A 56,890-nucleotide genomic window follows, 5' to 3' on the forward strand; every position below is an offset into this window, starting at 1 on the left:
TCCAAGGCCAAGCAGGCAACCTCGCGCGCCAAACGCATAGAGAAAATCAAGCTGGATGACATCAAGCCTTCGAGTCGCGTCAGCCCCTACATCCGCTTTAAGCAGGACAAAAAGCTGCATCGCCAGGCTGTCGTCCTCGAAGAGCTTGGACACGGCTTCGACGAGGGCCCGCTGTTTGAAAATGGAAGTCTGATTCTTGAAGCGGGCGCCAGACTGGCAATCATTGGCGAAAACGGGGCGGGTAAAACGACTTTGCTGCGCTGTCTTATGGGTCAAATAGAGGCTAACGCGGGAAGCATTAAGTGGGCGGAAAGCGCCACCTTGGGCTACTGCCCCCAGAATACAAATGACGAGTTCGATACAGACCTCAATCTCTTTGACTGGATGAGCCAGTGGCGAAAACCAAGTCACGATGATCAAATCGTGAGAGCAACACTTGGGCGATTGCTTTTTTCCTCTGACGACTTCATCAAGAAGGCGAAGGTGTGCTCTGGCGGGGAGAAGAACCGCCTGCTCTTTGGAAAACTCATGATGATGGACACCAATGTTCTGCTTTTGGACGAGCCCACCAACCACCTCGATATGGAGTCCATCGAATCGCTGAACCTCGCGCTGGAACACTACGACGGCACGCTGATCTTCGTGAGCCACGATCGTGAGTTCGTGTCATCGCTTGCTACACGGATCATCGATATCCGAGAAAAGGAGTTAGTCGACTTTCAGGGGACCTACGATGAATACCTGGCGCATCAGGAAGCGTTGGGGATGGTACTAGCCTCCTGACTTGGCGCGCCCTTGCCAGAAAGATTAAGTCCGTGAGTCTGAACTAGGGCCCATCCTCCCAACTGAAAGCCGGATACCGGGGAATCGCCAGGTCTTCGTGGGGCTTCTCCCGGGCTTTTTGCCGCAGCGAAAAAATGTCTTGCTGCAGTGTAGAGCGGTATCGCCAGACTTCCCGCCATTCCTTCAAGAACTCCTTGCCAGCGGTGCCTGACCGATCTTCAGCCTGCATACCCGGCACCAGGTGCTCATAGGCGCCTTGCAGTCGCTGCCCATTTTGCTGCTCAAAAGCCGAAATCACCGATGCTTGAGCATCTGGCAAAGGCACAAACTGTGGTGTGGGATTTGCTGCGTAAAGCTCGAAATACTCCACGTACTTTTCCAAATCTACAGAGTCCGCTGAGCCCCAGATATGCATATCCGCACTGTTAATCAGGCGCTCCGAATCAGCATTGATAATCATCACCGTGGGGGTCGCAAAATAGTGCGCCTGGGCAAAGCGCTGACTTAATGCGCGCAAGTCTTTGAAATAGCCCACGTCAACAAACACCGTTTCGTAGTTCGCCGCCAGTACAGCGGCGACTCGCGGATCTGCAAACTTTTCGACGAGCCCCCTGCTGTCATGACACCACTGGGCGCCCATAACCACCAACAGCAGCTTGCCACTCAGCTTTGCCCGCTCCAGACCCCGCTGCACATCCTCCATTGGGTCGTCGGAATCCACATACGCCGAGATCTCACCGTCGGTAGCTTCACTTGCCAGCGCGCTAAATCCCATCAACGCTGTTAGCAAGCACAGTGACCGAAGTGAATTTACAAACTTTGATTGCATAGAAAACCTTATCTAAGAAGTACCTAACAGCGATGCAAAGCGTAACAGGGCTGCAGCATAAGGAATCATGCGCTTCGCAGGATTTTTATTGCGGCATAACAGAGTAAATACACGATCAGGAATGCGCCCACAAAAGCCATCCCAAAACCCACAGCGCCGAGGAGATTACTCGCGCCCAGAGGGTTGTCACCGAAGCTCAGCGCTCGACTGCCCGATGCATTGCCCGCCCAGTAAAACACCGTGTTAGCCCAAGCTATGTAAATGAAACCCCAGGCGGTGATTTTGCGCATTTTTTCACTCAGCGGAATCATTGGCAGCGCCCAGGCGACAGCGAGAACCAATAGGCCGTTCGTCAAACCTCCACTATGCGCTCGCGCCCAGCCCTCGGCAGTTCCGTAGTAAGGCATGGCCACGATTTTTCCCGGGTAGAGTTCCAGTCCACCAATGAGACCAAAGCCCAGCATAAATCCAGCGAACATACTCATCACAATAACCAAAAAGCCATTGCCGATCATAAGTTGTTGATAGCGATCCATTGTTTTTATCTTCCTGCTCCATGACACTGACCAACCATACGCATCTTTCGCGGATGTTTCCCAAAATAATGACATAAGGAAATCGCGATGAGCACGCAAAAAGCGGATTACTTGATCGTCGGCGCTGGCGCCATGGGTATGGCCTTTGCGGATGTCCTTGTGAGTGAATCCAGTGCGAGCATTACCATCGTTGATCGCTATCATCAGCCCGGAGGCCACTGGAACATGGCCTATCCTTTTGTGCGCCTGCATCAGCCCTCGAGCTTTTACGGCGTTAATTCACGCGCCTTGGGCGCAGATCGCATCGATACCACGGGCAACAACAAAGGCCTTTACGAGTTGGCCAGCAAGGCCGAAATCTGTGCTTACTACGACGATCTAATGCGTGAATTCATCAGCTCAGGCAGAGTTCAATACTTCCCCATGTGTGAGTATCAGGGTGAGGGCAAGATCCAGTCCCTAACATCTGACACTTGTCACAGCGTGGAGGCAACTACCGTGGTGGACGCAAGCTTCATGAATGTGAAGGTTCCATCCATGGCCGCACCCTCCTATCCCGTGGATGATTCGGTCACCTGTGTTGCACCCAATGCACTGGCGAACCTCCGCGGAGAGTTCAGCAACTACACAGTAATTGGCGCGGGAAAAACCAGCTTCGATGCCTGCTTGTTTCTTATGGACAATGGCGTTCCTCCCGATTCAATCTGTTGGATTAAGCCGCGAGAATCCTGGCTATGGGATCGCGCCTATGCGCAGGCGGGCGATTTGTTTGAAAGCTCCATTCAGCAGTTGTCGATGATGCAGGTGCAGGTCGTGGCCGAATCAGAATCTGTGGATGACCTCTTTGCCAAGGCCGAAGCCGCGGGACTTGTTATGCGCATCGATGAGTCCGTAGCGCCGACCATGTTCCGTTGCGCAACGGTCACCAGAACCGAATTGGAGAAACTGCGCCTGATTGAGAATGTGATTCGTCTGGGCAGAGTAGAAAGCATCGACAAAGATAGCGTCACTCTCGAACAAGGTTCGATAGACTGCCAGGGCAACACACTGTTTGTCGACTGCACAGCCGACGGGCTCGAGAGACGCCCTCAGGAGCCGGTGTTCACAGAGTCGAAGATTACCTTACAGTCTGTTCGAACCTGCCAGCAGGTGTTTAGCGCGGCCTTTATTGCTCACGTCGAACTCTCCTCGCAAGACCCATCGCATAAAAATACGCTATGCACACCAGTTCCACACCCCGACTCCGATACGGATTATCTTCGCAACATGCTCGCAGACCTGGTTAATGGCTTAGCCTGGCAAGAGGATCCGTCGCTCATGGCTTGGATGAAAGCGGCGCGACTAGACGGATTCAGCTCTCCGGCGACAAGCCCCGAAGCGGACGCGGCTTTTATGCACGGTCTACAGGAACAAGGGATGATCGCAGCCGAGAAGCTCATGCGCTATTTGGCGTGAACACCCTAGTTCGAAAGCGAGTCTCTTTGTAATAACGCCACGGATACGTCTACCGTCAATTCCAGAGAGTCCAAACTCGCTGCGCGCTTCTTACCTTCTGCAGAGGCGCGAAAGAGGTGGGGCGTCATAAGCAAAAGATCAGCAATCCCTGCCTGATCTAGTTCGGGTACATGAAAACTGAGAGTTGTTTGCTGCACAAGAGAAAACCCGGCCGGCGCGCTGGTCGATTGCTCGCGCGCCCTAAGCTCTGGGTAGATGACTTGTCTAAGCTCCAGCAGGTGACGACTCCCTGCCTCTACCTGCAGCAGTAAACCCGACGGCCTAATTACGCGGGCAAAAGATGGAAAATCGCTAAAACCGAACATATCGATCAAGACATCCACAGACCCGTCATCCAGAGGAATGTTGCGATTACTGGCAACTAGCCAGGTCGCAGGAAAACGCCGCGCAGCCAGTTGCATCGCTGGTTTCGAAATATCAAAACCCACAAATGAGTACTCCGAAACGCCCGTCGACTGAATTTTCTCCCTCAGACGCTCCAGGTAATAGCCCTCGCCGCAGCCGGCATCAACGATCAGCGACTTCGCCGAGATATGGGGAAGCAATGTCTGAGCAATACAATCCGCTATGGGGGAGTAATGGCCGGACTCCAGGAATCGATGGCGCGCCGCCACCATTGCCTGACTGTCTCCCGGTTCTTTTGAACGCTTGTCCTTTGCCGACAGCAGGTTTACGTAGCCCTGACGGGCCATATCGAAGCTATGCTGATTTGGGCAACGCAGACTCTTGTGTTGCCACTCCAGAGGTAAGCCATCCAGAGGGCAGCGCAGTGCAGCATGGGCAATAAATGGCATGCGGTCTAGGCTCGACGCTGTCGCTCAGCCCGCAAGGGATATTGCCTACTGGCTCTGCACGACAGTTCAGCTCTCAACAAAGCCCTTCCAGTTCGCCATGTATTTGATGAAATTCTCTCCGAGGCCTTCCCTGCGCAGGTGTTCGACGCTCACCGGGTTTGCCACAGGCTGAAAATTGGGGTCTGATATCGCTCTCCTCGGAAAATCATGGTGCAGAATCGCCGAGCGACCCACCACCACAAAATCAGCGCCAGCGGCAATACAGCGCCGCGCGTCTTCAGCGTTGCGAATTTTGCCAGCCGCACCCAGGAGCACATCACCCCGATCCAGCTCGGTAAAGCAATCCAGTAAGGTCTTACCCTCGAAACCATCTTCCTCAGGTTCTTTAAAAGAGTCCCACAGCGACATATCCAGAAAATCGATTTTTCCCTCATGCATCAGCTGCTGGGCCAGCACCTGCATCTCTGACAATCGAATATCAAAACGTTCCGCAGAAAGGCGAACCCCCAAAAGGAATTCAGTCCCACATTGCTCACGCACGCCATCAATGATCTCCAAAAGCAGTCTGCTGCGGTTTTCCAGTGAGCCACCGTATTCATCAACGCGTTGATTTATGGTCGGACTCAAAAACTGCGCCAGCATGTAACCATGGGCACCGTGGAGCTCAACGCCATTAAATCCGGCTTTCGCAGCGCGGAGGGCAGCAGCGATAAAATCCTCTTTCAGGCGATGAACTTCGTCGATAGAGAGACCGCGGGCCCCGGTCTTTTCGTTATCACTGGGACACTGTGGTTGATCACCAATGAGTTCCTTGGGAGAACGCATTCCAGCGTGATGCAATTGCAGAACAGAAACGCTTCCCTCGGCATTTATCCCCGCCGCTAGCCGTGTCAGGCCCTCAAGATGCTCATCAGAGAAGCAGCCCAACTGCCCTGGAAATCCGCAACCCGCTGCCTGCACATGGGACGCACAGCTCATGGTGACAGCAAAACCGCCCTCAGCGCGCTTGGTGAGCCAGTGATACTCGTCCTCACTCAAGGTGCCATCAGCGTGGCTCTGCTGGTTGGTCAGTGGTGCGAGCATAAAACGGTTGGGCATAACGGCCCCGCTCTTAAACACCAAAGCATCCGATACATGGGTCACAGTCGTTATTCCACACTAAAAAAGACGGACGGTATTCTGGCGAGACTTACCCTCCTTGTACAGCACTGCCGCCTCGCGTACCCACAGGGAAGCGCGGATAGGGTATCGCCGTGCCAGTGATCTCGAAGTCACTATCAACAGCACTGATAGAAGCGGACTTTTGACCTGAAAATTTGCTACTATATGTCCCCGCAAAAAAGGTCGACAGTAGAGTTATGAGTAAGAAGCCCCTGAGAACCGCTGGCAAAAAGAAGCCGCCAGCCGCCGTAGAAACCTCCTCATCCCTGGAAGATAAAGTCAAAGCATTCCTCGAAGCAGGTGGCGAAATCGAGCAGATTAAGTCCGGCGTTAGTGGTCAGGCAAACATGGCCGCCCCCAAGGCAAAATCATCCGCAAGCAAGAGCGCCAACTAGTCACCCCATTACTAGAGCAGCGCTGGACTCGAATAAATCGCTAGCACATGTACCGCTAGCCAGAAATAGCGGAACGGCCACTGCAACAAACGCATACGCAGCTTGATCACTCAGCGGAAGCGCTAGAAACGCTTCAGCACGTGTTCGGCTATCCCGCGTTTCGTGCTCCGCAGCAGGAAATCATAAGCGCCCTGCTAAACGCCGAGGACGCCCTGGTGATAATGCCCACCGGGGGTGGTAAGTCTCTTTGCTACCAGATACCTGCGCTTCTGCGAACAGGCTGTGCCATCGTGGTCTCGCCTTTGATTGCACTCATGCAGGATCAGGTTGAGGCGCTGCAGCAACTGGGCGTGCGAGCCGCATTCCTGAACTCCAGCCTCAACCCCGACGACGCCCGATCCATTGAACAAGACTGGCTGGACGACCGGCTGGACTTACTCTACGTGGCTCCTGAGCGGCTCCTCCAGGCAAGGATGCTGGCACTCCTTGACCAGGTAAGCCCTGCGCTATTCGCCATTGATGAGGCCCACTGCGTGTCGCAGTGGGGACACGACTTCCGAGAGGATTACCTGCAACTCAGCGTGCTGCATGAGCGGTTTCCAGGAGTGCCACGCATCGCACTCACGGCCACAGCCGATGCGCGCACGCGACAGGAGATCGCCGAGAGGCTGAAATTAACTGATGCGCATCACTTTCTGGTCAGTTTCGATCGTCCGAACATCTGCTATCGCATTGCCCTGAAAGACAACCCTCGGGGGCAGTTATTGCGTTTTTTACGCGATGAACACGACAAGGATGCTGGGATTGTTTACTGTCTTTCACGCAAACGCGTTGACGAGACCGCCCGCTGGCTGGTCGAGCAGGGCTTCAATGCCCTGCCCTACCACGCGGGACTTCCCACGGAGACTCGTGCCGAGCACCAACGCCGTTTCCTGCGCGAAGATGCCGTCATCATTGTCGCAACCATCGCTTTCGGTATGGGCATCGATAAGCCTGATGTTCGCTTTGTTGCGCACCTCGACCTACCCAAAACAGTTGAAGCCTATTATCAGGAGACGGGGCGCGCTGGCCGTGATGGCCAAGCTGCGGATGCCTGGCTGGTGTATGGCCTGCAGGACGTCATCATGCTGCGCCAGATGCTTGATCAATCCCAGGGTAGTGATGCTTACAAGCGAGAAGAGCAACACCGCTTGAATGCCATGCTGGGACTCTGCGAAGTGACAACCTGTCGCAGACAGGCCCTCCTTGCGTACTTTGACGAAAAGCGTGAGGAACCCTGTGGAAATTGCGACAGCTGTCTCAACCCCGTAGCGACCTGGGATGGAACGGAGGCTGCGCAAATGGCGCTGTCTGCGGTTTACCGCACGGGGCAGCGCTTTGGCGTTAACCACCTTATAGATGTCCTTCGCGGATCCGAAAACGACAAGATTTTTCAAAACGAGCATCATTACCTGCCCACCTTCGGTGTCGGCAAGGCGCTGGACACGCGGCAGTGGAAATCCGTATACCGACAGTTGGTCGCACGGGGCTATCTCAGTGTGGATATGGCCCGCTTCGGCGCCCTGTGTCTGCAGGAGTCCGCCAGGGGGGTTCTCCGAGGGGAGGTTGAGGTCCTGCTGCGCCAGGATCCCAAGGCAAGCACCGCGCGACGCACTACCAAAACCGCATTACCCGAGCATATTGACGTCGGTCTCTGGGAGGCGCTCAGAGAGTGTCGGCGGCAGCTGGCGGAAGATCAGGGTATACCGCCCTACATCATTTTCCACGATCGAACCCTGCAACTCATCTGCGAGCAGCGCCCCAAAAATGTAACGGAGTTTGCGGCCATTTCCGGAGTCGGAGATCGCAAGCGGGATAAGTATGCGGAGGCCTTCCTGAGGGTGGTCAACAATAGCGAAGGGACCGGTTAAAGCTCATACGGAGCTCAGCGATATCGCGCACAGGCCTCCAACAGGCGGTCGACGTCATCATGCGATACATCCTGATGAAACACCCACCGCGTACCGGAGGTTTTGATACCCGACTCCAATAAATGCTGTTCCAGCGGTTCAACCGCAGTGTCGCTTGCCAGCATCACCATGTTTGTTTGTGGCGCTGCCTCTAAGTTGAATCCCGGCAAACTTGCCAATGTTTCACCGACTCGTCGCGCTTTATCATGGTCTTCCTGCAAGCGATGGACATTGTTTTTCAGGGCGTAGAGACCTGCCGCTGCAAGAATACCGGCCTGACGCATACCGCCGCCAAGCATCTTCCGCCAACGGCGCGCGCTGCGAATACTGCTTTCGTCACCTACCAGTAAGGAGCCCACAGGACATGCCAGTCCTTTGGACAAGCACAGAGAGACCGTATCGAAGTGCTGACAAATTTCTGCGACGGGCACAGACTGCGCTACAGCAGCATTAAACACCCGTGCACCATCGAGATGACGGCGCAGTCCTAATCGCTGGGTCAACTCACTGTAACGCTGCAGATACTCCAAAGGCAGTACTTTTCCGCCCTGGGTGTTCTCCAGACACACCAGACGGCTAATGGCAAAGTGAGCGTCATCCGGCTTTACCGCTCGCTCCACCGCATCGAGAGGCAGGGAGCCGTCTTCAGCAAATGCCAACGGACAGGGCTGTATACCCCCCAGTACCGCCGCACCACCGCCTTCATACATATAGGTGTGCGCTCCGTGCCCCACAATGTACTCATGCCCGCGCTGACAATGACTTAGCAGGCCGATGAGGTTTGACTGGGTGCCGGTGGGCGCAAACACAGCGGCTTCCTTGCCCGTCAACTTGGCAGCATAGCGCTCCAACTCATTCACCGAGGGATCTTCGCCGTACACATCGTCCCCCGTGTCCGCCTGACGCATCACTTCAAGCATCTCGGCTGTGGGTTTCGTCACCGTGTCACTGCGCAGGTCGATCATTGCTTTTGGGTACTCATCATCCGTGGTGCGCAAAATAGTAAACGAAAAATCTATCGACGGCGGCCCTGGAACAGGTTTTACTTCCACGGTCAGCTTTCGATAGCCATGAACACTAGGGTGAACAAACTATGGATTGGAAAACCAAGCGACGCACATTCCTTCAGGGAGCCACGGCGATGCTGGCTAGCAGCGCTTTGCCCGGGGCTGCCGCCACTAGCGTGGCCGACAAATACGATGACATGCTGGTTATCGATGCCCTGTGCTTTGGCAAAGACTGGGGGGAGGACGTTTTCTCGGCGCTACGCGCGGCAAACTACTCCGGCATTATTGAAAGCCTCCCGCGCAAGGACCTGCAGACTGCCATCGATGCTCTGGTGGAATGGCGCGCCCGCATTAAGGACAACGAAGACAAGCTCATGCCTGCCCTGAAAGCCGCTGACTTTCAGCGCGCTAAAGACTCAAATCGAACGGCAGTCATGATGAACTTCCAGAACTCAACCATGCTGAATGGTGATGTCGATAATATCGATGCGCTACACGCATTGGGTATGCGCTCGTTCCAACTCACTTACAACGCCAGAAACCTGGTGGGGGATGGCTGTCTGGAGCGCACCAACGCCGGTCTGTCAGACTTTGGGCTGGAAGTTGTAGAGCGCATGAACGACACCGGCGTTCTTATCGACCTCTCTCATTGTGGTGATCAGACGACGCTGGATGGTATCGCGTTCTCTAAACAACCCGTGGCTATCACCCACACTATGTGCGACGCGCTGCGCTCCCATCCCCGGGCGAAAACCGATGAGCAAATTCGTAACTGCGCTGAAAAAGGAGGTGTGATTGGCATGATCGCGCTGGGCTACTTTGTCGGACCTGATCCCGGCGGCGATACAACCATAGAGCACTATGCCGATCATATTGAGCACGCGGTAAACGTCGCGGGTAAAGAGCATATCGGCATTTCTACCGATTACCCGCCGCAGGGCATTTCACCCTGGGCAACCTACGATGAGTGGTACGTGCCTCGCACCGGTTTCTTCAAGCCCAGCTATGAACTGCGCTGGCCCCCTTGGATTCCCGCGCTGGACACCCCTGACCGCTACCGCAACCTCATGGTCGTACTGGATCGACGTGGATGGTCTGCAGGAGATATGGAGCGTCTATTGGGTCTTAACTGGTTACGACTCCTTAGCGAGACCATCGGCTAATTGCCACCAAAAATAAATAAGCGGAGCAAAACCATGCCCCATGACCGCAGACGGCGGCGTTTACATAGTCGATGGCGACATGACCGCCTCAGTCAGAACACTGCAGAGAGGGACTAACTTATGCCTGAAGCCAGCTGCCATTGTGGCGCCGTAAAGATCACCATCGAGACAGCACCCGAGACCCTCACGCAATGCACCTGCTCAGTGTGTCGACGCTACGGCGTACTCTGGGCGTTCTATGACACACAGACAGCGTCAGTGACCGCGGCGAGCGACACCCTTGTGCCGTACATATGGGGCGATAAGCAAATTGCTTTTCAACACTGTGCACACTGTGGCTGCATGACTCACTACGATGCCGTGGATCCGGCAGAGTCAACGCGCGTCGCGGTCAACGCCCGTATGCTGCCGCCCCAAATCACCCAAGACCTGAAGGTCCGCACCTTCGACGGTGCCGACACCTGGCAGTTCCTCGACTAGCGCTGGCCAATACGATCAGGCGAGCAGAAGTCACTCTGAAGCCAGGATTAGTTACTCAAATAATGAAGAGCTACCAATAGGCGCGCAGGCCCGTGGTTACACCCCAACCACGATAAGCACCACCATCGTTTGCTGCATCCTGCATCTGTGCATACTGAAGGCCTGTCTGCCACTTCAGTTTGTGTCCATAGAAAAACACATTCAGGCCAGCGTAGAACTCCTGATACTCGTCTCCGCGCTCTTCCACGATCTCTCGCTCGTAGCGTCCCAGACGCACGCCGTTATCTTCAGAACTCTCTAACCAGGTATAGCGGAGCACAGCCTGAAGCCGAGGGCTAACCCAAGAAAAAGGCATCAATGTCAAACCGCGCATATCGCTAAGCTCGCCATAGCCATTTCCCAGGGCAAAGTCACTCCAAAGCCCCCAGCTACCAGACTCCAACTTAGTTGAAAGAGAAGCCACCTGTGACAGGTCTGGTGTCTGCGCTCCCTCTCTTTCTTTGTTTCGCACATAGTCCACTCGAATATCAGCTCGATCGGAAGAGAGTGCGTCTGAAAAATCACGACCCAAGGAAAGCAAAGTAAAGGCGCCCGCTTCAAAGAGACCAAAATCCTCATTGCTCTCAGCGGAGTACAGGCCGGCTTTCCATCCCCAGTGTGATTCGGTCTCCCCCGCTACAGAGACACCGGTGAAATACTCTGAGGTGAACCATAGGTTGTTAGTGAGATTGTTGCGCTGCAAGGTCAACAGCTTTGTAGAGGAGGTCGCACCATCAAGAGTGAAACCTACAGACTGCTTAAACACTTTAATCTGCAGGTTTTCGCGAGGTGTCCAGGCGACATAGGCATCGGTAAACCGGTTAAACGATTCGTCAGTATCATCGTCGCTCCTACTCGTATTAGCGTTGAGATCCCAATCTCCCTCGATATGCAGCAACCAGTTCTCCCCCAGTTCCGCCTTGAAACCAAAGCGAAAACGTCGCCACAGCAGGTCTTCGAAGCGCCCCTGATCCGCATCAAAAAGTGCGGCATCCGCCTGAAGACGCCCACTCAAAGTTACGCTGTGTAGGAAGGAATCAGGATTGTCTGATTCGTAGAGACTCGCGGCGCTCCAGACACTGTCAAAAGACGGCTTAGGCGCCGATTGAGCATGAGACATAGCGCCGTGCACAAACAGGCCAAGCAAAAGCAAGCGGAACGCTAACAAGCTGGAGGTTCCAAACCTTGTTATCGAAGGGGTTTCTCGTGAAAAACAGTCTTCACCCAAGGCTCTGGTTCCACGCACTATCATTGACGCGATCACAGCAAACACCCGGAGCAGCCGGTTTCCACGGCGAGCGCCGGCCATTTGCGCCCCAGCGTGACTAGGTTGTAGAGTCGCGGTCGACACAACAAGTATCGCGACCATCCACCATGAGCGTGCAAGGTCCTTCAGGACTTCCTCTTTTGTACAGTTTTCGACGCTGCCCCTACGCCATTCGTGCGCGCATGACACTCGCGTATGCCGGTGTAAAAGTCGAACTGCGTGAGGTCTTGCTCAAGGATAAACCCGCAGCCATGCTGGCGGCCTCAGAAAAAGGTACTGTGCCGGTATTGGTACTCCCTGGTGGCAGAGTGATCGATGAAAGTATTGATGTCATGCGTTGGGCGCTGGAACAGGCCGATCCTCAGGACTGGTTGACCACTGATTTACTAGAAGACCGCGATGATCTCCTCAGCGAAAATGACGGCGCCTTTAAGTCCCTGTTGGACAGATACAAGTACGCCGACCGATACCCGGAGCACTCAGCGCAATGGTATCGGGATCAGGCTAACGGCTTTTTAGTGAAGCTCGACCTGCGCTTAGAAAAAACGGCGTGGCTCGCAGGAGCAGAAAAAGGTTTTGTAGACGTGGCAATCTTCCCGTTTATTCGCCAGTTTGCCGGCGTCGACAGAGGGTGGTTTGATCAGTCGCCCTACCCACATCTGCGATGCTGGCTGGATACCCATTTGGACTCCCCCTTGTTTAAGGCGGTCATGCAAAAATACCCTAGATGGACTCCCGAACAAGCAGGCGTGATACTTCCTGAGTTACCCTAGTCACTCGCAAGTCCGTTTAGCTCTTGCGCCACTCCAGACGAATGCCGACAGTCCTTCCCGGCTGAAGCGGTGCGACATCATCCGCGGTAGAACGGTACTCCTCATCCAGGATGTTGCTCAAAAAGAGCTCGGCGCTCCAATGACGGGCCATCTCCTGAGTAAACCGGGCATTCCATATCAAGGCTGAGTCTAAGGGCACTTCATCTGCGCCAAACTCATCCCTGGACTGACGAAAGCTCAAGTCACTGTAAAACCCGCGGCGCTGATGCTCCCAACTCAAAAAGTAGCGCATGCCCGGGGGATTGAGATCCGCCAGTGTGTTGCCATCGTCGTCTTCACCTTTCTGCCACTGATAGCTCAAGCGGTGATTCACAGCGCCGGTCTGAAAACTCAAATCGAGCTCAAGACCCTGAATACTTGCGCCGTCCAAATTCCGGTAAGAGACTAATTCCGGGCCCACCGTATAACGTTCTATGTAATCCTCAAGATCACTGTAGTACACAGAAAACCCGGCACCCAGCGCCGAAGATGGCGGTGCAAAGCTCAAACCCAGTTCCGCACTGCGCCGCGTTTCGGCTTTCAAATCCGGGTTACCCAATACCTCTCCCCGGGGCGTCGTACCATTGAAATATCGCTCGCTCAGTCCGGGAAAGCGAAACCCCGTAGCCAACTCACCCCGGAGCGACCAATTGTCGTCAAAGCCATAATCCATGGCGGCACTGGCAGACCACTGCCCGTCGGAATCTTCGCCAGTGTCGGAGGACTGAGAAATACCGTCATAGCGAAGCCCCGCGCTGACACCCAGCTCACCCCAAAACCATTGCTGATCGGCAAATGCCGCCAGCGTATCTTCATCGCCCGAAACCAGTTGCTGTGCAATGAGAAGCTCTCCGTCGGGACTGTACTCACGATCGTCAATGGATACGCCGCGACGAGCTACCCACTCCAGACCAAGGCTACCACTGCCCGAAAGCAACGCAGTAGAAGCCTGGAATAGCCCCCCCACCGTATGGGCGCGGTAATCAGTCAGATTTCGTCGTTCGCCAACCCGCTCGACGTCTGCCTGCCAATCCTGAAAATGATGATAGCCGCGGAGGAACCAATCGCTACCGGAGCGTAACTCCACCTGGGCCACTGAGTGTTGGTCCTCGGGATAACTACTCACCCGTCGCTCCGGAAATAGTGCATTGCTCTTACCAATGTCCCGGCCAAGGCTTCCCAGCCAGCTGTAGTTCAGGCTCAAGCTGCCGAGGTCGGTATCTCCCGCCAGCACACCTGCGAGCTGTTCAAAACCCGTATTGAGAAGGTCTTCGTTGGGGTCATCGGCATCGTCGGCCCTGCGCACGCTGATGCCCGCCGAAACTCCGCTGGCACTGCCTGTTAGCGCGGTTAACGCAAACTGATCACCGTTATTCGCGCCCTCGGCTTTCACAGACCAGCCATACGCTGGACGCGTGTCTACGCTCACTACGCCACCCATGGCACCAGATCCGTAGAGGGTCGAGGAGGCAGATCTATCCACCGCGACCTGCGCAATAAGATCGGGAGGGACAAAGGATGTCGAGTTGCCCGCGCGCCGGTCAGTAATAATCGGGACTCCATTGAGCTCCGTGCGAACGCGCCAACGGCTAAAGCCACGAATACTGTAAGCCTGAAACAAGCCGCCCTGGCCATTTAGACTCACTCCGGGTAGCTGCTCAATCCAGTCACCCACGGTGCGATTCATTGAGACTTGCTCATCGAAGGCGATAACTTGAGTAGTATTTGCCCCCAGGGCAGGTGCAAAAACATCCCGACGGCCCACCACCTGCACTTCCTCCAGGTCGGCTGCCTGCACCAGCGATGCACCCAGCATGCAAGCGAGACCAAAACACACTGTCGAGAGAGAAACCGGGAGAGATGCCCAGGAAGGCGGAAAAACTCTAGCGACTGAGCTCGACCTGCGCCGCAATAACCTCAAAGACCGCGCCTTCTTCCCACTCTGAGTGCGCGCCACTGATCGCGTTACAGCGACATTACTCGTGGTCAAAAGAACGAATACGACGCCCAGGCACCTGAGTGCGGAGGCCGTATAGTGTGTTGCAGACATGGTGATTGAATCGCGTCTTGATTTGAGGGTGCGACTGTACGCATTCAGGCCGCGAACTTAAACCCTTGGCAAGTCCTTAAGCACGCGTATCTCGCCACGCGAGCAGGGATTGTTTGAAGGAGGCAAGTGGGCAACACTTACCAGGTAATGAACGCCGAGAGCAAAGACACCAAGGCCCCCGAAGCGCAGGCAAGGCGACTTTTGAAACTCGCAAGCTTTGCCTCGGTAGCCGCTGCCTGCCTGTTGATTTCTATTAAATTTGTTGCCTATGCCAACACCGGCGCCGTCAGCCTCCTCGCTTCCCTGCTGGACTCCTGTATGGACGCAGGCGCATCGCTGATCAATCTGGTGGCGGTGCGCTACGCCCTGACTCCTGCGGACAAAAATCACCGTTTTGGGCACGGCAAAGCTGAATCTCTCGCTGCTCTGTTTCAAGCGGCGTTTATCCTGGCGACCTGCGCCTTCCTCATCCATGAGGCTATTCATCGATTGATCACGCCGGAGCCGATTCTTGCCGTTAGGTCGGGGGTCATCGTGATGCTGTTAGCCGTACTCATCACCACAGCGTTGGTCCTGTTCCAGACCCATGTCGTGCGCCGCACGGGGTCCACTGCCATCCATGCGGATTCCGTGCATTACCGCGCAGATTTACTGAGTAATGCAGCAACCCTCCTCGCGCTGGTGTTCGCGGCGCAAGGCGTCACCCGGGCCGATCCCATATTCGCCATTTTTATCGCCACTTACCTGTTAGTGTCGACGCGGGGCATTCTTCGCCTTGCCTTAAATGAGCTCCTGGACAGAGAGTTACCCCTAGCACAGCAACAAGCGATCACGGAGATTGCGCTTAATCACCCGTCGGTGCGGGGGATGCATGATCTGCGCACGCGTCAATCAGGCCGTACGCCTATCATTCAGCTACACCTGGAAATGGATGCGGAGATTTCGCTTCTTGAGGCGCATCGCATTGCCGAAGAAGTCGAATCAGCTATCTTTGAACAGTTCCCCGGCGCAGATATAGTGGTGCACCAAGATCCCGAGGGTGTCACAGAGCTCCAGCGCTGGTAAACAGACGACTAAACCTATACCCGCTCCAAACACCACTTCCACAACAATAGGGAACCAAAACGCATGCACTATAAAAAACTGGGAAGCACCGACATCGACATCAGCCTCATATGTCTGGGGACTATGACCTTCGGTGAGCAGAACAGTTACGACGAAGCGGCGCAACAGATGGACTATGCCGTTGACCAAGGGGTTAACTTCTTTGATGCCGCAGAGATGTATCCCGTACCGCCACGCGCCGAGACCCAGGGAGACACCGAACGTATTATTGGCCGCTGGCTGCAAGCCCGAGGCAAACGTGATGATCTGGTGATAGCCACAAAGGTCTCTGGAAGGAGCCTGCCAGGAGGTGATTTTGATCACCTTCGCCAAGGACCGCGACTTTCCCGGGAGCAAATTCACACTGCAATAGATGGCTCACTCCAACGACTCCAAACCGACTATGTGGACTTGTACCAGGTACATTGGCCAGAGCGCATAACCAACTTCTTTGGACAGCTCGGATATCGTCACCGGGACGACGATGGCATAGCCATCGAGGAAACACTCTCGGCACTCGGGGAACTCGTCAAGGCAGGCAAGGTACGCGCGATCGGCATCTCCAACGAGACGCCCTGGGGTCTCATGGAGTATTTGCGGATATCTCGCGAGAAAGACCTGCCCCGCGTGCAGTCGATTCAAAACCCTTACAGCCTTCTCAATCGCAGCTTCGAACTCGGTCTGGCAGAAATGGCCATTCGCGAGAAGGCCGGACTGCTAGCCTACTCCCCACTGGCCTTTGGCATGCTAAGCGGCAAATATGCCGGCGGCGCTCGCCCCGCCGGCGCTCGGCTTACGCTCTTTGAACGTTTCAGCCGTTACAGCAACCCCCAGTCCGAAGCCGCCACAGAAGCCTATGTGGCTCTTGCTCGGGATGCAGGCCTGGACCCCGCACAAATGGCGCTGGCATTTGTAAACAGCCGGCAGTTCACTAGCAGCAACATCATCGGCGCCACCACCATGGATCAGCTGCGCACAAACATCGCCAGCGTAGACATTACACTCGATAGAGAGCTGCTAAAAAATATCGAAGCGCTTCATCAACAGTACCCCATACCTGCGCCCTAATCAGCGCCGCCACGATTGCCTAAGGGAGCAGTTTGCTCTAGCTTAGGCTATGAGGCCGCAGTACAAGTCAGACGAAAAAAAACGGATAGTAAGGCATGGCACAGTCTTTTGGCTTAGACAGCTTTTTGATCAGATGGTTGTTTGCCGTCGCACTGGTGTTTGGTACCTACAATCCAACGGCCTTTTCTTATGTTGGCTGGCTATTATCGGAAAACTTCAGTTTTGGGCCGCTACCGGCTTTGGTGGGCGTGGCCCTTATCATCGCCTGGTTGGTCTATCTTCGCGCTACCTTCAACTCTCTGGGCTGGCTGGGGATCGTGCTCGGCGCCGCCTTGTTCGGCTGCATGATCTGGCTGTTCATTGATCTTGGTTTGCTGAGCACTGAGTCTACGGGGGCACTCACCTGGCTGGCACTGCTTTTGGTCTCGCTGCTATTGGCAGCAGGCATGTCCTGGTCGCACCTGAGACGCAAAATGAGCGGGCAACTCGACGTCGACGACGTCGAAGACTAAACAGGCAAAAAAAACCCGGAACCTGGGTTCCGGGACAGAGCGGTCGCTACTTTCAACTCCCAGCGCCCAGAGCCCAGCGCCCGAGGGGGTTAAAAAGGCCCCGATCGCAGGGGCACTCAATTTTTACTTGGCGAAACTTACCTTCTCTTCGGCGTCCGGAGACGTCAGAGCGACACCATCGCCTGTTGCCAGGCTACTGGCTCCATCAGTGCTTACAGAGCAAACGACAACCGTGTTCTCGCCGTCTTTAGGGTTAACCATAAGACGCAGGTGGGTTTCACCGGCACTGCGCTTAATGCTGCGCAGTCGAATGCGTGTGCTATCACCGTAATAAGACTCAATGTCTGCTTTGCACTGCGCGAGATTTTCACGATCTTGCTTTCCTGCGAAGGCAGAGACTGCGCCCGTGGCAAGAATAATACCGATAGTTGAAACGAGGACTTTTTTCATGGCCGATCTCCTGAGTGGTTGCTTGGAGATACTATAGGTGCTGCATAATCGAAGTGTTATAGCCGCTATTGACTAAGCGTGCTGCATTTTTGCAACACCCTCTTCATCTTCGCAACAGCTATCGAAGTATGGTCGAAGCTGAGACAGCTCTTCGGCGAGGATTTCCCGAAGAATTCGCATACGTGCCGACAGTCGCAAATCCTTGTGGGTTAATACCCAGAGATCCAGATAGTGATGCACGGTCTCTCCGGGTACTCGGACGAACTCAGGATCATCTCTGAACATGGCGCAGGGTGCGAACATCATGCCCATTCTGGAGCGCACCGCCTCTACTTGCAGCGTTATCGCAGAAACCGCGTGCCTCACGGGTAAGTGCCCGTTTTCACAGAGCTTTCTCCAGGAATCATCGTAGTTATTGCCGTGCAAGCCGATCCAGTTAAGGTGGCTGACGTCCTCGGGGTTATCCGGATTGAGGAGGTCACGGTGCACATAGGCCGAGGCCGTCATTGCCGAGATTTTGCGCCCGATAAGGTTATCTGGTGGTGAGGTACCTGTGCGAAATACGCGAATGGCTATGTCGGCTTCGCGGCGCCCTAAATCCAATGCATCCGGACTACTAATTATCTCAAGATCGATCCCGGGATAATCATCCGCAAACTGCGCCAGCCGCGGCATTAACACGCTAAATCCGCTTGCAGGTGGGAGCGTTAGACGGATTCTGCCCTCCAATTCCTGGTCCGTTCCCGTGACTTGACGCTCCGCAGCCAGCATGAGTTCCTCGACATGCTCAGCGGTAGGCAGCAGGTTCTCCGCGGCCTGGGTCATGCGATAACCCTCGGGAGTGCGATCAAACAAACGCGAGCCCAGGTCTCGTTCAAAGTCATCCAGTCGACGCGTCACTGTGGAGTTACTCACGCCCAATAACTGCGCTGCGCCTCTCGCCGAGCGCTTCCGCGACAGGGCCAAAAGAATCTTTAAGTCATCCCAATCCATGTCGCTTAGGAGTAAATCGCCGAAAACGCGTCAATGAATGAGCCCAGCTGATCACCCGGCAAATCGTTAATTCCCGCCGCGGCGGCACGACCACCGCCGGTATCAAACTGACGACATAGCGTGTCTGCATCGCGCTTGTCACTCAGCGGCGCCCGAACACTCACGAGAAACCCACCATTTGCCTTTTGTGTCAGTACCGCGTGAGCCCGCGCTGGGGTCGCGTTGGCAAGCGCATTCCCGTAGACACCGCTAACCCTCCGCGACCAGGGTGCATCGGGCAACAAAAAAAGCGCAGCCGAATCGCTCTCCCACTCGGGGTTAAGGGTTGACGCACTACTCATATCCCCCTCGTAACCTTGTTCGAGTTTTTCAAAGCTCGAGACTGCGTCCTGAACGAACAGGCGGGGCTCGGTGTAACCACGCATCAACTGATAGAGCTCCGCCGGATGAAAGTGCAAGTCGCTAAGAGCCGCACCATAACCGTTGTAGTTTACGTAGGTACCCAATCGCTTATACAGATCAACGGTTTCCGCATCTAACTCAAGGGTTCGGGCTACGGCCCTGGCGCTGTCATCAAGATTATCGCCAAAGGCTCCCACAACGGCCCAGTGAGCATAAGCCCCGCGTAAATGACCATTGACCAATAGGCTTGTGCACACGTCCGGCGCTGTATTGATCAGCGCCTCCAGGTTAGGGTGTTCGGGGATATCCCCTGCAAAGTGGTGATCACAGTAGAAGACATGTGCACCCGCATGCAGTAATCCCTCAAGGGGCTCGCGATTTTTATCCAGAGAAATGTCCAGAACTGTCACCCGGGAAGCTACCGCAGGATCAAGAACATCCAGTAGCTGAATATCGCGCTTTACACCCGTGACCAGTTCCGCATCCAGCGGCATGGACTGGCGCAACTGCAGCAGCGCACAGATGCCGTCGGCATCGCCGTTAAACACATCGAAGTTTTTCATGCAGCCCAGTATGACGTGAGTTGTGGAGCCGGTCGAGACAGACGCCGCTAACATCAGCGTAAGCCAAGCTAGAGGGGCTAGCCCAAATACCTACGAGTCAAGCGTCAACCGCCGAGTTGGGGAACAGCTTTTTCACATTCGCGGCCTCGGTTTCCGCTGGCAGAGCGCGGCGCTTACCGGCTCGTCCCTGCTTCACCCAGATGTGGTCGTGACGAATTTCGTGATTAGCGAAACCGCTCACGGCTTCTCGAAGTACTTCGGTAATGCCCTGACAGTCCATCGCATCACAGCGCTGAATCAACTCCCCGAGCGCCACATTCACCTGGCCGTGAGAGAGGCATTCCTCTTCAGCTCGCATGATCATGGGGTGCCCCGTACCGCTGACCGATGAGCCCAGCAAGAGCTCCTCATGAAGTTTCTCTCCGGGTCGCAGACCGATAAAGTCGATATCTACCGCATCGAACTTATCCCGCCCAGTACCTACCTCATGTCCGCTCAAACGAATCATACGTTTTGCGAGATCTACAATGCGAACCGGCTCACCCATGTCCAATACGAAGACGTCGCCGCCCGTACCCATAGCGCTGGCCTGCAGCACCAGATGAGCAGCTTCCTGAATACTCATGAAGTATCGCGATACCTCAGGATGCGTAACCGTAACAGGCCCACCGGACTCGATCTGCTCACGAAACAAAGGGACCACCGAGCCCGAGGAACCGAGCACGTTTCCAAAGCGAACCATACAAAAACGTGTCGCGCTCTCTTCGCCAGCCAGGCCCTGCAAAATCAATTCTGCAAAGCGCTTGGAAGCACCCATGATATTGGTGGGACGAACGGCTTTGTCCGTAGAGATCAGCACAAAGGTCTCTACGTTCGCCAGGCGTGCCGCTTCTGCCGCATGCCAGGTACCAAAGACATTGTTTGCCACGCCCTCAGCCACATTGTGTTCAACCATAGGCACGTGCTTGTAGGCGGCTGCGTGATACACAGTCTGTACCGAGAATGTGCGGAAGATAGTCTCCATCCGCAGCTGATCTCTTACTGAACCTAATAAGCAGACCGTATCCACATGGATCTGCATCTTGGTCAAAATGTCCTTCAGCTCACGCTCAATGCGGTAAAGGGCATACTCAGAATTGTCCAGAAGCACAATCTGCTTCGGCCCCGCCTCGAGAATCTGACGGCAAAGCTCAGCGCCGATAGACCCTCCGGCACCGGTAACCATAACCACCTTATCGGTGATACAGCGGTCAATAAGCTCGGGATGGGGAGGCACTGGATCGCGCCCCAGAAGATCATCCAGATCAATATCCTGAATCTGGCTGACCATCGCGGCGCCACCCACCAGTTCATTGATCTTGGGGACGGTACGTACATGCACGGGCAAGCCGACCAGGGAGTTAATGATCTCCCGTCGCCGCTCTGCAGAAGCCGACGGTATCGCTAGCAACACCTGCGTGATCGCATGCTGCTCAATGAGACGTTCGAGATCGCGGGGCCAAATCACCTGCAGGCCATTAATCACCGAGTGTTGCGCTCTGGGATCATCGTCCACAAAGGCGACGACGCGGTACTGATCACCATGATGCAGCGCAGTCAGCAGTTGACGACCTGATTCACCGGCGCCATAGATCAGAACATTCTTGCCACTGGAGCGCAGTCGTGCCTGATAACCCGCGCGAACGATCAGGCGCGCACCGCCAATGGTAAACATTGCCATCGCCCAATACACAAAAGGCATGGAACGCGGCACATCAGCCTGCGTGAAAAATATCGCAGCACCAAGGGCCAGCGTTGAGTAGCTCACAGCCTGGATGATGGTCCAGATCGCCTGCTGACCCATAAAGCGAATAATCGCTCGATAGAGGCCCATACGCAGGAAGACGACGGCGCTGGCCAGCATGGTGAGCGCCGCACAGAAGAGCTCTACACTGCCGGGAGCCTGTGAAAATGAAGCGAAGGGATAACCGAAGGCAACAATGAGCGACAGCGCCACAAAGCCCATATCCACGCCCAGGACCATTGCCTGCTTGACGTTGCGAGGAACTTCTACAATGCGGAGCACTAGCTGGACGATAATGTCCACTGTTGCGCGCACTTTATCCACCAGATTTTGGGCCGGTTTATTCAATCGTATAATCACTCCGCGCTGGTTATGCGCTTGTCGGCTTTTAATTGGACACGCTATATTTCATGCCGACTCAAGATACGAAGCTTACTTCAAACGACGCAATTTCGCTATGAGAAAGAGTTGCGGGAATAATCCCAGGGTCAGTAACGTACATTCAGAAATTAGGTTCAAAACTGCGATCAGTGCCAGCGGTATTAGCCAGCCAACGTGCAGCAGCAATAACGCCGAATCGACCTTCCTGTGAGATTGCCAGTGTCGGGCGAGACGCTGATAACAGTGTTCACTGTGCGCCTGCGCCAGCGGCTCAGATCTCATCGCCCTGTGCACCAATGTGCTAGCCGTATCCAACAGAAAAGGGCTCATCAACAATAGCCACACAACCGGGGATAGATGAGCGTCTCTCCACGCCCAGAGCCCCAACCACCCCAATAGCAAACCAGCACTGAGACTTCCGGCATCGCCCATGAAGAGTTTTGCGGGGGGCCAGTTGAACACAAGAAACCCGGCATAGGCAGCCGCCACAATCGCACAGAGCATGAGATAGTCATTCTCTGCGCCGACAACAAAACCCAGCGCTAGCATTTCTGCCGCCACCAGCACCGTTTGCAAAGCAGCGAGGCCGTCTATGCCATCCATGAAATTGTAAAGATTGAGCAGCCAGGCGAAGGCGACCACCAGTAGCGGCCAGATCCAAAAGCTCAGGCGCGCGGAGTCCAGATAAGCCAGCACAGCAAATGCAGACAGCAGCAGAAAAGCGACGAGACGCACGCCCACCGCCAGTGGCCTCAGGTCATCCCAGGCTCCCAGCGCGCAAAGCACAACAAGCGTCAGTAGCATTGTCCGTGCAGGCGCATCACTAAGGAGTCCGCTACCCAACAACAGTGTCACCATCAAGCTAATTACAATAGTTGCAACAATTGCCAGACCGCCGGAACTCGGTGTCAGGACGACATGCGCGCTTCGATGATTCGGCGAATCGAGCAAACGCATATGCCTCGCCAGTGGCAGATAGACCGCAACTGCCACCAGCGCGAGCACAAGGGTAAACAGCCCGATGCCAAGCAGTTTTAGCTCAGGGCTGAGAGCCCCAAGCCCGGCATCGAGCCCCTTCAACCCCGCATCAAGTGCCATTGGCGACTCTCAGGCTGGACTCGAAATTCAGCGACGGTGAAAAACCCAGAGATTCGAGTCCCTCCGGGCGATAATAATCATCCGCGGTCATTCGGTCCCAGGTGCACCCAGCAGTTTCTCCTCGAACGGTATCGAGTGTTCGACACAGTGTTCTCCATACAAGAGCTGGCGGGGTGGGCAGCCAGGGTTGTCGTCCCATTGCCTCACACAGCGCGGCGTGCAGCCTTTGCGTGCTGTAACGCTCACCATCCGTCGCGGTAAACAGTGCAGGCGTCTCCAGAGTCGACACGGCGAGACCTGACAGGAGACGTACGAGATCAGCCAATGCGATCATGCTGCGCTCGCCTCCGGGTGGTGGTGCCGGTAAATGGAGGGCCGTCCAACGACGCAGCCAACGAAGATGACCCAGTACATTTTCACCGTAAACTAATGCCGGGCGAACAATCACGAGTTCCAATGCAGCGTTGTCACACAAGCGACGCAATCCCTCCTCGGCAAGTGCCTTGGATTGCGCATAGGGGCTGCTCGCTTTTGAGATGGGCAGCAAATCCCCGCTCTCATCGTACTCAGCGGCTGCGGCTTTGACAGTGCTCACAAAGACTAAGCGCTTAACGTCAGCCGCAATGGCTTTTCTCGCCAAGGCTAAAGACGCATCAAGATTCACGGCCTGATACCCATCCACACTGCCCTGCTGATGAGCAATGCCCGCGAGATGAAAGAGCACATCCACACCCTCAAGCGGAAGTTCCCAGTGGGCGGCACCAAAATCACTTTCAAGGAAGCGGACATCAGGATCGTGACAGACTGGAACTGTCGCAGGGCGGCCCTGCGCGCTCAACCGATATCCTTGCTGAGCGAGAGCTGGCAACAACGCTCGCCCGATGTAGCCGTTTCCTCCTGTAACCAGGCAATGCACGCCCCACTCTCCCCATTCAACTGTCGCGGCAGAATGGTGCGCGTATGGGACGAAGAAATAAAGGGGGCAATGCCCCCTTGCGGCTTGAGTTACCTTGTGGCAATTACCTTGGTGGTGATTCTGCCAACTAGCGTATGCGTATCAAGGTACGGTTGCGTTCAACGGTGGATGCGCCAATACCCGTCACTTCCGACAATTCATCGACAGACTCAAAGGGACCAAACTGCTCACGGTAACGAACAATCGCCTCGGCTTTGCTCCCCCCTATGCCATTTAGCTGGCTTGCAAGTTCACTGGCAGAGGCAGTGTTGATATCCACGCCAGAAGCCATGTCTTGCGCCTTATCCTGCCCCACGACTCCCGCAGCCAAAGACGCAGAATCCTTTGAAGCAAGCTCTTGCGCCAGGGTCGGTGACGCCTGAACCATCAACTGGGCAACAAGCGCAGCAGCGGCCGCGAGCGTCACCTTCCGAGCAGTCGATGGGCAGCGCCGAAAAGGCGGCTTAGTTTGCCCGCCCATATCCGTCTTCACAGACGGTAAATTGGCCCCTTGCGCCCGGTAACGGCGAGTAATCTGCCGAGGTATATAGGAAATTGTCGAACGATAAGTCTTTATGTCAGTCACGGTAAGACCTCCTTGTCATCGCGTGATTAGCGTAAGCAGCGGTGACAAGAAAAAACCCTAAAAAAGCAGCAATCTTGACACCGCAAAGCTGCCCGAAGCTGTTGTTACTCCGGGCACAAAAAGAGACTAGCAGCGAATCGCGGCGGCGTGAGCCCGGTGATCACATCGGGCCGAAAGGAATCGGACGAACAGTAAAATCAGGCAGACAGCGACGCGTTAATCGCCCTGAGCGCGGCAGCAGGGTCTTTGGCCTGCGTAATAGGCCGACCAACAACCAGGTAGCTGGAACCCGCATCCATAGCCTCCGCCGGTGTCAGTACTCGTCGTTGATCATCCCGCGTGGCACCCGCGGGACGAATACCCGGCGTGACCAGCGCAAAAGACGAGCCCATCTTTTGACGTAAGGTACTTGCTTCCTGCGCGGAGCACACCACGCCCTGCAGGCCGCAATCCTTCGCAAGCCCCGCTAAGCGAAGGACCTGCTCGCCCAGCGAATCCTCATAGGCCAGCTCAACAAAATCCTGGGCATCCATGCTCGTCAGAACGGTTACCGCAATAAGCAGCGGCGGCGATGACAGACCCGCAAGCGCTTCTGCCGAAGCTTCGAGCATCCGACGCCCTCCACTGGCGTGGACGTTGACCATCCAGACACCCATGGCTGCAGCGCTGCGCAATGCACCGGCAACAGTGTTGGGGATATCATGAAATTTGAGGTCGAGAAATACCTCAAAGTTCAGGGCTTGCAGGCGCTCGACCAGCTGCGGACCGGCAGCGGTAAACAACTCCTTACCCACCTTTAATCGGCACGCTGTGGGGTCCAAAGAGCCAGCAAGCTCCAGGGCCGGAGCCATCTCAGGGTAGTCCAAAGCCACGATGACCGGCGATGAAGTACGACTCATAAGATCACTCCGTTTCTGCTGTGCGGATGGTTCGGAACGTGCCCCAGTACTTACAGCCTGGACAAAACCAAAGCAGGTGGCGGGCCGAAAACCCGCAGTGATCACAGCGATAAGCGGGGCGCACTTCAATGAGACGATCCAAAAGTACACTCAGCATCGACAAAGAATCGCCGGGGACTCCTGGTGACTCTTCCTGCTGGATTCGAATCAATCGAAGCAAGCCGCGAAGCGAAGGAGTATGCGTGAGTCGTTCCGTCAAAAAGCTGTGCGCCGCGACGTTCCCCTGATCACGGCGAATATCATCGGCCACCGCAATCATGAGCGGCGTCGAAGGATGCTCATCCAGACAACGACGGAGATAATCTGATAATGCCTCCTCTTCGCCTAGAGCGGCATAGCAATCTCGCAGCGCAGGTATAGCCTCGGGGAGAAACTCCGCATGCTGCTCCACTACTCGAGTGAGGGCTTCGATAGCCTTTCGATGATTCCCCGCCGCACCCTCAATACGCCCGAGCTCTAACGACGCGCGGGCACAGGAAGGGTCATAATGAAGAGCGTCTTGGAGTGATTTTCTGGCGTCATCAACTCGCCCGTCACCTCCCGCCTCCACAGCAAGCTCGCAATAAAAGTGCGCCAACTGCACGGGGATTGACTGTCCCGAGAGCTTAAGATCCTGCGCGTCACCACCTAAGAGGCTGCGCTTGGGCAGCAGCGCTTTGGCCTCGTCAATCGCCCTCTGCCACTCGCTCTCGGATCGATAAATCTCCAGCAGATACAAACGGCTGACATCTCTTTGTTCATCTGACTCTTTCACCAGGTCAAGCAGCAGAGTCTCGGCACGATCCAGAAGACCGGCAGAAATATAGTCTCGGGCAAGCTCCAGATGCGCGATATACATCTGGGATCGCGGCAGATTCGGCCGCGCCAAGAGGTTTTGATGTATGCGGATCGCGCGGTCTACTTCCCCGCGCCGGCGCAGCACATTCCCAAGGGCAATATGCGTTTCCAGAGTTTCGCTGTTGACTTCCAGAGCGCTGATAAACTGATCAACAGCGCCATCAGGCCGCCCGTCTAGAAGATAGTTGAGGCCTTGGTAGTACTGACTGGGTGGACCCGCAACAGCGTTGTTAGCACCGCTCTGACCTCGACGCCCTAACCACCAGCCGCAAGCAACGGCAGAGAACAGTAGAAGGAATACCAGTGCGTCATTCACGCGTGGCCAGGCCCTTGACACGCAAACGATCTATTTCAGCCTGAGCGCTGGCGATTTGTCGTCGCGCTGCCATCAATCGCGCACGCACACGGAGCACGGCAAAGGACGACAGCAGTAAACCAAGAATGCCTCCGAGGGCCAGTGCACCCAAAACCCACAGTGCCAAACTGTGCGGCGGCAGGATCATGAACAGGACATCCAGAGGGACGGGCTCTGCATTTTGCAGGGCAAACAATACCCCCAGGCCCGCCATGGCGACCGCAAGGATTAACGCGAGGAGTTTACGCAGAAAGCCCATCACAGGCGTACTCAGAGACCTGCCTGAAGGCCGAGGTTCACCCTGTCTCTGAGTTCTTTACCCGGTTTGAAATGGGGCACGTACTTACCGGTGAGCTCCACCGCATCACCAGTTTTGGGATTCCGTCCTCGACGGGGCTCTCTGTAGTGGAGGGAAAAACTGCCAAACCCTCTGATCTCGATGCGTCCGCCACTGCTCAAAGAATTCGACATTTGCTCGATAACCGTCTTCACCGCCAGCTCTACGTCTTTGGTGGAAAGCTGGCTTTGCTTCAAAGCGATAGCTTCTATGAGTTCACTTTTGGTCATGCTCATCGGCCTCAATATACTGTCAGTCCGCCGTTGGGCGGCTGGGGAGCGCTGCGAAGACTGATTTACCCCCGCAAGCCTTCCACTGCTTCTACTCGTATTGTGTACGCTTCATCAAAATCACGCAAGTTCTTATTTTTTATGGAAAATTTACACTCTCAGGACGATGATATTATGCGACGTGGACAGCCTAAGGGCTGACGAAAGGCTGACTAAGAGTTGTAAAGTGCCGAGCAGCCACAAAAAAGGGCCCCGGAGGGCCCTTTTGTCTTTACCAGCCTCTTCAGGCTGGCAGGTACGGTGTGATCACTGACCGCCCATTTGAGCCTTGATCAAGTCACCGATAGTACCGGGTGAAGATGCCTCAGCTTCATCTTTCAGAGACTTAACAGCCTCCTTCTCATCGTCAAAGTCCTTCGCCTTGATCGACAGCGCTACTCCGCGGTTCTTGCGGTCAGCAGAAATGATCTTAGCTTCTACCGAATCGCCAACCTTGAACTCGCTGCGCGCGTCTTCGATGCGCTCACGGCTGATGTCTGCGACCTTGAGGATGCCTTCAACTTCTTCCGCCAACTTCACGGTCACAAACTTGGGATCAACTTCGATCACTTCGCCAGTGACAATGCTGCCGCGATCATTAACGGCGATGTAGTTGCTGAATGGATCATCTTCGAGCTGCTTAACGCCCAAGGAGATGCGCTCGCGCTCAGGATCAACAGAAAGGATGACGGTTTCGATCTCATCGCCCTTCTTGTAGTTACGAACCGCTTCTTCGCCAGTCTCGTTCCAGCTGATATCAGACAAGTGCACCAGTCCGTCGATATTGCCCTCAAGGCCAATAAAGATACCGAAATCGGTGATGGACTTGATCACGCCAGAGATACGATCGCCCTTGCTTGCGCCAGACGCGAAAGCGTCCCAGGGATTCTGCTGACACTGCTTGATACCCAGAGAAATTCGACGACGCTCTTCGTCGATATCCAGAACCATAACTTCGACTTCGTCGCCCAGCTGGACAATCTTCGAAGGATGAACGTTCTTGTTGGTCCAATCCATCTCGGACACGTGTACCAGACCTTCGACACCCTCTTCGATTTCGGCAAAGCAGCCGTAATCGGTAAGATTGGTGACTTTCGCCATGACACGAGCGCCTTCTGGGTAGCGACCTGTGATCTCGACCCAGGGATCTTCGCCCAGCTGCTTAAGTCCCAGCGATACGCGATTACGCTCACGGTCAAACTTGAGAACCTTAACGTCCAGTTCCTGACCGACTTCGACAATCTCGGACGGATGCTTGATGCGCTTCCAGGCCATGTCAGTAATGTGCAGCAGACCATCCACACCACCCAGGTCAACAAAGGCGCCGTAGTCGGTGAGGTTTTTGACCACACCTTTAATGGACTGGCCTTCCTGGAGACCGGCCAGCAGAGCATCACGCTCAACGCTGTTAGCGGCTTCCATAACTGCGCGGCGAGAAACGACAACGTTGTTGCGCTTCTGATCGAGCTTGATGACTTTGAAGTCGAGCTCTTTGCCTTCGAGATGTGCGGTGTCGCGCACGGGGCGAACATCCACAAGTGATCCGGGCAAGAACGCGCGGATAGTATTTACATCAACGGTAAAGCCACCTTTGACCTTGCCATTGATAACACCCTTAACCACTTCTTCAGCGGCAAAGGCTGCTTCGAGATCTTTCCAGGACTCAGCGCGCTTGGCTTTCTCACGGGACAGTTTGGTTTCACCAAATCCGTCTTCAACCGTTTCCAGCGCAACCTGGACTTCGTCACCAATGTTCAGACTGCACTCGCCTGCGGCATCAATGAACTGGGCCCGGGGAATAACACCCTCAGACTTGAGTCCCGCGTGAACGGTAACCCACTCATTGTCGATATCGATTACCACGCCGGTGACGATGGCGCCGGGCTGCATATCGACGGTTTTTAAACTTTCTTCAAATAGATCAGCGAAGGATTCGCTCATTACATAATTACCTGTTTTTTGGCTTGGCGATAAACGCCTGCCGTCCCTCCAGCAGGAACGACTCCAGTTCAAATAAAGCTTCGCTAAAACGGTGCTGGATCAAGTTTCAGCAAAAGCTAATAATTCACGAGACAAAAAATTCACTACAAGGTCGGCCCAGATTCGAAAATCTGTCCGGAAATCGCGTCTTAAAACGTCAGCTTAAAAGCCGTCTCAGACGTGCTTCCCGGAGGACGGTGTCAAGCACCGAACTTGCCGAAATACCTGTACTATCAATGACTAAGGCATCAGTAGCGGGTACCAGCGGGGACTCCGCTCTATTACTATCGCGTGCGTCCCGCTCCTCGATGGTCTCGAGAAGGCGCGCGAGGGTAACACTTTCGCCTTTTGCCAGCAACTGACGATAACGCCGTTCCGCTCGGGCTTCGGCGCTCGCTGTGAGGAAGATTTTTAGGGGTGCTTCGGGGAATACCACCGTGCCCATATCTCTGCCATCGGCAACCAAGCCCGGCGCGATCGCCATCTGTCGTTGCCGATCAAGGAGAGCTGCGCGAACTGCGCCCATCGCGGCAACCTTTGAGGCTGCCGCACTGCAGGATTCACTCCGAATCGCCAGACTGATGTCCTCTCCACTCAGCATCACCTGAGTCAGCCCCTCAGCAGCGGCTACGAACTCCAACGCAAGGTGGCGCGCAAGGTCAGCTAATGCCTGCTCGTCCGTCAAAGGCACATCCTTCGCGAGTGCGGCGAAGGCAGTCACGCGGTAAAGCGCGCCGCTATCGAGCATATGCCAACCGAGCTCACTGGCCAGGCTGTAGGACAAGGTGCCCTTCCCCGCTCCGCCGGGGCCATCAACCGTAATAACCGGCACACTCACTCGCCAGTGTCTCTCGAAGCTATTTGCAGTCCCAGCCCTCGGGTTAGAGCATCAAAGTCGGGAAAGGATGTTGCCACATGATCACAATCAAGGATCCGGATCTCACTCTCGGCACGAAGCGCCGCCACGGCAAAAGACATGGCTATGCGGTGATCATGGAAAGTTCTTATGGTGCCGCCGGTCATGGCGCCGCCATCGATGATAATTCCATCATCAAGCACTTCGTTGCGCACCCCGAGCGTCGACAAGCCTTCGGCCATACTGGAGATCCTGTCGCTCTCTTTTACACGAAGCTCTTCTGCTCCGCGTAACACCGTCCGGCCCTCGGCACAGGCAGCCGCGACAAACAACACAGGAAACTCATCAATAGCCAGGGGCACAAGATCTCGGGGAATATCGATACCCTTAAGCGGTGCCGAACGCACGAGAATATCCGCCACTGGCTCCCCACCAATTTCACGCTCATTGCTCAATGTGATATCTGCCCCCATAAGCCTGAGGATACTAATCACGCCCGTGCGCGTAGGGTTTACGCCAACGTGGGTCAATAACAACTCTGAACCGGGCGCGATACTCGCCGCAACAAGCAGAAACGCCGCAGACGAGATATCCGAAGGCACGTCGATCTCACAGCCGTGCAACTCGCCCCCGCCACGGAGACTCGTCACCCCCTCTCGCGACTCCAGCTCGTAGCCAAAACCACGCAGCATGCGTTCCGTATGATCTCTGGTCGGGGCAGGCTCGGTTACCGAGGTCTCTCCCTCGGCAAACAAACCCGCCAAGAGGACACAGGACTTCACCTGAGCACTGGCCATGGGTAAATCATAGTGGATTCCCTGTAATCTCGCGCCGCCAGCCAGCTGCAGTGGCGGTCTGCCGCCATCGCCGGATGCGATGGTCGCACCCATGCGGGTCAGCGGTGTGATAACCCGCTGCATGGGTCGCCCCATCAAAGACTCGTCGCCCACCAGTTCGCTGTTAAAAGCTTGCCCTGCGAGAATCCCGCAGAGTAAACGCATACTCGTCCCTGAGTTCCCCATATCCAGTTGTGACGCTGCCTGTTGAAGCCCTGTCAAACCCACGCCTTGAATGCGCAAAGCGCCTTTATGGGGACCTTCTATATGCACACCCAAAGCCCTGAACGCAGCCACAGTTGCCAGAGCATCCTCCCCTTGAAGAAAACCGCTTACGCTTGTCTCTCCTGTCGCCAAAGCCCCCAGCATGACGGAACGATGAGAAATCGACTTATCTCCGGGAACACGAGCCTCGCCATGAATACTGCCACCGGGGGCTACTAAAAATTCCACTTTGTGCTTACTCCTTTATACCGAGGCGCTCTGCCATCGCTCGGCACTTTGCATGTGGGTTCAGGGGTGATCGCGCATCGCCAGGTCTTTGGCGAACTCGTCCCGGGCCGTCTTAGCCGTGCGAAAGGTGCGCTCCAACGATGCTCCATCACGCTCTGCAATAGATGTACGCAAGGCGCCCAAGTGCTCACAGAAGTCGTCAAGGGCCGCAAGCAAGGCATCCTTATTAGCCAGGGAAATATCTCGCCACATCACGGGATCGCTGGAGGCAATGCGTGTGAAGTCACGAAATCCCCCCGCTGCAAAACGAAAAATATCATCCCGTATAGGTGATTGATCCAGGGCATCTACCAAAGCATAGGCCAGCACATGGGGCAGATGGCTGGTAGCCGCCAACACACTGTCATGCTCGTTGACGTCCATACACTGCACGGTGGCTCCCGCCGCAGTCCACAGCTTTTGCACGAGACCCAGAGCCAGAGGATCTGTATCAACACCCGGGGTCAAAATAACCCGATGCTGCGCAAACAATGCGGCATCTGCGGCACGAACACCCGATCGCTCAGATCCTGCAATGGGATGTCCAGGCACATACAGAGCCGCTCCCGCAGGTGCCGCGTCGAGCACGCCGCGATACAAATCACCCTTCACGCTGGCAACATCCGTCACACACAGCGTAGCTCCGGGATTATTCAACATCTCAAGTATCAGGCTTTCGCAGGCCAGAGTCGGGGTAGCAAGAACCGCAATATCCACCGCCTCCATGAGCGATGTAATGTCCTTCGCGGCGGTATCAATAACGCCCAGCTCAAGGGCTGCCTCAAGCGCATGCGGATCGTGATCCCAGGCGGTGATCGATGAAGCAAAACCCGCATTTTTCAGGGCCAGAGCGAGAGAACCGCCAATAAGCCCTATCCCGACAAAGCCCAGGCGATAGTGCTGCGGTTCATTCACAAGACATACCCACGCAGGGAATCAAAGCACGCCCCGGGGATATGATCCCAGGGGTTTGAGCAAAATTGACTGCTCTTCGAGTTCGCGCATGATTTCGACGACCGCGGGATCCTGAACATGGCCCTCAAACTCTATAAAAAACACGTAGGCCCACTTTTCGGTGCGCGACGGCCGCGTATCAATGCGCGTGAGACTTACGCCGTTACGACGAAAGGGATCAAGAAGCGTAAACAAAGCTCCGGGTTTGTTACGACTGGAGACAACGATGGAGGTCTTGTCCGCGCCACTTGGCGGTACTTCGCTGCGCCCAATCACCAGGAAACGCGTCGTATTGTCCGCCGAGTCTTCAATATGCTGTGCCAGGGGCTCCAGGTGATAGACCTCTGCAGCCATATCACCCGCAATTGCGGCCGTAGCGCTATTCTCTGCCGCTATGCGGGCAGCCTCGCCGTTACTGCTCACCGCCTGTCGCTCGACTTTCGGCCAGTGCGCATCCAGCCAATTACGACACTGCGCCAGAGCCTGCTGATGCGCGCAGATGCGCGTAACGTCCTCCATCTTCGTGCCCGCTGAGGCTAAAAGATGATGGCTAATGCGCAATTCAACCTCGCCGGCGATCTTCAGCGGCGAATCAATAAAGCTGTCCAGCGTATGGCTCACCATGCCCTCCGTGGAATTTTCCACAGGGACGATGCCGTAGTTACAGTGTCCGGATTCAACCTCCGAAAACACCGTGTCGATGGTGACCTGGGGAACACACACCGCCGCATGGCCAAAGTGCTTTAGCGCTGCCGCCTGAGTAAAGGTGCCTTCGGGCCCGAGGTAGGCGACCTGCAGAGGCTTCTCAAGGGCAAGACAAGCGGACATGATTTCACGAAAAACATGAGCGACGGTCGGACCTTCGAGAGGCCCACTGTCGCGTTCCATAATCCGACGCAAGACCTGCGCTTCTCGCTCGGGGCGGTAATAGACAACTTCCTGATCGGGCTCGCCGCGGGCGCGTGCCGCCTGCACCTCGTCGAGCTTGATTGCGGCAACACGCTGCGCGCAGCGGGCGCGTTCGGCAATCAAGGCTTGAATTTTCGCATCTACGGCATCGATGTCCGCTCGAACCTGATCGAGATTTCGAGCGTCGGCTGAATCATCCGCTGAGGTAGTTTTGGGCGCGTCGTTGGTCATATCTCCCGAACTCCGGGGCATCGTTGGCTAAATCTGGACTGCATAACGATTCTCGACAAAACACCAACTGGAAATGGACAGGGCATGAAGCGCATGAATAGTGCAGTGGCCTAGCCGTGCTGGCGCTCGAAATCCTGCATGAACTCGATAAGCGTATCGACTGCAGCCTGAGGAATCGCGTTGTAAATGCTCGCGCGCATACCGCCCACGGATCGGTGTCCTTTAAGATTCAACAATCCGGCTGCGTCGGCGTTTTCAAGAAACAGTTTATCCAGCTCTGCGTCCGCCAGGGTAAATGGAACATTCATCCAGGACCGATCAGCCAGCGCCACGGGATTGCCGTAAAACTCACTCCCGTCAATAGCACTGTATAAACTTGTCGCTTTCTTTCGATTGCGTTCTGCCATGGCTGCCAGTCCGCCCTGGGACTCAATCCAATCAAACACCAGGCCTGCAAGATAGATAGAGTAGGTCGGCGGGGTATTGAGCATAGAGCCCGCTTTGTCGGTCACCTCCCAGTTCATCATAGAGGGACAACTACTCATTGCACGGCCATAGAGCTCGCGCCGTACGATGAGAATCACCAAACCCGCTGGACCAATGTTCTTTTGTGCGCCCGCGTAGATCACATCAAAGTCATCAACAGCGAGAGGTCTTGAGAGCAGTGTCGAGGACATGTCAGCCACGATCGGCGAGTCACTTTCGGGCATCCAGTGAAACTCAATGCCATCGATGGTTTCGTTGGGCGTGAAGTGTAAGTAGGCTGAATCACTGGCATCCAGCCACGCTTCCTGCAACGGGATAGCTCGGGGCAGCTCCTTTGATGCTGCGGCAACTTCAACAACATCGCCGTAGCGACCAGCCTCGGCCATGGCCTTCTTGGACCATTGTCCCGTGTTGGCGTAGGAAAAGGCCTTAGCAACCCCACCCAAATTCAGCGGCACCGCAGCGAACTGTGACGACGCGCCGCCTTGAGCGAACAAAACCGCAAACTCGTCACTGATACCCAGCAGGCGACGCAAAGAAGCCTCCGCAGCCTCGACTGTGGACACCACCTCTTTTGAGCGATGACTCATCTCCATGAAGGACATGCCCGTACCGTGCCAGTCGAGCATTTCCGCGGACGCACGCTCGAGAACCTCGTCGGGAAGTACCGCCGGGCCAGCGCAAAAATTGTAGGGACGAGCCATCAGTCTTCGCCGCCTTGCGTACTCGCGGCGCTATCAGCATCGGCGTTTTCTACTGCATCTTCTTCACCGCTGTCGACGATTCGCTCGACCTGAACCAGAGTTTCGCCTTCCTTGGTGCGAATAATGCGCACGCCTTGGGTGTTTCGACCCAGTTGCGATACCTGATCACACTGGGTGCGTACCAAAGTGCCCTGATTGGAGATCAGCATCAGTTCGTCGCCGCTAAATACTTGTAACGCACCTACCCGGCGGCCGATGCGTTCGGAGCTCGCCATAGCAATCACGCCTTTTCCGCCGCGACCCTTGGTGGGGAAATCATCAACCCTGGTGCGCTTGCCATAACCATTCTCGCTCACGGTGAGCACCGTGCCGCTGGCATCCGGTACCAGCAGAGAAATCATATGGTGACCATCGGCCAGATTAATTCCGCGAACACCGCGACTCGCACGTCCCATGGGCCGCACAGCGCTCTCGGAGAAACGAGTAGCCTTACCCTCACTGGAGAACAGCATCACGTCCTGACCACCATCGGTGATGGCGGTTCCCACGAGGACATCATCGTCGCCCAGCACAATGGCACGCAAACCTGCGGAACGGGGGGCAAAGCTCGTCAGATCAGTCTTCTTCACATAGCCATTCGCTGTCGCCATAAAGATAAAGCGATCATCGTTGTGCTCTTCCAGAGGCAGGATAGAGGTCACACGCTCCCCTTCATCCAACTGCAAAAGATTAACCATGGGGCGCCCGCGAGAGCTGCGCCCGGCCACAGGAATCTGATACACCTTGATCCAGTACACCTTGCCAAAGTTACTGAAACACAGCAGCGTATCGTGGGTATTGGCAATGAGCAGATGCTCGACAAAGTCTTCGTCCTTAACCGATAGCGCGGCCTTGCCCATCCCACCCCGGCGTTGCACCTGATACTCCGCCAAAGGCTGCGTCTTGGCATATCCACCGTGTGACAGGGTCACAACGCGATCTTCCGGTGTGATCAGGTCTTCTGCGGTGAGATCTTCCTGAGAATCGCGGATCTCGGTGCGACGTTCGTCACCAAACTCCGTAGCGATCTCTTCCAGCTCTTCACGAATAACCGCGAGCAAACGCTCGGAATCCTGCAAAATGTCGAGCAGATCCGCGATCTCAACCAGTTTGTCCTGATACTCTTTGAGCAGCTTTTCGTGCTCCAGGCCCGTAAGACGGTGGAGCCGCAGATCAAGAATTGCCTGTGCTTGCGTGGGCGACAGTCGATACTGGCCATCATGCAAGCCATAAAACGGCTCGAGCTCATCGGGGCGACAGGCCTCAGCACCAGCACGCTCAAGCATGCTGGTCACTTCACCGGGCATCCAACGCTCCGCCAGCAGGCTTTCCCGTGCCTCAGCAGGGCTTGGCGACGCCTTTACGAGCTCAATGACTTTGTCGATATTTGCCAGGGCGATGGCAAGACCTTCCAGTACGTGACCCCGCTCGCGCGCTTTGCGCAGAAGGTACAACGTTCGTCGCGTGACAACTTCGCGTCGGTGACGCAAAAAGGCTTCAAGAATCTCTTTGAGATTAAGGACTCTTGGCTGCCCGTCCACCAGGGCGACCATATTGATGCCGAATACGTTCTGCAAAGACGTCTGGGCGTAGAGGTTGTTGAGCACCACATCGCCAATCTCACCCTTACGAAGCTCGATAACAACGCGTAGCCCGTCTTTATCGGATTCGTCGCGAAGCTCGCTGATCCCCTCGAGCTTCTTCTCTTTCACCAGCTCGGCGATACGCTCAATAAGACGCGCCTTGTTCAGCTGATAGGGAATTTCGTGAACAATAATGGTATCGCGGCCGGTCTTTTCGTCGGTGATGACCTCGGCTTTTGCGCGAACGTAGATGCGTCCACGCCCTGTTCGGTAAGCCTGCACAATCCCCGCTCGGCCATTGATAATTGCGCCCGTAGGAAAATCCGGCCCCGGCAAATAGCGCATGAGATCATCAATAGTGATCTGAGAGTCGTTGATTAGCGCCAGACAGGCGTTGACCACTTCTCGCAGATTATGCGGCGGGATGTTGGTCGCCATGCCCACGGCAATACCCGCAGAGCCGTTCACCAGAAGGTTCGGTACTCGCGTTGGCAATACCGCCGGTATCTGCTCTGTACCGTCGTAATTGTCGACGTAATCTACGGTGTCTTTGTCGAGATCCGACAGCAGCATGTGAGCAATCTTGGACATGCGGATCTCGGTGTAGCGCATCGCTGCCGCAGAATCACCATCCACCGATCCAAAGTTACCCTGACCATCAACCAGGGTGTAGCGCATAGAAAAAGGCTGCGCCATACGTACTATCGTGTCGTAAACCGCCGAGTCACCGTGCGGGTGATACTTACCAATAACATCACCTACAACTCGCGCGGACTTTTTGTAGGGTTTGTTCCAGTCGTTATTCAACTCGTTCATCGCAAACAAGACGCGCCGGTGCACAGGCTTTAGCCCGTCCCGGACATCCGGAAGCGCACGCCCGACGATGACACTCATTGCATAATCGAGGTAGGACTGCTTGAGCTCGTCTTCGATCGTGACTGGAGAGATTTCTCTCGCTAATTCACCCATAAATTGCCTTGAAGTGGTATTCGGTCGATGGTGTTTTGTGAGGTTTCCGACGCCGTTTGGCCGCGCCCAAAAACAGCCCGAAAGTATACCTTTTTGAAGGCCTTAAAGGCTATGCCCGGAGTGTCGAATATAACGCGCTTACGACAGGCAAAAGCCATGCTCATCCAGGCGGCTTTGGCACGCTATAATCTCAGCCGTGATCCCTTCCCAATGCCCAACACCCTTGTGAGAAAAACCCCATGAACCCGCCCAATTTTACGGCCGACTTCATCATCCAGCCCGGATGGATTATTCCCATGGAGCCGGCTGAAACGGTACTTACTGAGCACGCTATCGCGGTAGAGAATGGTCAAATCAAGAGTGTCCTCGCGAACTCCGAACTTCCTGGAGATCTGAACATACAGCGCGTAGAGCTTCCCGGACACGCAGTGCTACCCGGACTCGTCAATGCCCACGGTCATGCGGCCATGAGCCTGCTGAGAGGTTTCGCGGACGATCTGCCGCTGATGCCTTGGCTTGAGGACCACATCTGGCCCGCAGAGGCCGCGCATGTGAGCGAGGAATTCGTGCGCGATGGGACATCCCTTGCAATGGCTGAAATGCTGCTTTCGGGCACTACCACCTTTAGCGATATGTATTTCTTCCCGGAGACAGTGGCATCACTCTGCGTGAAAACGGGTATGCGGGCGCAGCTTGCAACACCCGTTCTTGAATTCCCCACCGCCTGGGGAGATGGTTCTGATGACTACATCAGCAAATCTCTGGCACTGCGGGACGACTGCAAAAACCTGAGCCGTTTAAACATTGCCTTTGGCCCCCACGCCCCCTACACCGTATCGGAGTCGACACTGGAAAAGCTGGCTTTGTACGCGGCTGAACTGGACATGGGGGTACACATGCATCTGCATGAAACGGCGGGCGAGGTACTGAGCGCCGTGGAGGCGACGGGAGAACGCCCCCTGGATACACTGCGACGCATTGGACTTCTCGGATCGCGCACGCAGTGCGTGCACATGACCTCCATCGGTAAACAGGACATCGCCAACCTGGCCGAGACGGGCGCACAGGTCATCCACTGCCCTCAGTCAAACATGAAGCTGGCCTCGGGCACATGCCCTCTAGGAGAACTTGAGTCCGCTGGTGTTAATGTCGGACTCGGAAGCGATGGCGCCGCCAGCAACAATGACCTCAATATGTTTAACGAGATGCATAGCGCGGCGCTACTCGCCAAACTCAGTAGCGGTGACCCCACCGTAATGCCGGCGCACCGCGCATTGCACATGGCCACCTTGGGCGGCGCCAGGGCCCTCGGGTTGGAGCAAGACATCGGCAGTATCACGCCCGGCAAGCAAGCCGACCTCATTGCCGTAGATCTGTCTGCACCGGCCACCCAGCCGCTTTATAATCCGCTTTCACAAATCGTGTACGCCTGCACCGGCGGCGAAGTCACGCATAGCTGGGTTGCGGGAGAAGCACTGTTACAGGATCGCAAGCTTCTTACCATTGATCTTGATGAAACGCTGTCTCGAGCGAAACACTGGGGCCAGAAGATCAGCTCACACTGAACCGAACATTGGATACGCAGAAAACATGACAATGAAACAAAGCCTGAACGTCGATGACGCAGAGATCGCCAAGTTTGAGGCCCTTGCGGCTCGCTGGTGGGACATGGATGGAGAGTTTCGCCCCCTTCACGAAATCAATCCCCTGCGGGCCAACTGGATTGACAGTCATTCTCCCGTTGCAGACACCCGCCTCCTCGACGTTGGCTGCGGAGGCGGAATTCTCGCGGAGTCCATGGCCTGCCGAGGCGCCAAGGTTACGGGCATTGATATGGGAGAAGGTCCTCTGTCCGTGGCCCGCCTGCATCAACTGGAGTCCGGCGTGGACGTAAACTACCAGCGCAGCACCGCCGAAGAATTTGCCGAGGAAAATCCCGAGCATTTCGACATCGTCTGTTGTCTGGAAATGCTTGAGCACGTGCCCGACCCGGGGGCCGTCATTCAGGCCTGCGCAGATATGACCCGACCTGGCGGTAATCTCTACTTTTCGACCATCAATCGCAATCCCAAAGCGTTTCTGTTTGCTATCGTGGGCGCGGAGCATATTTTGCGCTTGCTGCCCGCGGGCACCCATGAATACGAAAAATTCATTCGCCCCTCGGAGCTCGCGCAGTGGCTTCGTGATGCGGATCTCACGCTAGAGAGAATGACCGGGCTGGTTTACAACCCCTTAAGCAAGCGTTATCGCCTGAACTCCAATGACGTATCGGTGAACTTCATGGTTCATGCCAGTAAAGCCGCATGATGCATCCAGGCGCCCGTTTGCGGGCGGTTATCTTTGATCTCGATGGCACGCTGGTAGAAACCGCTGACGACTTTATTCCCGTAGTTCAGCAGTTACGTCAGGAACACGAGCTTCCTCCGATGGAAGCACAGCGCATACGATCCAGCGTCTCTAACGGCTCCCGGGCACTGGTAAAACTCGCTCTGAACATCGACGAAGGGGACCCTCGCTTTGAGTTGCAGCGACAGCGCCTGCTGGCCTTGTACGCCGATATTTTGGGGCATCATGCGACGCTGTACCCGGGGGTCGAAAAGCTCCTCGAGCTGCTCGTGAGCAAAGGAATAGTCTGGGGTATCGCGACAAACAAACCGCGGCAGTACACAGTGCCACTGTTAAAAAAACTGTCCCTCAGTCCGGGAAGCATTGTCTGTCCTGACGACGTTACGCACCCCAAGCCTCACCCAGAGAGTCTGGAGAAGGGCTGCAGGGAGCTTGATTGCGCGATTCACGAAGCTGTCTATCTCGGGGACCATCTGAGAGATATCGAGGCGGGGCGACGTGCGGGTATGTATACCATCGCCGCCGCCTACGGCTATATCGAGCCTGGCGACAGGGCAGATGATTGGAACGCCGATGCCATAGCGCTGCGCAGCCAGGATCTTCAATCACTGCTCTTCCCCGAACAGGAGAGGGTGTATGCCTGAGCAAACACGCACGGGAATTTTGATTCCTCAGAACTACCAGCCAAGCGCTAAGGCACTTGCCGGCAAGACCATTCTTGTGACCGGAGCAAGCGATGGTATCGGTCGCAGCGCCGCACTGAGCTATGCAGCTCACGGCGCGACCGTCGTCATGCTGGCAAGGAACGTCGAGAAACTCGAAGCGGTGTACGATCAGATAGAAGCGCTCGGCGGCCCCCAACCCGCGGCGGTTCCTTTTGACCTGTCCCAGGACAATGAGGAAGCGTTTATCTCACTGGCCGGGGTCATTGAGGAGCAACTGGGTAATCTCGACGGCTTACTCTTGAATGCCAGCATTCTGGGGCAGCGCCGGGCAATCGAGCAATCAGCGTGGAACGATTGGCGGGACGTGATGCAGCTTAACGTGCACAGCCAGTTCCTCACGGCAAAGAGTCTCATGCCTCTCCTGCGCGAGGCGCCACGGGCGTCCATCGTGTTTACTTCTTCCGGTGTCGGTCGCGCCGGTAAAGCTTACTGGGGAGCTTACGCAGTATCCAAGTTTGCTACCGAGGGCATGATGCAGGTCCTCGCCGACGAAACCGAAAATACCAGTAATATCCGCGTGAACTGCATTAACCCTGGCGCAACCAATACGGCAATGCGCCGTGCGGCATACCCCGCAGAGGAGCCCAGCAGTAATCTTTCACCGGATGCCATCATGCGAAGCTATCTGTATCTCATGGATGATGCCAGCACGGGGCGCACAGGCTGCAGCTTCAACGCACAGTAGTTCTCTGGATGGACGCTACGGATTCAGTACCGAGAGATCAAGCAAAGAGCCGGTGCTTTAAATTGCCCTGACTACGCGCGACTGCGGCGCGATTTTTTTGCGGACGCCGCATTCTTTGGGGCTCCAGTGCTTTGATTTGAGCGTGGATTGCGGCCCTTAGCCGGTTTATCCTTGCGCGCGTCACGACTGCCAAAGTCGTCTTTTGCGTGCTTGTTACCCCGCACGCGACCGCGCTTGCCTTCCATACGCTTATGCTTGCTTCGGTCTTCGCGGGAGGGGGGCGCAACATCCTTGGCCTGCATACCCGCCATACGGTACAAGCCATTGATCTCATTTGTTGCAAGCTCTTGCCATTGGCCTTTCTTGACCTTGGATGGAACAAACAGATCCCCATAGCGCACGCGCTTGAGACGTGAAACCGTTAAACCCTGAGACTCCCAGAGGCGACGGACTTCGCGATTACGACCCTCCATGAGCACCACGTAGTACCAGCTGTTTATGCCGTCACCACCGCCGGATTGAATATCGGTAAACCTGGCGACGCCATCTTCAAGCATCACACCCTCAAGCATGGCCGTAATGCTTTCCTCGGTCACATCTCCCATAACCCGGACCATATACTCACGCTCGATATTCGCACTGGGGTGCATAAGCGCATTGGCGAGTTCGCCATCGGTCGTGAAAAGGAGTAAACCCGAGGTGTTGTAATCCAAGCGTCCGATGGATATCCATCGGCCCGACTTCACCTTGGGGAGTCGCTCAAAGACTGTTCGCCGACCCTCGGGGTCCTTGCGGGAACAAACCTCGCCCGTGGGCTTGTGGTAGAGCAAGCAACGGGTCTTTTCGCCATCGCTCGCTGCCAGAGGCCGACCATCAACCTCGATGCGCTGCGCGGCTGTCACCCTATCCCCAAGACTCGCTGGTTTGCCGTCAACAGTGACGCGGTCCTGCTCTATCCAGCGCTCCATCTCCCTGCGAGAACCCAGACCGCTGCGAGCGAGTACCTTCTGCAGTTTTTCGCCTTCTTTGGGCGCACTGTCTGCTCCATCGGCTTTCTTTTGATCAGCCTTGGCCATGTACCGCCTTCTCTTGACGCTCGGATTCGAGCTGCTCTGTTTCCAGCTCTTCGGACAGCTCTGCGTTATCTGTCTCGTCTAGGAGCGTCTCTGGTTCGTCAGCAGTCTCGGCATCTTCCATATCACTGCTCGCATCATCCGAGACAGTATCCATGTCCTCGCTCCGCTCTTGTTCCAATTCGGCATCCGTCTCTGTCGCGGTATCGGCATCATCCGCACCGTCATCTTCAGAGGCCGCAGTCAGGCCATCTATCGATGCATCGTCCTCTCCCTGCTCATCCGAAGACTCGGTATTGGCGGCATCGGGTAGGGGCTCACTAAATCCCAACTCCGCATTCAGAGTATCGAGGTCGCGAATATCCGCCAGAGCAGGAAGCTGATCGAGGCTTTTGAGATTAAAGTAGTCCAGGAAATCCCTCGTGGTTGCATACATTGCGGGCCGTCCTGGTACATCGCGATGACCCACTACCCTGATCCAGTCCCGTTCATGCAGCGTCCGAATAATGTTCGTGCTCACGGCGACTCCGCGTATCTCTTCGATCTCTCCCCGGGTAATAGGCTGCCGGTAAGCCACCAGAGCCAGCGTCTCCATAAGCGCACGCGAGTATTTTTGAGGACGCTCCTGCCAGAGCCGGCCGATCCAGGGACTCAATTGCTCGCGCACCTGGAACCTGAAACCACTGGCGACATTCACCAGTTCAAAGCCGCGGCCCTCACAGCGCTCCCGCACACTTTCCAGGGCAGTGCGAATATCATCATTCGCAGGACGCTCATGCTCTTCAAAAAGCGCCGCCAGCTGAGCAACCGTCAGGGGCTTTCCCGCGGCAAGCAATGCCGCCTCTATAATCTGCACAAGTCCAGTGCTCTCAGTCATTCGGCACGCCCCTTGACATGAATTGGGCCAAAACTCTCGGTCTGAACAATCTCAACCAATGACTCCTTGATGAGTTCCATGATCGCTAAAAAAGTGACTACCACGCCCAGCTTGCCCTCCTCCGCGGAGAACAAGGAGACAAAGGGCACGAACTGTTTTCCCTGAAGCTTGTCGAGCACCTGGGACATACGTTCCCGGGTCGACAGAGCCTCTCGCTGTACCTGATGGCTCTCGTACATCTGCGCCCTTTTAAGCACGTCAGAAAGCACGAGTAGAAGTTCGCGCATATCAACATCCGGAGCAGGTCGCTCCTTCTCCACCTCAGGAGGGGCCGCCGATGCAACCCAGGTATCACGCTCCATCCGCGGCAGATCTTCGATATCCTCCGCTGCCTTCTTGAAGCGTTCGTACTCCTGCAAGCGGCGGATAAGCTGCGCCCGGGGATCTTCTTCGTCTTCTTCTTCGGTGGTTGCCCGCGGCAGCAACATGCGCGATTTGATCTCAGCCAGCATTGCCGCCATGAGCAAATACTCTGCCGCAAGCTCAAACTGCATGGCATCCATAAGATCAACGTAATGCATGTATTGCTCGGTGATGCGAGATACATCGATTTCAAGGATATCGAGGTTCTGTCGGCGGATCAGATACAGCAGCAAGTCCAGAGGCCCCTCAAAAGCCTCCAGAAACACTTCCAAAGCCTGTGGCGGGATATACAGATCCTTCGGCAACTCCGTCACCGCTTTGCCCATCACTACGGCAAAAGGCATCTCCGCCTGCGTGGGCAACTCGGGGCCTGCCGGGGGCATGCTTGAGTCTTCCGGGGGCACGCCGGGAACAGTCAACTCTTGATTTTCGTTAGTCACAGAAGCACCGATAATTATTGAGGCAAGTATACCTCAGACGGCCTCAAAGGGCGCTGGATCGCCCTTGCCAGCCCTGAGCAGCATGGGCTTGTCATCCGCCATATCCACCACCGTGGTGGCTTCCATGCCGCAGTAGCCTCCATCCAGCACCAAATCCACCTCGTGCTCAAGCAACTCGCGGATTTCATAGGGGTCGATAAGCGGTAGTTCGTCCCCCGGCATGATGAGTGAAACGCTCATCAGGGGCTCGCCAAGATCGCCCAACAAGGCCTGGGTGATGGCGTTGTCGGGCACGCGCAGACCAATGGTCTTACGCTTGGCCTGCATCAACCGTCTGGGCACCTCTGAGGTTCCGCGCAAGATAAAGGTGTAGGGGCCCGGAGTGTGCTGCTTCAATAAACGGTATACCGCGTTGTCGACTCGCGCGTAGGTGGCAATTTCGGAGAGGTCTCGACAGACCAGGGTGAAGTTATGACGATCATCAAGCTGACGAATACGCCGGATGCGATCCAGAGCGGCCTTGTCGCCAATATGGCAACCCAGGGCATAGGCCGAGTCTGTGGGATATACGATCACCCCACCGCCACGCACGATATCGGCCGCCTGGCGAACCAAACGTGCCTGAGGATTATCCGGATGTATCTGGAAGAACTGACTCATTGAAGTCCGCTCCGCGCTGCCCTGTGAATTGTTTTACAATGCCGCCCCTTAGAGACCGCGCGGCATTCTAGCACTGCGGAACGTTCTGGCGATTGGCATGAAACAACTCCTCGAATTTATACCCATAGCTCTGTTCTTTGTCGTCTATCAACTCGACGGCGAAATTCTGCGCGTGGGCGACTGGCAACACGAGTTTGATGGGATCTTCAGCGCCACAGCTGTGCTTATCGGCGCCACAGCTCTGCAGGTCCTCATATCCCGCATAGCCGCGGGGTACTGGGACAAGCGGAGTCTCTGGACCTTTCTCGCCGTGAGTGTTTTTGGTGGCGCCACTCTGATACTTCGAGACCAGACTTTTATTCAGTGGAAGCCCACTATTTTTAACTGGGCTTTGGCCATCGCCTTTGTACTTTTTCACTTTGTTGGAGAGCGCAATCTTCTTGAACGCACGCTGGGCGCCCAGCTGGAGCTTCCAAAATTTGTCTGGACACGACTCAACCTCCTCTGGGTCAGCAATTTTCTGATTGTCGGTGCGCTAAACCTCTACGTCGCCTACGGCTATAGCGAGGCTACCTGGGTGAGCTACAAACTGTATTCGGCCATTGGCTTTACCCTATTGCTGACCGTACTCACCGCACTCATGGTCAGCCCTCATCTTCAGCATGCCGAAGCCGCTGCGGAAAGTGACAACGACTAATACAGGATTAAGGAGACCGATATGTACTACGCCATACTTGGAACCGATGTCCCGAACAGCCTGCCGCTGCGCATGCAAGTTCGCCAGGAACACCTTGCGCGGATTCAGAAGCTTGCCGACGCAGGCAAAGTTCTTGTAGGTGGCCCCCACCCCGCCATCGATAATGAAGACCCCGGCGAAGCGGGCTTTACCGGCAGCCTGATCATTGCTGAGTTTGAGTCACTGCAGGACGCAGAGGCCTGGGCCAGCGAAGACCCCTATACGACTTCTGGCGTGTTTGCTCATGTCGAAGTAAAGCCCTTCAAAATAGTTATCCCCTAGGCTACGCGATGCCTGTCTATAGCGTTAAACAAGGAGTATCCGTGATCCGATTTCTGTTCATTCTGTTGCTGGCTGCAGGCTCCGCTGCGCAAGCCCAGGAATCCCGCTACATCAGTGACGAGGTTTTTATCGTCCTCCACGCGGGGCCTGGTTCTAATTACCGCTGGCTTGGCAAGCTCATACCGGGAACGCAACTCGTTGAAAAGCGTCGCTCTACCGATGGTAACTGGGCTGAGGTTGCGACGTCCCGGGGCACCGAGGGCTGGGTCCAGGCAGAGTATCTCTCCACAGAGCCACCGGCGCAGGTACGCTTGCCGGCGGTCGTAAGACAGCTAGAAGAAGCTCAGCAGGAGTCCGCAGCCCTACGCAGCAATCTTGCGGAGTTGCGAGCAAATCAAAGCGACGTGAGCGCTCAGCTCGCTGAAAGCAATGCGAAACTCCAGCAGGTGAGTGAGGAACTCGCGCAGCTGCGTCAAATTTCCGGAAGTGCCGTGGAGACCGCCGAGAACAATCGGCGACTGGTCGAAGACTCCGCGACCTTGCGAACAACACTGGACACGCTCCAGGCCGATAACCAGCGTCTACAGGATCGCGTAAGCAGCAGCGCCTTTATGGACGGCGCTCTGGCTGTGCTTCTGGGCGTCATCATTACTTTGGTTGTGCCCCGCCTATGGCCCAAACGAAAGAGCAGTTCTAGCTGGGCCTAAAACTGCCTTTTTCGCGCAACCCTGTCAGGAGAAAGACATGATCGCAGTTACCCGTTTTTTCCGTGTCGCTATCAGCAGCGTCCTCCTCGGTGCTATGGCGTCCGCCGCACTGGGGCAGTCTGACTCATCCTCGACCACGCCCTTACCCAACCCGCAGGTGCTTATTACTACGAACGTCGGTGCTATCAGCGTGCGCTTGTTTCGGGACAAGGCGCCGTTGACCGTAGAGAACTTTCTGGCCTATGTGGATGATGGCTTTTATGACGGCACGATTTTTCACCGTGTTATCCCCAACTTTATGATTCAGGGCGGCGGACTCACAGCAGACATGGTAGAAAAACCCGTCGGTGATCCCATCGTCAACGAATCAAAGAATCGTCTCCACAATGTCCGCGGTACTCTGGCGATGGCGCGGACCTCTGACCCCGACTCGGCCACCGCACAGTTCTTTATCAATCAGCGTACCAATCTGCGGCTGGACTGGGCACCGGGCGCCGAGGGCTACACGGTGTTTGGTGAAGTTATTGATGGCATGAGCGTTGTCGACTACATCAGCACATCTCCCGTGCAAGCAATCGGTCCCCACGGCAATGTGCCCATTGATGCGATCATCATCACGAAGATCGAGCGCAAGAGCCTGCTGTGATCGCCCTTTCGGTCAATCTCAACAAAATCGCGCTGATCCGTAACTCGCGAGACACGGTAATCCCAGACATTCCCGAGCATGCGAGGCTATGTATCGACGCGGGCGCAGACGGCATCACGGTGCATCCCCGCCCGGATCAACGTCATATTCGCGCCGATGACTGTCGGGATCTGGCGGCCATGCTTGACGTTGAATTTAATATTGAAGGCAACCCCTTTGCCGGTCCGCGAGCGAGTGATCGAGCCGGAGTAAGCGATTATCCCGGTTTTATGGAGTTGGTTCGTGAGCTACGGCCCACGCAGTGCACCCTGGTTCCCGATGGCGACGCACAGCTCACGTCCGATCACGGCTTTGATCTCCATCGTCAGGGAGAAGATCTGGAGCCCTTGTTGGCAGAGCTTCGATCTCTCGGGATTCGCAGCAGCCTTTTTATGGACCCCGAGCCCGAACAGATGGCCATCGCCGCGCAAATCGGTGCTGACAGAATCGAGCTGTACACCGAAACCTTTGCGGTCGCTGCAGATAGCGGCGTCGAGCTTGGCCAGTGCTACGGGCGCTTCAGGGATACCGCTGAGGCGGCCCTGGAGGTGCGTCTGGGCGTGAACGCGGGCCATGATCTCAATTTGCACAACCTGACGGTTTTTCGAGAGTTACCGGGGCTTATGGAGGTATCTATCGGCCACGCACTGACGGTAGATGCCCTTCGTATAGGTATGCCTGCTGCCGTACAGGCCTATCGGTCGGTTCTGGCGGGCCGGTGAGCGCGACGCCCACCGTGGCTGAGAAGCAAGACAGCCCGGAACTACCCCCCTACCTCGTTCCTCACAGCGCCGAGCCGGTCAAAGTCATCTACGCCGACGACGCTGTTTTGCTAATACGCAAACCGGATCTCCTCCTCTCGGTACCCGGGCGTCATCCTCTGAATCATGACTGCATGATCACGCGCGTGCAGGAGCGCTATGCCGACGCGCTAATAGTGCATCGACTGGATCTGGATACCTCCGGGATCATGATAGTAGCGCGGGGAAAAGAGTCCCAAAGCGCCATATCAAAACTCTTTCAGGAGCGTGCCGTGGACAAAAGGTACCGAGCCTGGGTGGCGGGGAATGTCGCCGATGACGAAGGTAAAATAGAGCTGCCTATCGCCAGGGATTGGGTAAACAGGCCCCTGCAAAAAATCTGCTTTGAGACGGGCAAAAAATCTCTAACCTACTTTAAAGTGCTGGAACGAAAAAACGGGAACAGTTATCTGGAACTACAGCCGGCGACAGGGCGCACGCATCAACTGCGCATTCACTGCAGGGAGATGGGCCATCCCATCATGGGCTGTGACATGTATGCCCCAGCTGCGATTTTGGGCACCGCGCCGCGACTCATGCTCCACGCCACACGCATTGCTTTTCCACACCCCTTCAGCGGACGCAGGATCGTCGGGCATTGCCCCGCGCCTTTTTGAACTAAAAAGGGCGGTGGCAAGCACGTCGGGCCCTCAGAGATAGCTGCACCAGTCGCTCCAGCTGCCGCCGTAAAGCCACACATCCTCACGCCCCAGTTCCGCCAGAGACAAGATGTTGACGCAGGCGGACACACCCGAACCGCAGTACACCACCATAGGCGACGCATCCAGCTTATCCCCCCAGCATGCGCGTAAGGCTTCATGATCGAGAAACTCTCCTACCTCATTGCTAAAGCTTTGCCAGGGCAGGTTGATGGCTCCGGGAATATGGCCGGCGACAGGATCTATAGGTTCGTGCTCTCCGCGGTAGCGCTGTGCTTCCCGGGCATCCACGAGCACCGCCGACTGCCCCTGCAGTGCTGCCAACTGCTCCTTGTCGCAAGCGCCGGGCCACTCCTCGGGGACACAGGGAGCCTCGATCGCTGGCACGGAGGAAACAGTGGTTTCGGGTGCATCGCCTAAAGCCCGCCATGCAGCATAACCACCGCTCAGTATCCGAGGCTCCGGGTAACCCAAAGCTCGCATCATCCACCAGCAGCGCGCGGCAAAGGCAAAACGCGAATCATCGTAAAGTAGCACCTCAGTACTGTGGTCAATGCCCAAGCCCGCAAGGGTCTGCGCAAAGACATGGGTAGCCGGCAAGGGATGTCGGCCGCCGTGAACCCCCACCGCGGCAGACATGTCCGTAGCAAGATCGAGATAGCGCGCACCGGGAATATGCCCCCGGCCATGATCCTCGCGACCCGCATTGGCATCAGCCAGGGAAAACCTGCAATCGATAACCACGCCAGCAAAGCTTTTGACCTCGGCGGCATCCAGAAACTGCGGCATGTATCTGATCTCCTTAAACAACGCAGACGTAACACTAAGGACTCATTTCAGTCCTGTGTGGACGCCGTTGAAGGTGCACTATACTCGGGGCAGTTTATAAGGATTCAAACTAGTGGTCAGCAGCAGCCGCAGCGATGCTTCTCTGGTAATCATCGCAAAACCCAATCATTCATCGACCTGGCGCAACAACAAGTTGGCGCTAATGGCGGTGTCTGTGCCGTCGTTAAGTGCTGCCATAGGATTTACTGCACTCGGTGCGTGGCCGATTTTACCCTTCGCTGGTGCAGAATTATTTGCCTTGGCCGCGGCGCTTTACTACGTCAACTGGAAACTCGAGTACCGCCACGTCATCACCCTTGATGAGCGCATGGTGTGCATAGACAAAGGGCACTACGCGCCGAAACGACGGTGGCGCTTCAATCGAGATCAGGTTGCCTTGGCTATCACCCCGGAGAAGCACCCCTGGGAGGGACCCAGACTCAGCGTTCATGGCGACGAGGAAACCGTCATGGTGGGAGAGTTTCTAAACCGTGACGACTGCCTGTCCCTTATGGCGCTGCTTCGTAAAGAGCTATTGGTGAGAACCCACAGCCCCCAGCGTCGCATCAAAGTTTAACAGCGTAGTGTGAGACAGACGACGTCAACAGCAGCTGACGAAAGAAACCGCGACTCTAAATCGCATCGAAGTCTCCGTGGCGCCCGAGGCCTCCACTAAAACGCTCCGCACCGCGGCGGGTTTCTCCACTAAGCACCACCTGTTCTCCTCCCGCATACTCATTGGCCAATGCCGACTGCTCGCTCAAAGACCACTGCGCAAGAGCACTGGCGCGATCCGCGCGCATACAGGCCTGGGGAAAGGCCGATATCTCCTGAGCGAGGGCAAGGGCTTCGGCTGCCGCTGCGCCCGGGGCAGACACTCGATTAGCAAGACCCATTTCCAGCGCCTCTGTGGCGCCTACCGGTCGACCCGTCAGTATCATATCCATCGCCCGGGACTGACCGATAAGCCGAGGAAGGCGAACGGTTCCGCCATCAACCAGGGGCACGCCCCAACGTCGGCAAAACACGCCAAAAATCGCCTCAGGGTCTGCGACCCGCAAGTCACACCACAGAGCAAGCTCAAGTCCTCCCGCAACGGCATGACCCTCTACAGCGGCAATTACAGGCTTACTCAGTTGCATGCGAGACGGCCCCATCGGGCCATCTCCAAAGGCCTGCATACGATTCATGTTCTCGCCACTAGCCATGGCCTTTAAATCGGCCCCAGCGCAAAAAGTACCGCCCCTACCCTGAAGGATCGCCACGTCAAGGGAGTCATCTCCATCAAACTCCTGAAAAGCCATGGCAAGCCGACTGGCTGTCGGTCCATCTATGGCATTGCGACTCTCCAGGCGATCGATAAACACCTTAAGAACACGCCCCTCACTCTCCACCGTCACGGTCATTAGTTTTCTCCCAGCAGTTCTTAAGCTTATTATTAAACGTCAATCATCCTGGCATTGAGACGAAAGGACATCTCGCTACAAAGGTCATCCAACGAGCATCAGGGGAGACCCCTGATTACTTCGCGCCGTATCGAGCATGCTACCCTTCGCGCTTTTGCGTATCGACCAAAACTATGTCTACTGAATCCGGCAGTTTTCCTGACGCTAATACTGGCACTGATCGCAGTGACACCGCCGCAGGCAATAGTACCGTCGGCTTTGTAAGCCTTGGCTGCCCCAAAGCCCTGGTGGACTCCGAGCGTATTCTGTCTCAGCTAAAGCTTGATGGTTACGACATTGTTGGGAACTATGATGACGCTGAGCTCGTAGTCGTTAACACCTGTGGCTTTATCGACAGCGCCAAGGAAGAGTCCCTGCAGGCTATTGGCGAGGCAATCTCTGAAAACGGCCGAGTCATTGTGACGGGCTGCATGGGCAAGGGGGCCGATGCCGAGCGTATCCGCGCCGAACATCCCAAGGTGCTTTCTGTCACCGGGCCTGCAGCTTACGAAGAAGTAGTGGCGGCGGTGCACGAATATGTGCCCGCGCCACCGCCGCGCGATGCCTTCACCGACCTCATTCCCGCATCTACGGTGCGTCTGACGCCCCGCCACTATGCCTATCTGAAAATCTCTGAGGGCTGCAATCATCGCTGCAGTTTTTGCATTATCCCGTCCATGCGCGGCGATCTTGTGAGCCGACCCATCGGCGATGTTATGGACGAAGCTGAGGCACTGGTTCGCTCTGGTGTGCGGGAACTGCTGGTCATTTCCCAGGACACCAGTGCCTACGGTGTGGACCTCAAGTACCGCACAGGCTTTTGGCAGGGCCGGCCTCTTTCCACGCGCATGGAGAGTCTCTGTGCAGCGTTGGGCGAGCTGGGTGTCTGGGTACGCCTGCATTACGTGTATCCCTACCCTCACGTCGACAAAGTGATTCCTCTGATGGCAGAGGGCAAAATCCTTCCCTATCTGGATATCCCCTTTCAGCATGCCAGTCATGCAGTGCTCAAACGTATGCGCCGCCCCGCTGCCACAGAAAAGGTGCTAACTCGCATCGATAACTGGCGCACGCAGTGCCCCGATATCACCCTTCGCAGTACCTTTATTGTGGGCTTTCCCGGAGAGACCGATGCGGAGTTCGAAGAGCTGCTGAGTTTTCTGGACGAAGCGCAGCTGGACCGCGTGGGCTGCTTTCAGTATTCCCCCGTCACCGGTGCCACGGCAAATGAGCTTGCCGACCATGTCCCCGAGGAACTCAAGCAGGAACGCTACGAACGCTTCATGCTTCGCCAGCAGGCCATCAGCGCCCAACGACTCCAGGCTAAAGTTGGTCGTGAGATAGAAGTGCTTATCGACAACGTAGACTCCCATGGCGCCACCGGGCGCTCCAGTGCGGATGCCCCGGAGATCGATGGACGGGTGCATATTCCTGGTGCCTCCGATTTAACGCCGGGAGATTGGGTGCGGGGAACCGTTTCTCGCGCCGATGAATATGACCTCTGGATAGACTAGGCACTGTGAATCTGCTGATTTTTGAGGCTGATGAACTAGACGCCCACAAGCAGCTGCACCTTAGGGGCCGTCGACTCCGGCATCTCAACGACGTATTGAAACTTCAGAGCGGTGACAGCCTGCGCCTGGGGCAGCTCAACGGCGATATTGGCCAGGGTGTTATCCGCGCCATCGACAATGACCTCGCAGTCATTGCTGTGACCCTTGACCGGGCATCACCCGGTCCTTTGCCTCTTAGCGTTGTCCTGGCGCTCCCCCGCCCCAAAATGCTCCGCCGAATTCTCCGCGGCCTTGCTGAGACCGGTGTAAAAGATATCCATCTGATCAATAGTTTTCGTGTGGAAAAAAGTTATTGGCAAAGCCCCCTCATGCAAGCGCATGCTCTGAACGAAGCACTCCTTGCGGGTTTGGAGCAGGCCATGGACACGACCATGCCCAAAGTCTCTCTACACACGCGCTTTCGCCCTTTCGCTGAAGATACCCTTCCCGGGCTCTGCGCAGACCGGGATGCTTTGCTCGCAGATCTCGGCGCGCAGGACAGCTATCCCAACACACCTGCAGCGCCCAGCCTGCTACTTATTGGACCTGAGGGCGGCTTTATTCCCTTTGAACGACAGCTAATCCAGCAGGCTGGGGCTCGTTGTGTTGGACTGGGGGCCCGAATGCTTCGTGTAGAAACTGCTTTGCACTGCGCCATTGGCCGTCATCTGACCCTCCTGGACGTTTAGCCTTCGAAACACGCCCGGTCGCTAACTCGCCGACCCTTGACGCGGATCAATGATGAACCGCCTTTAGTCCTCTACTTTGACCACTCCTTCGTCGTAACAGGTAGCTAGCCGGCGAAGAAGGCTCACTGCCTCCGGAATGACCAAGGGTGAGCACCAAATAATGAAACTCACAGTGAACGGTAGAGGAGTAGCTATGCTAAGTGTCGCAGAAATAATGACCGCTCAGCCCTACACCCTGGGACCAGACGACAGTCTTTTGGATGCGGCATCTCTCATGCGGGAACATCACGTCCGACATGTGCCTATCCTGTCGAATGATGGCAACGTCGTTGGCGTGGTATCACATAGGGATGTGCTCGCAGCAAGCGACTCGCGACTGGTGCACGAAGACCTGCAGGCCAGTGGCAAAGAGAATTACGTAGCACTGTCCTCGGTCATGACCTCGCCGGTACAGGCTGTAAGCGAAGACGCTGAACTCAAAGCGGTAGCTGGCTTCCTGAGAAAACAACGTCTTGGGTGCCTACCGGTCACCCGCGACGGACAACTCGTAGGCATAGTCACTGACTCAGACTTTCTCGAAGTTGCCATTGTTCTCATGGAGCAACTGGAGATGAGCGAGCCTGAAGAGGATTTTTAGGTTCTCACTCCGGGTTCGCTCCTGATTCAGTCCTTTGGGAATCCTTGTCCGGCCCTCACTCGGTCGCTGCCAGATCCAGTCCGACGGAGCAAGTCACCCCGGTGCCGCCCAAACCACAATAGCCGCCCGGATTTTTGCTGAGGTACTGCTGATGATAGTCCTCGGCATAATAAAAGGTACCCGCCATGGCGACGTCGGTGGTGATGCTGCCGTAACCTGCTTTGTCCAGCTGCGCCTGAAACGCCACCTGGCTCTTCTGCGCGGCGGCTAGCTGCTCCGCATCACTTGCGTAGATAGCTGACCGATACTGCGTTCCCAGATCGTTACCCTGGCGCATACCCTGGGTTGGATCGTGACCTTCCCAGAAGGTACGCAGCAAGTCGTCAATGCTCAGCTGCGCGGGGTCAAACACCACCAGAACCGCCTCGGTGTGTCCTGTGCGTCCAGAACAGACCTCGTCATAGCTTGGGTTAGGCGTATGCCCTCCGGCGTAGCCTGCGGCCGTGGAAAAAACGCCCTTCTGCTGCCAAAAAAGGCGCTCTACACCCCAAAAACATCCCATACCAAACACCACCTGCTGCATGTGCGCCGGAAAGGGTCCCTGCAATGGAGTGCCCAGAACATGATGACGATCTGCCACGGCAAGGGGTTCCTCGCGCCCTGGCAAGGCGGTTTTGGCATCAGGCAAAGCGTGCTTCTTACGCAATTCAAACAACTTCACGTGTAATCTCCATGGACAATGATACTGGCTCTATGTGGGCGATTTCGAACGCGCTTGGAGCCGCGTAGTGAAGGGTATACCATTCTCGCATCATGTCGGTTCACTTTAACGATGCCTCGCCCTCCCACTAAGCAAGCCAGCTCCGGCGATGTGCGTGCCTTTTTACAGCGCGCGCGCTCTGTACAGCGTTTTAGTGCCACACGATCCAGACTCTTGTTCGCTATTGACGCTACTGCCAGCAGGCAGCCGACCTGGGATCTCGCCTGCGAGCTTCAGGCCGATATGTTTAGGGCAACGGATGACCTCGCGTCACTCTCCATTCAACTCGCTTATTATCGCGGGATCGGTGAGCTGCATCTGGATGCATGGCAAAGCGATGCCTCCGCGCTCGCCACGCGAATGAGCCTGGTGCAGTGCGCCGCGGGGCGTACACAGATCGCACGACTTCTCCGTGCTGCTTTGACGCAACAAGCCGCTGTGAGTGCCCGGGGATTGGTGTTTATAGGCGATGCCGTAGAAGAAAACGCCGCTGCATTGCAGGATCTGGCAGGGAAATGCCGCTTACAGTCTCTGCCCCTGTTTATCTTTCAGGAGGGTCATGAACCCGCAGCACAGCGGTGCTTTGAAACCATGGCCAGACTGAGCGGCGGCGCTTATGAGCGCTTCGATCAAAGCAGCGCGCAAAGACTTCGCGAGCTGCTAGGCGCAGTAGCGCGCTATGCCGCGGGCGGACGAAAAGCCTTGGAGAGCAGCCCTACGCCAGGTGCGCAACTATTGCTTGAACAACTCAACCGTTAACAGACTAACGAGAACTTAATGCCAAGACTGATTTTATTGCTGGCCATCGGCGCGGTCGTATACATACTGCTTCGGCGCGTTGCTGCTATGCCGCCCCACAAACGACGCGGCGAATACTTCAAGCTCGGTGTTGGCGTGGCCGTTGTAGCGGTGGTCCTCCTGACCCTCGCGGGCAAGATGCACTGGGTGGGCGCCGCGATCACCGGTTTACTGGTAGCCGCTCGGCAATCACTACCGATTCTCTTACGTCTGTTCCCTATGCTCTCGTCATTGAAGTCTCAGGCCGCGACGGGCAGCAAGCAGTCGACGGTCACAACAAGCATTCTGCGCATGCATCTCGATCACGAAACGGGCGCACTCTCGGGAGAAGTCGTTGAGGGACCGTTCAAAGACTGGCTCCTTGACGAAATGGACCGGGAACAGCTCGATTCTCTGCGACAATATTGCGAAGATAACGACTCGGAATCCCTGCAGCTACTGGACGGCTATCTGGAACAGCGATTTCAGGACGCAGCGCGGGAAAACAGCGAAAAGGAGGCGCCCGCAGTGGGCGGTATGTCTCAAAAAGAAGCGCTGGAGATCCTGGGACTCAACGAAGACGCCGATCGAGAAGCCATTATCGATGCCCATCGCAAACTGATGCAAAAACTGCACCCCGATCGAGGTGGGTCCGACTATCTTGCCGCGAAAATCAATCAAGCCAAAGATTTTCTTACCCGGGACTGAAACAGTGACCGGACGCAGATTCACGACAAACGTATTCAACAAATTCTCACCACACTAAAAGGAAAGCCAGCAACATGAGTGATGAAGTATTCGTCATCCGAAATCAGTTAGGTCAGTTTTGGACCCGTGCCGGAGAGTGGGTCGATGGTCGGGAGCCGCAACGACTACTGAAAATCAAACATCGCGACGAAGCTGTGAATCAGCTGGTAGAGCTCAGTGCCAAGGACATCGATTTGCGCGGCGAAGTACTCGCCTGCGATGTCGATGACCGAAAAGACCCCATGGTCGACGCCAGCAGTCATTTAACACCAACGCTTGCCGACTTAGCTGCAGAGAAAGCTGCCGAGAAAGCGGCGCAAAAGGCCGCTGAAAAAATCGCTCAAGAAGCACTCGCAAGCGACGGAGACGAGAGCGAAGCCAGTCAGCAAGAAGCCGACGCCACAGACTCTGAGCTGGAGGAACCTCCACTAAGCGCTGCGGTCGGATAAGACACACCTAGCTTTTGAGCGTAAAGCCCTGCAGCGGGCTACGCCGTAGGAATAGCAAGACTGCATGACTTGAAAAGATCGGGCGCACCCCCACTATGAATGAGTGCGGGATTTATCCCCGGAACCTTTTACACGTACCGAGGCAATCTACGGATTGCGGCCGGGTTCGACACAGGTATTTACTATGCGCATTTTGCTGTTCCTCGCCACCAATTTTGCCGTGCTGATTCTCGTAGGCAGCGTGTTTACGCTGCTGGGCTTCGAAGGCATTCTCGCCGCCAACGGTGTAGACCTCAATCTGCAGGCTCTGTTGGTCTTCTGTGGCCTGTTTGGGATGGGTGGATCCCTGATCTCACTGTTTTTATCCAAGTGGATGGCCAAGCGCGGCACCGGCACCTACATCATCGAGCAGCCACGCAATCGCGACGAACAGTGG

At 55.8% G+C, this 56,890-nt stretch carries 60 protein-coding genes (2 of these 60 only partly in view); 28 read left to right on the forward strand and 32 right to left on the reverse strand.

The window, feature by feature from the left end:
• Positions 1–783, forward strand: partial view of an ABC-F family ATPase gene (locus ACTG39_RS02130; protein WP_439105874.1) — the final stretch only. The gene continues 828 nt to the left of window position 1, outside the view; the window shows 783 of its 1,611 coding nt (coding positions 829–1,611); its start codon lies off the left edge, out of view; the stop codon is at positions 781–783.
• Positions 784–826: 43 nt separating this feature from the next.
• Here the strand turns inward: ACTG39_RS02130 and ACTG39_RS02135 are convergent, their stop codons facing one another.
• Together ACTG39_RS02135 and ACTG39_RS02140 are read right to left on the reverse strand one after the other, a co-directional pair.
• Positions 827–1,558 carry a thioredoxin family protein gene (locus ACTG39_RS02135; RefSeq protein ID WP_439105875.1) on the reverse strand — a complete coding sequence of 244 codons (732 nt, stop codon included), beginning with the start codon at positions 1,556–1,558 and terminating at the stop codon, positions 827–829.
• 119 nt (positions 1,559–1,677) lie between these two features.
• Positions 1,678–2,148: an isomerase gene (locus ACTG39_RS02140; RefSeq protein WP_439105876.1), complete on the reverse strand. Its 471-nt coding sequence runs from the start codon at positions 2,146–2,148 to the stop codon at positions 1,678–1,680.
• 87 nt (positions 2,149–2,235) lie between these two features.
• Here ACTG39_RS02140 and ACTG39_RS02145 point away from each other — a divergent pair, with 87 nt between their 5' ends.
• A complete protein-coding gene (locus ACTG39_RS02145) occupies positions 2,236–3,603 on the forward strand; it encodes an NAD(P)-binding protein (protein WP_439105877.1) in 1,368 nt (455 codons plus the stop codon).
• A gap of 5 nt (positions 3,604–3,608) precedes the next feature.
• Here ACTG39_RS02145 and ACTG39_RS02150 read toward each other — a convergent pair whose 3' ends face one another.
• Together ACTG39_RS02150 and ACTG39_RS02155 are read right to left on the reverse strand one after the other, a co-directional pair.
• Positions 3,609–4,457, reverse strand: coding sequence for a putative RNA methyltransferase (locus ACTG39_RS02150; RefSeq protein ID WP_439105878.1), 849 nt, complete (start codon positions 4,455–4,457; stop codon positions 3,609–3,611).
• A gap of 66 nt (positions 4,458–4,523) precedes the next feature.
• Positions 4,524–5,600 carry an NADH:flavin oxidoreductase gene (locus ACTG39_RS02155; protein WP_439105879.1) on the reverse strand — a complete coding sequence of 359 codons (1,077 nt, stop codon included), beginning with the start codon at positions 5,598–5,600 and terminating at the stop codon, positions 4,524–4,526.
• A 215-nt stretch (positions 5,601–5,815) separates the two neighbouring features.
• On the opposite strand from ACTG39_RS02155, the gene ACTG39_RS02160 reads away from it, so the two are divergent.
• Together ACTG39_RS02160 and recQ are read left to right on the forward strand one after the other, a co-directional pair.
• Positions 5,816–6,013, forward strand: coding sequence for a hypothetical protein (locus ACTG39_RS02160; protein WP_439105880.1), 198 nt, complete (start codon positions 5,816–5,818; stop codon positions 6,011–6,013).
• An 80-nt stretch (positions 6,014–6,093) separates the two neighbouring features.
• Entirely contained in the window at positions 6,094–7,923 is a 1,830-nt protein-coding gene (gene recQ, locus ACTG39_RS02165; protein ID WP_439105964.1) for a DNA helicase RecQ, read from the forward strand.
• A gap of 14 nt (positions 7,924–7,937) precedes the next feature.
• On the opposite strand, the gene ltaE is transcribed toward recQ, so the two are convergent.
• Positions 7,938–9,014, reverse strand: coding sequence for a low-specificity L-threonine aldolase (gene ltaE, locus ACTG39_RS02170; RefSeq protein WP_439105881.1), 1,077 nt, complete (start codon positions 9,012–9,014; stop codon positions 7,938–7,940).
• Between the two features lie 41 nt (positions 9,015–9,055).
• Between ltaE and ACTG39_RS02175 the strand changes: the two genes are divergently transcribed.
• On the forward strand, positions 9,056–10,132 hold the full coding sequence (locus ACTG39_RS02175) for a dipeptidase (protein ID WP_439105882.1): 1,077 nt from the start codon (positions 9,056–9,058) through the stop codon (positions 10,130–10,132).
• A gap of 120 nt (positions 10,133–10,252) precedes the next feature.
• Entirely contained in the window at positions 10,253–10,612 is a 360-nt protein-coding gene (locus ACTG39_RS02180; RefSeq protein WP_439105883.1) for a GFA family protein, read from the forward strand.
• A gap of 70 nt (positions 10,613–10,682) precedes the next feature.
• Here the strand turns inward: ACTG39_RS02180 and ACTG39_RS02185 are convergent, their stop codons facing one another.
• Positions 10,683–11,819 carry a porin gene (locus ACTG39_RS02185; protein ID WP_439105884.1) on the reverse strand — a complete coding sequence of 379 codons (1,137 nt, stop codon included), beginning with the start codon at positions 11,817–11,819 and terminating at the stop codon, positions 10,683–10,685.
• A 206-nt stretch (positions 11,820–12,025) separates the two neighbouring features.
• On the opposite strand from ACTG39_RS02185, the gene ACTG39_RS02190 reads away from it, so the two are divergent.
• Positions 12,026–12,691, forward strand: a complete 666-nt coding sequence (locus ACTG39_RS02190; RefSeq protein ID WP_439105885.1) for a glutathione S-transferase — start codon at positions 12,026–12,028, stop codon at positions 12,689–12,691.
• Positions 12,692–12,707: 16 nt separating this feature from the next.
• On the opposite strand, the gene ACTG39_RS02195 is transcribed toward ACTG39_RS02190, so the two are convergent.
• Positions 12,708–14,546: a TonB-dependent receptor plug domain-containing protein gene (locus tag ACTG39_RS02195; protein ID WP_439105886.1), complete on the reverse strand. Its 1,839-nt coding sequence runs from the start codon at positions 14,544–14,546 to the stop codon at positions 12,708–12,710.
• A gap of 360 nt (positions 14,547–14,906) precedes the next feature.
• Between ACTG39_RS02195 and ACTG39_RS02200 the strand changes: the two genes are divergently transcribed.
• The 3 genes from ACTG39_RS02200 (at position 14,907) to ACTG39_RS02210 (ending at position 17,464) form a co-directional block, all read left to right on the forward strand.
• Entirely contained in the window at positions 14,907–15,845 is a 939-nt protein-coding gene (locus tag ACTG39_RS02200; protein WP_439105887.1) for a cation diffusion facilitator family transporter, read from the forward strand.
• A gap of 63 nt (positions 15,846–15,908) precedes the next feature.
• Entirely contained in the window at positions 15,909–16,952 is a 1,044-nt protein-coding gene (locus ACTG39_RS02205; protein ID WP_439105888.1) for an NADP(H)-dependent aldo-keto reductase, read from the forward strand.
• Positions 16,953–17,047: 95 nt separating this feature from the next.
• Positions 17,048–17,464 carry a DUF6524 family protein gene (locus tag ACTG39_RS02210; RefSeq protein WP_439105889.1) on the forward strand — a complete coding sequence of 139 codons (417 nt, stop codon included), beginning with the start codon at positions 17,048–17,050 and terminating at the stop codon, positions 17,462–17,464.
• Between the two features lie 123 nt (positions 17,465–17,587).
• On the opposite strand, the gene ACTG39_RS02215 is transcribed toward ACTG39_RS02210, so the two are convergent.
• From ACTG39_RS02215 to gyrA, 18 genes are all read right to left on the reverse strand, one after another.
• On the reverse strand, positions 17,588–17,914 hold the full coding sequence (locus ACTG39_RS02215) for a hypothetical protein (protein WP_439105890.1): 327 nt from the start codon (positions 17,912–17,914) through the stop codon (positions 17,588–17,590).
• Between the two features lie 72 nt (positions 17,915–17,986).
• The gene (locus tag ACTG39_RS02220; RefSeq protein WP_439105891.1) at positions 17,987–18,907 is read right to left on the reverse strand and encodes a LysR family transcriptional regulator; all 921 of its coding nucleotides are present in this window, start codon (positions 18,905–18,907) and stop codon (positions 17,987–17,989) included.
• Between the two features lie 5 nt (positions 18,908–18,912).
• On the reverse strand, positions 18,913–19,872 hold the full coding sequence (locus tag ACTG39_RS02225) for a DHH family phosphoesterase (protein ID WP_439105892.1): 960 nt from the start codon (positions 19,870–19,872) through the stop codon (positions 18,913–18,915).
• Between the two features lie 97 nt (positions 19,873–19,969).
• On the reverse strand, positions 19,970–22,003 hold the full coding sequence (locus ACTG39_RS02230) for a polysaccharide biosynthesis protein (RefSeq protein WP_439105893.1): 2,034 nt from the start codon (positions 22,001–22,003) through the stop codon (positions 19,970–19,972).
• An 84-nt stretch (positions 22,004–22,087) separates the two neighbouring features.
• Entirely contained in the window at positions 22,088–23,134 is a 1,047-nt protein-coding gene (locus ACTG39_RS02235; protein WP_439105894.1) for an MraY family glycosyltransferase, read from the reverse strand.
• The gene (locus tag ACTG39_RS02240; protein WP_439105895.1) at positions 23,124–24,050 is read right to left on the reverse strand and encodes an NAD-dependent epimerase/dehydratase family protein; all 927 of its coding nucleotides are present in this window, start codon (positions 24,048–24,050) and stop codon (positions 23,124–23,126) included. Before ACTG39_RS02240 ends, ACTG39_RS02235 begins: the two co-directional genes overlap by 11 nt.
• Before the next feature lie 127 nt (positions 24,051–24,177).
• The gene (locus ACTG39_RS02245) at positions 24,178–24,675 is read right to left on the reverse strand and encodes a ComEA family DNA-binding protein (RefSeq protein WP_439105896.1); all 498 of its coding nucleotides are present in this window, start codon (positions 24,673–24,675) and stop codon (positions 24,178–24,180) included.
• Positions 24,676–24,872: 197 nt separating this feature from the next.
• Complete coding sequence (gene pyrF, locus ACTG39_RS02250; protein WP_439105897.1) at positions 24,873–25,574, reverse strand: orotidine-5'-phosphate decarboxylase; 702 nt, start codon at positions 25,572–25,574, stop codon at positions 24,873–24,875.
• Between the two features lie 4 nt (positions 25,575–25,578).
• A complete protein-coding gene (gene lapB / locus ACTG39_RS02255; RefSeq protein WP_439105898.1) occupies positions 25,579–26,787 on the reverse strand; it encodes a lipopolysaccharide assembly protein LapB in 1,209 nt (402 codons plus the stop codon).
• Complete coding sequence (locus ACTG39_RS02260; protein WP_439105965.1) at positions 26,780–27,085, reverse strand: lipopolysaccharide assembly protein LapA domain-containing protein; 306 nt, start codon at positions 27,083–27,085, stop codon at positions 26,780–26,782. Before ACTG39_RS02260 ends, lapB begins: the two co-directional genes overlap by 8 nt.
• A gap of 11 nt (positions 27,086–27,096) precedes the next feature.
• Positions 27,097–27,411: an integration host factor subunit beta gene (ihfB, locus tag ACTG39_RS02265; RefSeq protein ID WP_439105966.1), complete on the reverse strand. Its 315-nt coding sequence runs from the start codon at positions 27,409–27,411 to the stop codon at positions 27,097–27,099.
• A 288-nt stretch (positions 27,412–27,699) separates the two neighbouring features.
• The gene (gene rpsA, locus ACTG39_RS02270; protein ID WP_439105899.1) at positions 27,700–29,373 is read right to left on the reverse strand and encodes a 30S ribosomal protein S1; all 1,674 of its coding nucleotides are present in this window, start codon (positions 29,371–29,373) and stop codon (positions 27,700–27,702) included.
• Between the two features lie 196 nt (positions 29,374–29,569).
• Complete coding sequence (gene cmk, locus ACTG39_RS02275) at positions 29,570–30,250, reverse strand: (d)CMP kinase (RefSeq protein WP_439105900.1); 681 nt, start codon at positions 30,248–30,250, stop codon at positions 29,570–29,572.
• Positions 30,247–31,557, reverse strand: coding sequence for a 3-phosphoshikimate 1-carboxyvinyltransferase (aroA, locus tag ACTG39_RS02280; RefSeq protein ID WP_439105901.1), 1,311 nt, complete (start codon positions 31,555–31,557; stop codon positions 30,247–30,249). The genes cmk and aroA overlap by 4 nt, the downstream gene beginning before the upstream one ends.
• Before the next feature lie 60 nt (positions 31,558–31,617).
• The gene (locus ACTG39_RS02285) at positions 31,618–32,511 is read right to left on the reverse strand and encodes a prephenate dehydrogenase (protein ID WP_439105902.1); all 894 of its coding nucleotides are present in this window, start codon (positions 32,509–32,511) and stop codon (positions 31,618–31,620) included.
• 21 nt (positions 32,512–32,532) lie between these two features.
• Positions 32,533–33,690 (reverse strand): prephenate dehydratase, encoded by a 1,158-nt coding sequence (pheA, locus tag ACTG39_RS02290; RefSeq protein ID WP_439105903.1) that lies wholly within the window; start codon positions 33,688–33,690, stop codon positions 32,533–32,535.
• Between the two features lie 110 nt (positions 33,691–33,800).
• A complete protein-coding gene (serC, locus tag ACTG39_RS02295; protein ID WP_439105904.1) occupies positions 33,801–34,880 on the reverse strand; it encodes a 3-phosphoserine/phosphohydroxythreonine transaminase in 1,080 nt (359 codons plus the stop codon).
• A complete protein-coding gene (gene gyrA, locus ACTG39_RS02300; protein ID WP_439105905.1) occupies positions 34,880–37,471 on the reverse strand; it encodes a DNA gyrase subunit A in 2,592 nt (863 codons plus the stop codon). The genes serC and gyrA overlap by 1 nt, the downstream gene beginning before the upstream one ends.
• Before the next feature lie 239 nt (positions 37,472–37,710).
• Between gyrA and ACTG39_RS02305 the strand changes: the two genes are divergently transcribed.
• Genes ACTG39_RS02305 through ACTG39_RS02320 form a run of 4 tightly spaced genes read left to right on the forward strand, consistent with a single transcriptional unit; the run spans position 37,711 to position 41,227 of the window.
• Positions 37,711–39,036, forward strand: coding sequence for a TRZ/ATZ family hydrolase (locus ACTG39_RS02305; protein ID WP_439105906.1), 1,326 nt, complete (start codon positions 37,711–37,713; stop codon positions 39,034–39,036).
• A 25-nt stretch (positions 39,037–39,061) separates the two neighbouring features.
• Positions 39,062–39,778 carry a bifunctional 2-polyprenyl-6-hydroxyphenol methylase/3-demethylubiquinol 3-O-methyltransferase UbiG gene (gene ubiG, locus ACTG39_RS02310; RefSeq protein ID WP_439105907.1) on the forward strand — a complete coding sequence of 239 codons (717 nt, stop codon included), beginning with the start codon at positions 39,062–39,064 and terminating at the stop codon, positions 39,776–39,778.
• Positions 39,775–40,461: an HAD family hydrolase gene (locus tag ACTG39_RS02315; protein ID WP_439105908.1), complete on the forward strand. Its 687-nt coding sequence runs from the start codon at positions 39,775–39,777 to the stop codon at positions 40,459–40,461. The genes ubiG and ACTG39_RS02315 overlap by 4 nt, the downstream gene beginning before the upstream one ends.
• On the forward strand, positions 40,454–41,227 hold the full coding sequence (locus ACTG39_RS02320) for a YciK family oxidoreductase (protein ID WP_439105909.1): 774 nt from the start codon (positions 40,454–40,456) through the stop codon (positions 41,225–41,227). Before ACTG39_RS02315 ends, ACTG39_RS02320 begins: the two co-directional genes overlap by 8 nt.
• Positions 41,228–41,298: 71 nt before the next feature.
• Here the strand turns inward: ACTG39_RS02320 and rluB are convergent, their stop codons facing one another.
• The 4 genes from rluB to ACTG39_RS02340 form a co-directional block, all read right to left on the reverse strand.
• Entirely contained in the window at positions 41,299–42,303 is a 1,005-nt protein-coding gene (gene rluB / locus ACTG39_RS02325) for a 23S rRNA pseudouridine(2605) synthase RluB (RefSeq protein WP_439105910.1), read from the reverse strand.
• Positions 42,290–43,177, reverse strand: a complete 888-nt coding sequence (gene scpB, locus ACTG39_RS02330; protein WP_439105911.1) for an SMC-Scp complex subunit ScpB — start codon at positions 43,175–43,177, stop codon at positions 42,290–42,292. The genes rluB and scpB overlap by 14 nt, the downstream gene beginning before the upstream one ends.
• Positions 43,174–43,983 carry a segregation and condensation protein A gene (locus tag ACTG39_RS02335; protein ID WP_439105967.1) on the reverse strand — a complete coding sequence of 270 codons (810 nt, stop codon included), beginning with the start codon at positions 43,981–43,983 and terminating at the stop codon, positions 43,174–43,176. The genes scpB and ACTG39_RS02335 overlap by 4 nt, the downstream gene beginning before the upstream one ends.
• Positions 43,984–44,073: 90 nt before the next feature.
• Positions 44,074–44,700 carry an L-threonylcarbamoyladenylate synthase gene (locus ACTG39_RS02340; RefSeq protein ID WP_439105912.1) on the reverse strand — a complete coding sequence of 209 codons (627 nt, stop codon included), beginning with the start codon at positions 44,698–44,700 and terminating at the stop codon, positions 44,074–44,076.
• Positions 44,701–44,797: 97 nt separating this feature from the next.
• On the opposite strand from ACTG39_RS02340, the gene ACTG39_RS02345 reads away from it, so the two are divergent.
• Genes ACTG39_RS02345 through ACTG39_RS02370 form a run of 6 tightly spaced genes read left to right on the forward strand, consistent with a single transcriptional unit; the run spans position 44,798 to position 48,527 of the window.
• Positions 44,798–45,397: an inner membrane-spanning protein YciB gene (locus ACTG39_RS02345; protein ID WP_439105913.1), complete on the forward strand. Its 600-nt coding sequence runs from the start codon at positions 44,798–44,800 to the stop codon at positions 45,395–45,397.
• A 21-nt stretch (positions 45,398–45,418) separates the two neighbouring features.
• Positions 45,419–45,718, forward strand: coding sequence for a YciI family protein (locus ACTG39_RS02350; RefSeq protein ID WP_439105914.1), 300 nt, complete (start codon positions 45,419–45,421; stop codon positions 45,716–45,718).
• A 41-nt stretch (positions 45,719–45,759) separates the two neighbouring features.
• Complete coding sequence (locus ACTG39_RS02355) at positions 45,760–46,425, forward strand: TIGR04211 family SH3 domain-containing protein (RefSeq protein WP_439105915.1); 666 nt, start codon at positions 45,760–45,762, stop codon at positions 46,423–46,425.
• Positions 46,426–46,462: 37 nt separating this feature from the next.
• Positions 46,463–47,071, forward strand: a complete 609-nt coding sequence (locus ACTG39_RS02360; RefSeq protein ID WP_439105916.1) for a peptidylprolyl isomerase — start codon at positions 46,463–46,465, stop codon at positions 47,069–47,071.
• Complete coding sequence (locus ACTG39_RS02365; protein WP_439105917.1) at positions 47,068–47,832, forward strand: pyridoxine 5'-phosphate synthase; 765 nt, start codon at positions 47,068–47,070, stop codon at positions 47,830–47,832. Before ACTG39_RS02360 ends, ACTG39_RS02365 begins: the two co-directional genes overlap by 4 nt.
• Positions 47,829–48,527: an RluA family pseudouridine synthase gene (locus tag ACTG39_RS02370; RefSeq protein ID WP_439105918.1), complete on the forward strand. Its 699-nt coding sequence runs from the start codon at positions 47,829–47,831 to the stop codon at positions 48,525–48,527. The genes ACTG39_RS02365 and ACTG39_RS02370 overlap by 4 nt, the downstream gene beginning before the upstream one ends.
• A gap of 33 nt (positions 48,528–48,560) precedes the next feature.
• Here ACTG39_RS02370 and ACTG39_RS02375 read toward each other — a convergent pair whose 3' ends face one another.
• Complete coding sequence (locus tag ACTG39_RS02375; RefSeq protein ID WP_439105919.1) at positions 48,561–49,358, reverse strand: sulfurtransferase; 798 nt, start codon at positions 49,356–49,358, stop codon at positions 48,561–48,563.
• 112 nt (positions 49,359–49,470) lie between these two features.
• Between ACTG39_RS02375 and ACTG39_RS02380 the strand changes: the two genes are divergently transcribed.
• Positions 49,471–49,974 carry a DUF2244 domain-containing protein gene (locus ACTG39_RS02380; protein ID WP_439105920.1) on the forward strand — a complete coding sequence of 168 codons (504 nt, stop codon included), beginning with the start codon at positions 49,471–49,473 and terminating at the stop codon, positions 49,972–49,974.
• A gap of 55 nt (positions 49,975–50,029) precedes the next feature.
• On the opposite strand, the gene ACTG39_RS02385 is transcribed toward ACTG39_RS02380, so the two are convergent.
• Positions 50,030–50,803, reverse strand: a complete 774-nt coding sequence (locus ACTG39_RS02385) for a crotonase/enoyl-CoA hydratase family protein (protein WP_439105921.1) — start codon at positions 50,801–50,803, stop codon at positions 50,030–50,032.
• Between the two features lie 173 nt (positions 50,804–50,976).
• On the opposite strand from ACTG39_RS02385, the gene rimO reads away from it, so the two are divergent.
• The 3 genes from rimO (at position 50,977) to ACTG39_RS02400 (ending at position 53,721) form a co-directional block, all read left to right on the forward strand.
• The gene (gene rimO, locus ACTG39_RS02390) at positions 50,977–52,356 is read left to right on the forward strand and encodes a 30S ribosomal protein S12 methylthiotransferase RimO (protein ID WP_439105922.1); all 1,380 of its coding nucleotides are present in this window, start codon (positions 50,977–50,979) and stop codon (positions 52,354–52,356) included.
• Between the two features lie 5 nt (positions 52,357–52,361).
• On the forward strand, positions 52,362–53,084 hold the full coding sequence (locus tag ACTG39_RS02395; RefSeq protein ID WP_439105923.1) for a 16S rRNA (uracil(1498)-N(3))-methyltransferase: 723 nt from the start codon (positions 52,362–52,364) through the stop codon (positions 53,082–53,084).
• 193 nt (positions 53,085–53,277) lie between these two features.
• Positions 53,278–53,721, forward strand: a complete 444-nt coding sequence (locus tag ACTG39_RS02400) for a CBS domain-containing protein (RefSeq protein WP_439105924.1) — start codon at positions 53,278–53,280, stop codon at positions 53,719–53,721.
• A gap of 55 nt (positions 53,722–53,776) precedes the next feature.
• Here the strand turns inward: ACTG39_RS02400 and msrA are convergent, their stop codons facing one another.
• Positions 53,777–54,442 (reverse strand): peptide-methionine (S)-S-oxide reductase MsrA, encoded by a 666-nt coding sequence (gene msrA / locus ACTG39_RS02405; RefSeq protein ID WP_439105925.1) that lies wholly within the window; start codon positions 54,440–54,442, stop codon positions 53,777–53,779.
• 111 nt (positions 54,443–54,553) lie between these two features.
• On the opposite strand from msrA, the gene ACTG39_RS02410 reads away from it, so the two are divergent.
• The 4 genes from ACTG39_RS02410 to htpX form a co-directional block, all read left to right on the forward strand.
• Positions 54,554–55,240, forward strand: a complete 687-nt coding sequence (locus ACTG39_RS02410) for a hypothetical protein (protein WP_439105926.1) — start codon at positions 54,554–54,556, stop codon at positions 55,238–55,240.
• 18 nt (positions 55,241–55,258) lie between these two features.
• Positions 55,259–55,966, forward strand: a complete 708-nt coding sequence (locus ACTG39_RS02415; RefSeq protein ID WP_439105927.1) for a DnaJ domain-containing protein — start codon at positions 55,259–55,261, stop codon at positions 55,964–55,966.
• 74 nt (positions 55,967–56,040) lie between these two features.
• Entirely contained in the window at positions 56,041–56,454 is a 414-nt protein-coding gene (locus ACTG39_RS02420) for a hypothetical protein (protein ID WP_439105928.1), read from the forward strand.
• Positions 56,455–56,638: 184 nt separating this feature from the next.
• Positions 56,639–56,890: the start of a protease HtpX gene (htpX, locus tag ACTG39_RS02425; protein ID WP_439105929.1), read on the forward strand. It continues 633 nt past the right edge of the window; 252 of the gene's 885 nt are visible here — the first part of the coding sequence; its start codon is at positions 56,639–56,641; the stop codon falls past the right edge of the window.

It is taken from the genome of Congregibacter sp. (assembly GCF_965662665.1).
GTDB lineage: Bacteria > Pseudomonadota > Gammaproteobacteria > Pseudomonadales > Halieaceae > Congregibacter.

What these genes read in the sequence shown, in the direction of transcription:
- scpB (WP_439105911.1), bottom strand. Translation starts at nt 43,177, where the DNA reads ATGACTGAGAGCACTGGACTTGTGCAGATTATAGAGGCGGCATTGCTT.
- ACTG39_RS02305 (WP_439105906.1), top strand. Translation starts at nt 37,711, where the DNA reads ATGAACCCGCCCAATTTTACGGCCGACTTCATCATCCAGCCCGGATGG.
- ACTG39_RS02320 (WP_439105909.1), top strand. Translation starts at nt 40,454, where the DNA reads ATGCCTGAGCAAACACGCACGGGAATTTTGATTCCTCAGAACTACCAG.
- ACTG39_RS02400 (WP_439105924.1), top strand. Translation starts at nt 53,278, where the DNA reads ATGCTAAGTGTCGCAGAAATAATGACCGCTCAGCCCTACACCCTGGGA.
- ACTG39_RS02415 (WP_439105927.1), top strand. Translation starts at nt 55,259, where the DNA reads ATGCCAAGACTGATTTTATTGCTGGCCATCGGCGCGGTCGTATACATA.
- ACTG39_RS02340 (WP_439105912.1), bottom strand. Translation starts at nt 44,700, where the DNA reads ATGAGTCAGTTCTTCCAGATACATCCGGATAATCCTCAGGCACGTTTG.
- ACTG39_RS02220 (WP_439105891.1), bottom strand. Translation starts at nt 18,907, where the DNA reads ATGGATTGGGATGACTTAAAGATTCTTTTGGCCCTGTCGCGGAAGCGC.
- ACTG39_RS02350 (WP_439105914.1), top strand. Translation starts at nt 45,419, where the DNA reads ATGTACTACGCCATACTTGGAACCGATGTCCCGAACAGCCTGCCGCTG.
- ACTG39_RS02420 (WP_439105928.1), top strand. Translation starts at nt 56,041, where the DNA reads ATGAGTGATGAAGTATTCGTCATCCGAAATCAGTTAGGTCAGTTTTGG.
- ACTG39_RS02175 (WP_439105882.1), top strand. Translation starts at nt 9,056, where the DNA reads ATGGATTGGAAAACCAAGCGACGCACATTCCTTCAGGGAGCCACGGCG.
- ACTG39_RS02180 (WP_439105883.1), top strand. Translation starts at nt 10,253, where the DNA reads ATGCCTGAAGCCAGCTGCCATTGTGGCGCCGTAAAGATCACCATCGAG.
- ACTG39_RS02195 (WP_439105886.1), bottom strand. Translation starts at nt 14,546, where the DNA reads ATGCTGGGTGCATCGCTGGTGCAGGCAGCCGACCTGGAGGAAGTGCAG.
- ACTG39_RS02150 (WP_439105878.1), bottom strand. Translation starts at nt 4,457, where the DNA reads ATGCCATTTATTGCCCATGCTGCACTGCGCTGCCCTCTGGATGGCTTA.
- ACTG39_RS02135 (WP_439105875.1), bottom strand. Translation starts at nt 1,558, where the DNA reads ATGGGATTTAGCGCGCTGGCAAGTGAAGCTACCGACGGTGAGATCTCG.
- rimO (WP_439105922.1), top strand. Translation starts at nt 50,977, where the DNA reads ATGTCTACTGAATCCGGCAGTTTTCCTGACGCTAATACTGGCACTGAT.
- ACTG39_RS02215 (WP_439105890.1), bottom strand. Translation starts at nt 17,914, where the DNA reads ATGAAAAAAGTCCTCGTTTCAACTATCGGTATTATTCTTGCCACGGGC.
- ACTG39_RS02385 (WP_439105921.1), bottom strand. Translation starts at nt 50,803, where the DNA reads ATGACCGTGACGGTGGAGAGTGAGGGGCGTGTTCTTAAGGTGTTTATC.
- rluB (WP_439105910.1), bottom strand. Translation starts at nt 42,303, where the DNA reads ATGGCCAAGGCTGATCAAAAGAAAGCCGATGGAGCAGACAGTGCGCCC.
- ACTG39_RS02315 (WP_439105908.1), top strand. Translation starts at nt 39,775, where the DNA reads ATGATGCATCCAGGCGCCCGTTTGCGGGCGGTTATCTTTGATCTCGAT.
- rpsA (WP_439105899.1), bottom strand. Translation starts at nt 29,373, where the DNA reads ATGAGCGAATCCTTCGCTGATCTATTTGAAGAAAGTTTAAAAACCGTC.
- serC (WP_439105904.1), bottom strand. Translation starts at nt 34,880, where the DNA reads ATGGCTCGTCCCTACAATTTTTGCGCTGGCCCGGCGGTACTTCCCGAC.
- ACTG39_RS02410 (WP_439105926.1), top strand. Translation starts at nt 54,554, where the DNA reads ATGCCTCGCCCTCCCACTAAGCAAGCCAGCTCCGGCGATGTGCGTGCC.
- ACTG39_RS02225 (WP_439105892.1), bottom strand. Translation starts at nt 19,872, where the DNA reads ATGAAAAACTTCGATGTGTTTAACGGCGATGCCGACGGCATCTGTGCG.
- ACTG39_RS02190 (WP_439105885.1), top strand. Translation starts at nt 12,026, where the DNA reads ATGAGCGTGCAAGGTCCTTCAGGACTTCCTCTTTTGTACAGTTTTCGA.
- ACTG39_RS02160 (WP_439105880.1), top strand. Translation starts at nt 5,816, where the DNA reads ATGAGTAAGAAGCCCCTGAGAACCGCTGGCAAAAAGAAGCCGCCAGCC.
- ACTG39_RS02335 (WP_439105967.1), bottom strand. Translation starts at nt 43,983, where the DNA reads ATGCCCCCGGCAGGCCCCGAGTTGCCCACGCAGGCGGAGATGCCTTTT.
- ACTG39_RS02375 (WP_439105919.1), bottom strand. Translation starts at nt 49,358, where the DNA reads ATGCCGCAGTTTCTGGATGCCGCCGAGGTCAAAAGCTTTGCTGGCGTG.
- ACTG39_RS02145 (WP_439105877.1), top strand. Translation starts at nt 2,236, where the DNA reads ATGAGCACGCAAAAAGCGGATTACTTGATCGTCGGCGCTGGCGCCATG.
- pyrF (WP_439105897.1), bottom strand. Translation starts at nt 25,574, where the DNA reads ATGAGTCGTACTTCATCGCCGGTCATCGTGGCTTTGGACTACCCTGAG.
- ACTG39_RS02235 (WP_439105894.1), bottom strand. Translation starts at nt 23,134, where the DNA reads ATGGCACTTGATGCGGGGTTGAAGGGGCTCGATGCCGGGCTTGGGGCT.
- ACTG39_RS02260 (WP_439105965.1), bottom strand. Translation starts at nt 27,085, where the DNA reads ATGGGCTTTCTGCGTAAACTCCTCGCGTTAATCCTTGCGGTCGCCATG.
- ACTG39_RS02345 (WP_439105913.1), top strand. Translation starts at nt 44,798, where the DNA reads ATGAAACAACTCCTCGAATTTATACCCATAGCTCTGTTCTTTGTCGTC.
- pheA (WP_439105903.1), bottom strand. Translation starts at nt 33,690, where the DNA reads ATGACCAACGACGCGCCCAAAACTACCTCAGCGGATGATTCAGCCGAC.
- gyrA (WP_439105905.1), bottom strand. Translation starts at nt 37,471, where the DNA reads ATGGGTGAATTAGCGAGAGAAATCTCTCCAGTCACGATCGAAGACGAG.
- ACTG39_RS02210 (WP_439105889.1), top strand. Translation starts at nt 17,048, where the DNA reads ATGGCACAGTCTTTTGGCTTAGACAGCTTTTTGATCAGATGGTTGTTT.
- ubiG (WP_439105907.1), top strand. Translation starts at nt 39,062, where the DNA reads ATGACAATGAAACAAAGCCTGAACGTCGATGACGCAGAGATCGCCAAG.
- ACTG39_RS02360 (WP_439105916.1), top strand. Translation starts at nt 46,463, where the DNA reads ATGATCGCAGTTACCCGTTTTTTCCGTGTCGCTATCAGCAGCGTCCTC.
- ACTG39_RS02205 (WP_439105888.1), top strand. Translation starts at nt 15,909, where the DNA reads ATGCACTATAAAAAACTGGGAAGCACCGACATCGACATCAGCCTCATA.
- ACTG39_RS02140 (WP_439105876.1), bottom strand. Translation starts at nt 2,148, where the DNA reads ATGGATCGCTATCAACAACTTATGATCGGCAATGGCTTTTTGGTTATT.